Raw genomic sequence first — 43,822 nt, 5'->3', positions numbered from 1 at the left:
TCTCCATACCGAGTTTCAAACCGACCCCGACTCCAAAATTCCTTTCCGAATGCTCGATTATCGCATTCGCGTCTATCGTCGTCATCCCCAAAAACAAGTGCGTCAAGTGGTAATTTATCTGCGACGCAGTGATTCCCCCCTCGTGCGAGAAAATACCTTCCGTCTGGGGGAAACTTTTCATTCCTTCCAAGTTATCCGTCTTTGGGAAGAAAAGACACCACAATTTTTCCATCATCCCGGTTTATTACCCTTTGCTGTCCTCAGCAATACCGATGACCCCGAACAGGTGTTAAGTCAAGTGTCCCGTTCTTTAGAAACTATCTCTGAAAAACAGGTGCAAAGCAATCTCGCTGCCGCTACCAGTATTCTCGCTGGGTTAGTATTAAATCGAGAGACGATTAAAAATATTCTTCGGAGTGACATTATGAGAGAATCCGTCATCTATCAAGATATTTTAGAGGAAGGCGAGGAAAAAGGACGGCGAGAAGGCGAGGAAAAAGGACTACAAAAAGGTAAAGACGAAAAAGCTCGACAAATTGCCATGAAAATGCTATCTGCTGGCTTTCCTGTCCCAGAAATCGCCCAATTTACCGATTTATCCCCCGCAACTATCGAGCAATTACAAAGACAGCAGCACAATTAAAGCTTTTAACTGCAAAGGGTGGGGAATTAGCAAAATTTTGCCTCATCTCCGCACCCCACACCGATTAACGACGTTTAGCTATGGGACGCACCACTAAACCACTACCTAGTATGCCTAGTCCGATAATACTAGAAAGTTTGGGAGTGGACACATTACCAATATCACCCGGAATATCAGCAGCAACAAGGCGAAAGTTATCGATTGCAGCATAACCACTGCTGAGAATATCGGTTTTATCTCAAAAAAGCCCCAATTTTCTCCACGGCAGCCTCTAGAATATCGGGATCGTGAACTAAGGCAAAACGCACATAACCCTCGCCACCCTTGCCAAAACCGGAACCGGGGGAAACAGCGACACCGGTTTGGGCCACCAATTGCCGACAAAAATCGACGGAATTACCCGGCCAACTGGGGGGAATTTTCGCCCAAACGTACATAGTGGCGGCCGGGGTGGCAACTGGCCAACCGATGCGATTTAGGGCATTAATAAACACATCCCGACGTTTTTGGAAGATAGCGACGGTTTCTTTGACTGAATCTTGATTACCGGTTAAAGCAGCGATCGCACCGTTGAGAATGCCCAAATACTGATTAAAATCAACCATGGCTTTAATCTGTCGCAAAGCCATAATTAACTGCGGGTTGCCAATGGCGAAACCGATGCGAAAACCGCCCATATTATAGGACTTGGAAAAGGTAAAAAACTCGATCGAATTAGTTTTATCTCGATCGGCCTGTAAAATTGACGGGGGGGGCGATGTTCCCTCAAAAAAGATGTCTAGATAGGGAAAATCGTGGATTAAGACTAAATTATGCTGACGGCAAAAATCAACCGCTTTTTGGAAAAATGCCAAAGGTGCGATCGCTGTGGTGGGATTATGGGGATAACTCAAGACCATCAGCTTCGATTGTGCCAGCACTAGGTCAGGAATGTCTTCTAAAACCGGCAGAAAGTCATTTTTTGCCAAAATTGGCATTCCGTACATTTGACCGCCGGCAAGGGCAACACCGCCCAAATGGGAGGGATAACCCGGATCGAGGAGCAGGGCAAAATCTCCGGGGTTGAGAATGGCCAAAGGTAGATGGGCCGTGCCTTCCTGAGAACCAATTAGGGGTAAAACCTCCGTTTCCGGATCGACGGGGACACCAAAGCGATCGCTATACCAGTTAGCGGCAGTTACTCGGAAGTCTCTGGTCCCATTATGGAGTAAATAGCCGTGGGTGTGAGGATCGTGGAGAGATCGCTCAATAGCATCGATAACATGGGGAGCAGCCCCAAGATCGGAGGAACCGAGCGAAAGATCGATAATGACATTACCCGCTTCTCTACTGGCAGCTTTTGCCCGATCCATATCAGCAAAAACGTTGGATTGTAGTGCCTGTAAGCGGTGTGCTAGGGTTAAGTTATTCATAACCACAGATACCTAATTAGCTGACATAGGTATCGATAAAAGATTGTAATTGTTGTTTGCCGATCGCCCCTTCATGAGTGGCAATAATTTCGTTATCTTTAAAGATGCGTAAAGCAGGAACACCTTTAACATCACATTTAGCCACCGAGTTGGGGTTAGGGTCTATTTCTAGTTTAACTACTTTTAGCCGTTCGCCGTAGGTTTTGGCCACCCAATCGATCGAGGGGGATACCAGACGGCACGGACCGCACCAACTCGCCCAAAAATAGACTAAAACGGGTTTTTCGACCTCAAAAACCTCTTTGTCAAACTTCTGATCGCTAATGACAGTTACGCTACTCACAGTATTTATTTCCTCACCATCGTTACTGATCATCATAGAGGTTCTGGGTAATTTTCGGCAATTATCCACTTCTACGCTTCCTTAAACATTAGGATTAAAGACATCGCGTAAACCATCACCGATAAAATTAATACTTAACACTGTGATCACGATAGCCAGAGCGGGAAAAATGACCAAGTGGGGGGCAGTTGTCAAGTAATCTTTAGCTTTAAATAACATTTGTCCCCAAGTCGGCACATCTGGCGGAAAACCCAAACCCAAAAAACTCAGGGTTGACTCGGTAATAATCGCATTACCCACCGCTAAAGTAGCCGCCACGATGATCATTCCCAAAACATTAGGCAATAAATGCACCCAGATTAAACGGAAAGGAGTGGCCCCCAAAGCAATCGCAGCCGAGATAAACTCCATCTCGCGTAATTTTAAGAAATTTCCCCGCACCAATCGCGCCACCGACATCCAATTTAAACCCCCGATCACCAAAACCACGAGGATAAAAATACCCGTTTCCGGTCCGGCGATTTTTTTGATGCTATCGCGAAATAGATAGACAATCAGTAAAAGTAGGGGTAATTGGGGCAAAGATAGGAATAAATCCGTTAATCGCATCAATAAGCCATCGATTGCGCCCCCGTAAAACCCGGAAATAGCCCCGATCGCTGTCCCTAGAATAATCGCGACTATCATAGCAGCAATCCCCACCGCCAAGGAAATTCGACCCCCCACCAAAATCCTCGCCAATTGATCCTGGCCCAGATCGTTAGTGCCGAAAAGATGTTTTAAACTAGGGGGAGCAGTGGTTTGACTAAAATCAATGGTATCGATGGGGACCCGATAAAAAATCGGACCGAATAGGACGGCAAGAATAATTATAATTAATGCGATCGCTCCTATTGTTGCCAGGGGATCTCGGTAAAAACGTCGCCAAGTATCGATAATTGCAGAAGACAGGGGAGACATAAGCTGTTAAGTGTTTAAATTACTTTTTGAGACGAGGCACTCTTGCATTAGGGGAGATTCCGCTAATCTAAGAATAAACGGTTTAAATGAGTCTTTTTAGTCTGCTGTATTTTAGGTAAAATCTCAAGATGAGTCCCTTTATTGAAGGAACCGTTGTGTTATAGTATAACTCAAGTTCAGAAAATAGAGAGTAAAACTATGACTGTTAAAGAACTTATTCAAACAGCAATTGATAATTTACCTGAAGAACAACTAGATGAACTTTATCAATTAATTAAAAATTTCACCGCCAGCAAAAACAACTTATTAGAAGAAAAACCATCCTTATTCAAACGTCATTTTCCAGTTGAGAATATGGTGGGTAAAGCTAAAATACTAGGTGATATGGTCAGTCCTATTGTAGATGAAGAAGATTGGGAATGTCTGAAGTAATTGTGCTTGATACTCATATTTGGTTGTGGTTAATAAATGGCAATTTTGACAGATTTCCCGAGCATTGGCTAGAAAAATTTGAGTTAGCAGAATCTCTCGGAGTTTCCCCCATTTCTTGCTATGAAATAGCCCTTGCTAACCAACGGGGGAGATTAGAATTAAGTTATCCCCTTCAAGAGTGGATTCAACAAGCTTTAACAGTAGCTAAAATAGATATATTTTCAATTACCCCCGAAATTGCCATTAGAGCCGTTAATTTATCTCCCATTCACAAAGATCCTTTTGACCGTATTATTATGGCTACAGCCCTAGCATACGGGGCAAAACTGGCTAGTATTGATAACTTATTTTCTAAATATGTTGAAATCAAAGATCATCTCATGGAGAGAGGGAAATAGTGATAAGTAAGAGGACAAAATCAACAGATGATTAAAATTTACACGGAAATCGAACGGGGGCAAAATTGGTTAGAGCGCCATCAAAAATCTTCTCCGATATTTGCCCTAGTTTTAGGTTTTACCGAGACAGGATTAATCCCCGGAATCTCCACCGCCGGTGCTACCCCAGAAGATAGAAAATATACAGCGATCGCCGATGCCGAATTTATCGTTAAAGGAGTTTCTCCCCATCCCCGTTATCCCCTACCACCCCTAACGGTGGGAGCCTCCCCTGCCTATATTACCCGCGCCGTGGTGGAAAAATTAGCCATTCCCGTCCGGGTTTTTAACGCCGGTTTACCCTTGCCCCCGGCCGTCGATTATATCGAACTGGGGGGACAACCGGCCCGTTGTCTCTCCACCGGCCGCGCCCTGGACTTGACCATAGTAAAACACCTGTTCGCCCAAGGATTAGCTTGGGGAGAAAAACTAGCCCGCCAGTCTAGTTATCTAATTATCGGCGAGTGTGTGGTCGGTGGCACCACCACCGCCCTCGCCATCCTCACCGGATTGGGTTATCGAGCCAACGGCAAAGTTAATAGCAGCCATCCCCATTGCAATCATGCTCAGAAACAGGCAATAGTTGAGCAGGGATTAGCCCGAAAAGAAATTTTTGATCCTTTTGAGGTAATCGCCGCCCTAGGCGATCCTCAGCAGATTTTCGTCGCTGGCATGGCGATCGCCGCCAGTCGGCAGGGTGGGGTACTCCTCGCCGGAGGAACCCAAATGTTAGCCGTTTCTGCCCTAATTAAAGCTCTAGTGGCTAAATATGCCTATCCAGTTAACTGGGAAAATATCATCGTCGGCACAACTCGCTGGGTAGCGGAAGATAAAACGGGGGATACGGTGGGATTAGCCCGAATGATCGGAAAAGTGCCTTTATTATCCACAAAATTAGACTTTTCTGCCTCTAAATACCCGGTTTTGCAAGCTTATGAACAGGGTTTCGTCAAAGAGGGAGTCGGTGCGGGGGGATGTGCGATCGCCGCTTATCTGTACCGGAATTGGACTAATCAAGATTTGCTCAAGGCGATCGAAAATTTAATCGGGTTTCAATGATAGCATTTATCTTAATGATTTCGTTTGGGGGAGTCGGTCGTCGGATGTGAGTTTTTTAAATTTTATCTAGCTCTAAAGTTTTATTTACCTTCTCCTACTAGAGATTGATAAAATCTTTCTAGACTTTCTACAGAGGTTTGATCGTTAAATACTGTATCGATATTCATTTTAGTATAATCTTTGATTTTTTGTCGCCATTGATTATCTAAACCTAAACGGATAGCAATTTCAAGATAGTGATTTTTATCCGTAGCAATTGTCTCGGTTATGCCTAATCTTTTCAAGATAGCATAGGAATGTCTTCCGCGCATAAATTCCCCCGGACAGGTAACAACTGGCAGCTGACAGGCAATTGCTTCTAAGGTGGTATTTCCCCCCGACCAACTTAAGTTATCCAAATAGATGTCTGCTAATAGGTTAAGCTGAAAATAATCATTTTGTTCTAATTGTGGCATCATTACCCCGTAATCTTGCCAATTGAGTCCATACTTATCAAAAGCTTGACTTAATCTCGACTGAAAGCAATGGGTCACAAATTCGCTACGATGACAGATAAAAATAAAGTGGCTGTGGGGAACTTGTCGGGCAATTCTAGGAAAAATATCGTCATTTTCTGGCAGATATTTAAATAAACTCTGACAGTTTAAATAGATGATTTTATCCTCGGCTAATCCCATCTCTAAACGAGTTTTTCTCTGGGGAGGAAGGGAAGGTTTAGGATAGGCAATACCTAAATTGGATAAGCGAATTAATTTTTCACTGTAGTGATTATCTCCCTCCGTGGGTTCCATTAATTCACTGGAGATAAAATAATCAATGGTTGGTAATCCTGAGGTGATTGGATGTCCCCAAGTTACACATTGTACTGGAGCTAAACGCAATCCTGCTAGTTGGGTAGTACGAGCATCCATACCAATATCTAAATAAACCAGAATATGTAACTGATTATCTAAAATATGTTGAGCAATTCTTTCTATATTGACCAGATTATCAAACTGATAAAAATAATCACTTTGCTCTTGATATTCTCTCGTAAAATTATCGAAGATGTTATTAATATCTATTCCATAACAATAAATTTCAAATTGTTCTCGATTTCGCCACTGCAACCATCCTTGAAAAAGTTTCGCTACTGTGTGATGACGCAAGTGAGCAGAAATATAGCCAAGACGGATTTTTCTCGTAGGCATGGTTAGGGTTTTCACCCAATTAGGAAAGTTAACCGAGGCAATTTTATAAACTAATTCTCCATATTTTTTTTGTAGTTCTAAATCATTTTTGGCTTGATATTGAAGATAAAAATTAGTTCTTAATCCAATATTTTTCCAAGCCTTTTGTTGTTGATTGTTAGTGTTTAAATCAAGGTTTTCCAAGATATTATCTAACCGTTTCTCGTAGTTTGATCGATATTGCATAATATCGGCTTGAGTTGTGTAAACTATTGGCATTAAACGCATTAATTCTAACTTCAGAGATAGGTGATCGGGAAGATACTCTAAGGCCGATTTAGTTGCTTGAATTGCCACCTCGATCGGATAATTATTTTGTAGTAACCAAATTAGGCGCAAATGTAAATCAATATTTTCTAGATGATAGCTAATGCCTTTTTTATACACTTCCAAAGCTTGTTTTTCTTCTTTAAGAATGAGATAGCAATGGGCGCAATTTAAATAAAAGTTGCTGTCCTCTATTTTAATTGCTAATAATTTTTGATAATAGTTTAATGCTAATTGATAGAGGTTTCTTTGATAAAAATAATCACCTGAGTAAAGATCCGCTCTTTTTTGGTCAGCTTGCAGAATTTCCCAAAGGGAGAGATTTTGACTAATTTCTCGTCTATCTCCTGCCAGTTGTTGGGCCTTTTTATAAGCATTTTTTGCCTCTGTCCAAGCTTGTTTAACTAAATAGACATTGCCTAAATTGATGTAGAAAGGATAAAAATCAGCTTGGTTATTAATTCCCTGCTGATAGATTTTTTCGGCTGACTCTAGCTGCCCTAGTTTATAAAATAAATTGCCCAGTTTATTATAAGCATCGACAAAATTAGCCTTGAGATCAATCGCTTTTTGATAAGCTGATAAAGCTAGATTTAAACGTGATTGTTTTTCTAGCACCATGGCCATAGTATAATGATATAAGGCTTGATTTTCCTCTAATTCGATGGCTCGTGCTAAACAGTTAAAAGATTCTGTTAGTCGGTTAATTATATAGTATAAATATCCTAAATCGTGCCAGATGTAAGCTAATTGTTCACGCCAAGATAAAATTCTTAAGTAAAAGTCCTCAGCTAAAGTATATTCTCGCCGATTAATTGCCTCTTGCACCTCTTGAAGACAGGAGTTTATCGCAGTCAGGGCATAATTTTCTATCTCTTCATCGCCTTCTATTTCTTCTAATTCTAGCCACGGAAGATAGATTAATTTAGCTTGGCCAAACTGCCAGCAATCAAGATTTCTAATTATCTCTTTTTTGAGCAGCATAATTAAATCCTGACTGGACTCTGATTCTAACAGCCAAAATAACCAAATTTCTTGCGCTGTTGCTTGCTGCCCTAGCAGCAGATAAGCTAATCCCAGATAGGGATAATAATCAGTCACTTCCGGATGAACCGCCAGTGCTTGCTGACAAAATAACAATAATTGATCATGGTCTCCCGATGCTAACATTAGCTCGATCGCTTGTTGGTGATTACTGTTGATCATTATCTTGACTCTCGCTGCTTTTATTCCACAATACCCTCGATCGAGCTTAGGGTAACATTTTGGGCTTATTGAACTTAACTAGCGATAGATTCGAGGATTTATTAGCCTCATTAAAACAAAAAACCCTGATTTTACCTTGATTTTACCCCATCTACCGCCCTAGCCCAACAAATAATTTTTCGCACAGATAAGAATTATTCTCAATAGCTGTACAATAGGAAAAGACAACTTTACCAAGAATCGAGCAATGAACGATAAAATAACTCGTAGAGTCTTTCTAGGCGCGGGAACAGCCACCTTAGCGTTAGCAGTGGGTCAATTAGGGAAAATAAACGAAGTTTCCGCCCAAACTAAACAATTAAACCTCTATTCCTCCCGTCACTACAACACCGACCGACGATTGTATGACAACTTCACCCGACAAACGGGAATAAAAATTAACCTCGTGGAAGGGGAAGCAGACCCATTAATCGAACGGATCAAAAGCGAAGGCCGCAATAGTCCTGCCGATATACTCCTGACGGTAGATGCGGGGAGATTATGGCGGGCCGACCAACAGGGAATTTTTGCCCCGGTCAATTCCCGCATTCTCACCCAAAGAATTCCCGCTAATTTGCGTCACCCCAAAGGTCACTGGTTCGGGTTTAGTAAACGCTTGCGGGTAATCATGTATAACAAAGACAGAGTTAACCCCAGAGAAATCGATTCCTATGGGGATTTAACCAATCCCAAATGGAAAGGAAAAGTCGTCACCCGGTCATCCAGTAACATCTATAGTCAATCTTTTACCGCTTGGTTAATCGACATCCAAGGGGAAGCGGCCGCAGAAAAATGGTGTCGAGGATTAGTGGCTAATTTTGCCCGTCCACCCCAGGGAAATGATAAGGCACAAATCGAAGCTGTCGCCGCAGGAATTGCTGATTTAGCCCTAGCTAACACCTATTACTTAGCGGGGTATGCCGAAGAAAAAGACCCCGCTAAACGGGCAATTTATGACCAAGTAGGCGTAATTTTCCCCGACCAAACAGGGCGCGGCGCTCACGTTAATATTAGCGGTGGTGGTTTAATTAAAACTGCCCCCAATCGAGAATCGGCAATTAAATTTTTAGAGTATCTTTCTAGCAATGAAGCACAGAACTTTTTTGCTAAGGGTAATCAAGAATATCCCGTCGTTCGAGGCGTTGCTTTAGACCCTGTTCTAGCAAAACTCGGACGCGGAAAAGAAGATACCGTTAGTGTGGCTAATTATGGTCCTAATTTAGCCAAAGCAGTACAGGTAATGAATCGCGCCGGTTGGAAGTAAGTTATCAGTTATCAGTTATCAGTGGGAATTATGAATTATGAATTATGAATTATGAAGTTAGGAAAATTGAAGATAGATTTTGGGTTCGATCCCCCCTGCCCCCTTGATAAGGGGGTGCCGATCCCCCCTTAGTCCCTCCTTAATACCCCCTTAATAAGGGGGCATCTGACAGTTTTTAACACCTAACTACTTATGTTAAGGCAATTGAAATAAAACCGAGAGATTATTAGCGGGCATAGGAATTACTTCTAACAATTGTAAACCTCGATCGCTCGCTGCTTGCACCACATCTTCTAAATTCCTAACTCCCCAAGCAGAGTTTTGAGAACGGAGAGAAAAATCAAAGCTTTCATTACTAGGAGAAGTATGTTTTCCCTGTCGTTTATAGGGACCATAAAGATAGAGAATTCCCCCCGGACTGAGAAGGCGACTCGCTCCCGCCATTAAAGCTAAACAAGCGGACCAAGGGGCGATATGAATCATATTAATATTAACAATGGCATTAATGACGATATTTTCCGTCTCTATCGCCCAAACTGACTGATGAACATCGATAAATAGGGGGCGAGCGAGATTGGAACTAGGACAATAATCGCACCAACTGCGAATACTATCTAGAGCCAGAGGGTGACAATCCGAGGGAATCCAACGACAAGGAGCAAGACGAGGAGCAAAAAAAACAGCGTGTTCACCCGTGCCGCTAGATATTTCTAGGATATTCCCAGTCTTTGGTAAAAATTGGCTGAGAACTTCTAAAATCGGCTGACGATTGCGTTCTGTTGCTGGAGCGTATTGACGTAAATCAGACATAATTAGGCTTTGCGGCAAAAAGTTTGTTGGTGGGGTTAGGAGTCGGTCGTCAGTAGCCAGTCGTCGGGAGGGGAAGTCAGAATAACAGAATGACCTCGCACGTCTGGAAGCGGAACCCTTCGAGACTGCCAATAGTGGTCGCGTCCAGTGCTAGGGCGATTCTTTCTATAGTTATAGGCAGTAAACTGATGACCCACACTAACAAAGGTGCAAAACAACTGCTTATCTCAAGAGTGCTGCGCTTTTCTCCTTTTTTCGCTTTCCAGGACTCATACCATTCTTTCAGTCTCTACCTGACTGTGTTGGGTTTTTCCTCGTTGACTGCCGCAATCAACCTCGACACCTGAGTCAAACTGCTCGATTTGGTCATGACCATGCCAAAACTCCAAGTTGCCAATCCGATAGCTTGCGGTATTGACAAATGGGGCAGATGTTCTGATTCTATGCACGACCACTGCTTGAGATATTTGTTGTTTAGCATTGTCTTTCACGATGCTCCTCTAAATCTCTAGCTTGGTTTTCTCACCATGAGTATGTGACTGCTCACCTTTTTGTAATAAACCTACACCTGTAAGCGATAGGCGGGGGGAGCTGAGAGTTTTTAACACTTACCTACTTATTAATTATCCCACTAAAAGGTTTTCTTCGGGGTAATTAATAACTGTTGGTTTCGGATCGCCGATAATAGCCGCTATTAAAAGTATAACTCCTACCCGTCCCAAATACATCATAAAAACAATAATTAACTTAGAAATCGGTGATAAAGCGGCAGTTATACCCATAGATAGGCCGACAGTTCCAAAGGCAGAAACTACCTCAAAAAACAGTTGAATCATTTGAAAATCTGTCTCCACAAATGAGATAGCTAGGGTGGAGATAATAATCGCTATAACCGAACCAAAAACCACCGCCATTGACTTTAAAATTAACGGCGTGGGAATGCGCCTTTGATAGAGAGTAACTTCTTCACGGCCTCTTAAAACCGAGCGGGTACAGTTGTATAAAATCCTAAAGGTTGTGGTTTTAATACCGCCCCCTGTACCGCTAGGACTGGCACCAATAAACATCAAAGCCATGGTAATTGATAAACCTTCTACGGAAATTTTACCAATATCAATGGTATTAAATCCTGCTGTTCTCGATGTTACCGATTGAAACCAAGCGGCCAGCAATTTATCTTTAATTGATAAATTAGCAAAAGTGTCACCATTTCCCTGTTCAGTAAGTAAAAAAGCCAAGGTTCCTATCACTAATAAAAATATAGTTGTACTGATAGCAACTTTATAGTTAAGGGAAAAAACAAAGCCTTTTCGTTTATATTGAAAGCGGTAAATAAACCAAGTGTAAAACTCGATAATTACCTGATAGCCGATACCTCCAAAAATGATCAATCCTGTGATAGATAAGTTAATAATAATTGAAGACTGATAGGACATTAAGTTATCTTTAAACAAGCCAAAACCCGCATTATTCCAGGCACTAATACTATGGAATAAAGATAACCACACCGCATATCTAAAATCATACTTTTGGGCGAAGACAGTTAACATAATAAAAGTTGCTGTTAACTCAAAAACTAGAGTAGTAGCAATCACTGATTTCATTAAACTTTGACTACCTTGCAGGAAAGGTCGATCAAAGGATTCTTGAATCGCTAACTTCTGTCTCAGGTCAAATTTTCGCCCAATTAATAACATTAAAAAAGTGGTAGTGGTCATATAACCCAAACCTCCCACTTGCACTAATAAAGCAATAAATAATTGACCCCAAAAAGAAAAATAAGTACCCGTATCTACTACTGCTAAACCCGTGACACAGACGGCAGAAGTGGAGGTAAAGAGGGCAACAATTGGGTCATTCCAAGTGCCGCTAGTGGTAGAAACAGGCAACATCAACAGGGAAGTTCCCGCTAAAATTACCGCAATAAATCCCAAGCAAATTGTCCGGGCAATCGTCATATAAATTCCTTAGTGAAAGTAGCTAAGAGAAGATTGTTTTTTGGATAACACTTCTTGATAAACTAACTGTAAGCGGTCAATATTTTTGCTAAGAGTATAAGAGTCTAAAACTCTTTGACGGGCTTTTTGTCCTAAAATTGTGGTTAATTCGGGATGATCTCGTAAGACAGGCAAGAGAGTTTTTAATTGGGTAATTAGTCCTTTAGTATCTAGAACTATTCCCGCACCTTTTAACACTTCCCCATCGGCCCCCACATCCGTAGCCAGACAAGCAACACCGCAGGCCATCGCTTCTAAGAGGGAAATCGATAAACCTTCCACTAATGAGGGTAAAATAAAGCCGTCAACCCCGCGCAAAATTTCAATTCGTTTATTTTCATCGCCGATAAAACCTAACCAGATAATACCATCTTCTTCTCCATAAAAAGGTTTGAGGGAAGGAGTCAACGGGCCATCACCAACAATGAGCAGTTTGCATCTATCCCCTAAATTGGTTTTTTTCCAGGCTTTCAATAAAGATTCTACATTTTTCTCTGGCATGATCCGACCGAGATAAACAAATAAACAATCGGCATTATATTGAGATTTAATATTCGATGGTCCTGGACAATACTTATTAATATCAACCCCATTGGGAATAATTGCTAATTTTTCTTCGGGAACTCCCAATTTAACTAAAAAATCCCGTTGAGAGGTGGAAAAAATAATTACTTTATCGTAATTAGCTAAAAAAGGGGCGTGTAGTTGGTAGGTTAATAATTGGGTACTGGAGATGAGATTGCGAATTTTACTATCAAAAGCCGGGTGAAAAGTCGCCACCAGAGGCAAATCTAAGGACTCACAAATTTCCGGTAGCAGAAAATCGAGGGGAGACAGGGGTAAGGACGCATGAACTAGATCGGGTTTCAGTTCCCTGAGTTTATCCTGTAGAACCCGACTCGATTTCAGGGTGGGAATAGTATAGACTTGGGAACTATAGAGACGTGGCAGGGTGATTTCGTCGTAAAAGTCCGGCCAATCGCTGACGGTGGGTTTTTCGGAAGAAAAATGTAGAAAACTGACTTGATAATCTCGATCGAGCAGGGAATTAGTCACTTCTCGCCCATAGGTAACGTTACCGCAAAAAGGAGATTTTTTTCCTAACCAGGCAATGTGCATTGAGATTCTCTTAAGAAAAAGTTAATTTAGCCAAGTATCAGCTTACTAAATTAGCCGTAAAATTAAAAGCTAATAGAGTACCCAAGCAAAATTAATTACCCATCTAAGTCCTCAGCTAAAAATTGCCCTTTGCAGGAGTGCCTATTTGATATTTAAAATTCTCGGCTTTTTACTGATTGGCCGAGGACTTGCGACGACGACAACGTTCTGAACAGTATTTGACCTCATGCCAACATTTTTGCCACTTTTTGCGCCAAGTAAAGGATAAACCGCAAACGGGACAAATTTTACTGGGAAGATCGGACTTCGATATCTGACGTGCCATGATTAAAATTAAAAAGTCAAAAACTGCGCCTTATCTATGAGTGTAGATGAAAATAATCAGAGTTCCCCACTCGATCGCCTGAGAATTATTTTGGTCGAACCAGCAGGAGCCTTAAATGTGGGTTCCACCGCCAGAATTATGCGGAATATGGGCTTAAGTCGCTTAATTATCGTCAATCCTGCCTGTGATATCCTGGGAGAAGAAGCGCGACGCATGGCAGTACACGGGATTGAAGTCCTAGAAAACTGTTCACGGGTAGCCACCCTTGGGGAAGCTTTGCAGGGTTGTCATCGCATCATTGCCACCACCTCGAAACCCCGTCACCTGAATACTCCCCTCGAAACACCCCGGGCCGCCTTACCCTGGTTACTCACCCCTAACCTGGAATCGGCCTTAATTTTCGGGCCAGAAGACCGGGGTTTAAGTAACAGCGAACTGAACCACGCCCAGCGTTTTGTCGGTATTCCCGCTAATCCTCAATATTCCTCCCTCAATCTCGCCCAAGCGGTGGCGGTTTGCTCCTACGAACTGTACCAAATGGCGACGGAAAATAGGCTCGAACCCCGGTTAGAAACGCCCCCTAATGCCACTTTTGAGGCTCTAGAAGCCTATTATCAGCACTTAGAGAGCTTTTTGCTCAAAATTGGCTATCTTTACCCCCACACCGCCGCCGCTAGGATGGAGAAATTCCGGCAATTTTATCATCGGGCCCGGCCCACGGTGGAGGAATTAGCCCTGCTGCGGGGTATTATCGGTCATATTGAAAGTATCGGGCAACTTTTTCTCGGTCTTGATAGTCTCAAGGGCAAGAAAAAAAAATCTCCTAGCGATCGATAATAAATCTGGATACCCTTGAGGAAAACCGTGACTCGTCAAGTAACTCGTCGTCCTACTAAAGTCCAATCCGGCCCTGGGTCCCCTAAGTCCATGGACTCAAACAATAAAAAAAGGTCTTTACCAGTTAAAAAGTCGCAAAAACAGCGTAAAAATAACCTAATCGCCTCTTTTATCCTTCAGGTTCTTCGCTTCTCTATCCTTGGTGTCGGTTTAGGTGCGATCGCTGGTACGGTTTTAACGGTGGTGGATCCGAGCAAATTACCCCTACATCCAAAACCCACCGCTACTAATTCCCCGACTCCCCAACCCGTCACCCCGAAACCGACCACGTTAGTTTTAAACGAAAATCTCAGCAGCCTCAACCAGAAATTACAGGCTTTAGCGGTCAAATATCCGAAATTACAGGCGGGAGCTTTATTTATTGACCTCGATAACGGTGCTTACGCTAATTTTCGCGGAGATACTATTTTTGCCGCCGCTAGTACGATTAAAATCCCGATTCTGGTGGCCTTTTTTGAGGATGTGGATGCGGGAAAAATTCGTCTCGATGAACCCCTTGTGGCCACTAAGGATGTCATGGCCAGTGGGTCCGGGGATATGCAGTATCTAGGAGCGAATAAAACCTATACTGCCCTAGAAACCGCCACTAAAATGAACGTAATTAGCGATAATACCGCTACTAATATGTTAATTAAGCGCATGGGAGGCAAAAAGGCTCTTAATCAGCGTTTTCAAGCTTGGGGTTTGACCAGTACGGTAATTAATAACCCTTTACCTGATTTGGAAGGAACCAATACCACAAGTCCGAGAGATTTGGTGACAATCTTAGGAAAAGTTAATCAAGGGGAATTACTCAGTTTACGTTCCCGAGATCGTCTATTGAATATTATGCAGGAAACGCGCACTCGCACCCTGCTGCCCCAAGGTATCGAGAAATCCGCCGATATTGCCCATAAAACCGGTGATATTGGCTCGATGTTAGCGGATGCGGGGATTATTGATATGCCCAACGGGAAACGCTATCTAGGAGCAGTGATGGTCAAACGTCCCCACAATGATAGTAACGCTAGGACTCTGATTCAACAAATATCGCGCACGGCCTACCAACACTTTAAATGGTATCAAACTCAACCCCCAGCCAAACCGCAACCGGTCGCCCAATCTTCTCCCTCTCCTAGTCCGGTCGTTATTCCTAGTCCGGGTAATTAGCCCCTAGGTTAAATTATTGGCTAAAAGACGGGCCAATTGTTCGGCATTTGCCCGGGGGGAAAGACGAGGAAGGATTTTTTCCCCCGTGGCTAGTTTTTGACAGAGGACGGGGATTTCGTACTGATAAGCGTTAAACCAATCCTCTCGACTGGTAATGTCCCTAATTTCTAACTGCCACTCCGGTTGACGGATTTTTTCTAGTTTCTCTAGCAACCCTTCGCAAAGATGACAGTCCGGTTTACTGTATAAAATTAGTTCTATGGTAGTCATAAATATTTATGTTCATTACCTCCACGATTAGTCTCTCATCAACCATTCTACAAACTCCCACACCCACACCGACTTTAAATAATAATTTAGTTAATTCAGGTAGTCAAGATCTAGTCTATATCGGTGTGTTTCTTCTGGCAATTACCCTAGTTGTGGTTATTGGTATTATCAATCAAAAAATTGAATACGCTCTCATTTTTGCCGCCACTCTCACTATTATTTTAATTGCTTTCCTCTGGTTTTTATAAGTCCTTCAACTAAGGAAATTGAGGGCAAATCCCCCTTAATAAAGATTAACGGCTCTCGTTGATTCACCTTCACCAAATTGTTAACTAATTCGAGTTCAGACTTGACAAAAATCTCCCTAGGACCGAGCGGAAGATTAAGGGCTGCATCCCACATTTGCAGAAATACCGACAATCAGCAATTATCAGTGACTATTAAATTGGTACAAAAATATGAACAATCGCGTGTAAGCATCTCACCGAAAAACTAATGCGCTCCGGGGTTTGGGGGGTAGAACCCCCCAAAAGCTTGGATTGAGTGATAAAACCGAAAGTAACGGCCGATTTTAGGAGAAAGTTTCCCCTTAAAAATCGCAACTTAGTCGATTTACAAAAATGAGATGTACCCCAAGCAAAACGATCGGACTTATAATATAAGTGTATTGATTGTGGCTTGTTGCTAGAATCACCCCAAATTGACTCAATGGGTTTATAAACGATGACAACCCTAGATATTGCTACCGATATTGTCTGTCCTCCCACCGATTTATGGAGTGATGAACCACCCTTGGAAAGTGATCTGCATTTACAACAAATTATTTTATTATTATCTTGTCTTGATTGGCTCTGGCAAGATAGAAACGATTACTATGCCTCGGGCAATTTGACTATTTATTATAACGAAAGACAACTGAAACAGCGAGATTTTTGTGGACCAGATTTTTTCGTGGTTTTAGATACGGAGAAACGTCCCAGGAAAAGTTGGGTCGTCTGGGGAGAAGGGGGTAAATATCCCAATGTAATCATCGAAATTCTCTCCGATTCCACCGCTAATGTGGACAGAAAAGCCAAAAAGGAACTATATCAGCATACTTTCCGGACTCCTGAGTATTTTTTGTTTGATCCCAATACTTTAGAATGGCAAGGATTCACTTTAATCGAGGGACAATACCAACCGATTACCCCCAATAAAAACGGTTATTTATGGAGTAAGCAACTAGGATTATATTTAGGGATTTTTGCCAATAAATTGCGCTATTTCACCGAATCGGGTGAATTGGTTCCCACCCCTCAAGAGTCAGCCCGACAGGAAAGATTAGCCAAAGAACAGGAAAGATTAGCCAAAGAAAGAGAACAACAACGGGCGGAAAAATTAGCCCAAAAGCTGCGAGAATTGGGCATTAATCCCGATGAAATTGCTTAAATATCTGGTTGGGGGTGTTAGGGTGGAAACCATGGCGCAATTTTTCCTTAATTGCTAGGCATTAAAACGAGTAATCCGAAACTCTGATTCTAGCCTAGAAATCATGGCAAAATCTCCACACTGATGTTACAATAATGACCAAGGGCAACAATCTTCAAATATAATTAATGCCATGGTGCAAAAAATAGCTTTTTTTAATCATAAAGGTGGAGTGAGCAAAACTACAACCACTTTTAACCTTGGTTGGATGCTTGCTGAGAAGGGCAAAAGAGTAATTATTGTCGATACCGATCCCCAATGTAACTTAACTGGTATGGCTTTGACTAATGAAAGTGAAGATAGGGAGGAAAGACTACAAGCCATCTACAATACTTACTCTAATATTAAAACAGCTTTAGCACCTGCTTTTGAGTCTCAACCGAGATTAATCGAAGCTGTGGACTGTATTCCTATTGATGGTCGTGATGACTTATTTTTACTGCCTGGTCATGTGGGATTAGCTGAATATGAAGTTACCCTAGGTATTGCTCAAGAACTTAGTGGGTCAATTCAGGCTTTAAAAAATCTCCCCGGTGCGATTACATATTTATTAGACAAAACTGCCGAAAGATTTCAAGCTGACTATATTTTAATCGATATGAGTCCCAGTTTGGGGTCAATCAATCAAAATATACTGATGACCAGCAACTTTTTTATTGTGCCAACCACAGCCGATTTTTTCTCGGTTATGGCTATCGATTCTTTAACTAAAATCTTGCCTAAGTGGCACCAATGGGCTAAGGCAGCTAGTGCTTTACCAATTCTCAAAACCGCCAACTATCCCTTCCCCGAAGTTAACCTACATTTTTTGGGAACTATTGTTCAGAACTATCGAATTATTCGTGGAAAAGAAACAAAAGCCTTTGAAAACTGGATTAACACAATCGAGGAAAATATCGGCAATAAAATGATTCCAGCCCTAGGAAAAAATGGCATGATGCTACCGAAATTTATCTACGATCAGAATGGTGTACCAGACTGCTGTACTCTAGTAAAAATTCCTAATTTTAATAGTCTTATTGCCTTATCTCAAGAGCATCAAATGCCTGTTTTTGCGCTAACTGCTGAACAATTGAAATCAGCTAAGTGGCAGGGTAAAGTGTTAGGTAAAGCCCAAGAAAAACAAGAGGACTTTAAAAAGATTTTTTCTGACTTAGCAGACAAAGTTATCGGTCTTACCTCCGAGATTTATGCAGTTAGCAATTGAACAATTTCGCCTTAGCATTGCCCGCGTTCGTGACTTGATCGCTATCCACAATTCCCTCAAATCTCAGACTACTCCCGCCCTAGATGTATCGGATATCCTCAGAGCGGCTTTAGTCCTGACTGTGAGCGCTTTAGATTATTATATTCACGAAGTGGTTACTCTAGGAATGCTAGAAATTTATCGAGGCCAACGTTCAGAACCTTCTCCCACTCCTAACAGTTCTCAATCTGCCTTTTCTCGTTTTAAAGTCTCCTTGAATGGCGCAGGACAAGAACGATTGATAGCTATTAGTATTGGCTCTTGGTTAGAGAACGAAATTCAACAAAACTACGGTTCTTTTTTTGGTCAAGAATCTCGCTCAATTTCCGAGGTACTACCAATGATTGAAAATCTCCTCACCAACAAACTTAATAGTAATCATTGGCTAGAGGCTGAAATTAGAGAAAAACTCAGCTATGAAAGCTATCAACAACCGAACAAGATAGCGGATGCCATTAGACTAATTTCAGCCAAGGAATTGTGGAAAGAAGTGGCCAGCAAACTAAATAAACCAGCTAAAGATATTAAAAACCAACTTAGCGCAATTGTTGAGCGAAGGAACAAAATCGCCCATGAAGCTGATATAGACCCGAGTTATGGCATTGGCAGTCGCTGGAATATCGATGAAAATATGGTTAATGATGCCGTTAACTTTATAGAACAGCTTGTTGAAAATATCCATCAGGTACTTGAGGACATCCACTAGCCGAGAATTTCCCCGGCAGTCTAGTTATAAATACTTATGATTTCTCAGGGAATTATAACAATCATTAAATAATGTGTAGTTTTGTATACTGATGTCAGGAACTTAGATACAATATCAAGTGGCGTAAGATATATAGAGATTAGCTAGTGAGTCGGCATCAAGACAGTCAAACTGACGGGAAACGAGAAGAAACACAGTTCACTCCTTACAGTGCAGCAGCGATCGCTCAAGAATACCGTTACAAACCTTGGCAATTGTTCGGTCGCGCTTTCGTGATTATTTGGTCTTTAGGATTATTTCTCCTCAGTCTCCTCTGGGACAAATGGACAAAGCAAGAAGAAGCCAATAAATACCAGCGTGCCAGCGAACTTAGGCAAATTCTCACCCGTTTGGGTCCCACCTTCATCAAAGTCGGTCAAGCTCTCTCTACCCGTCCCGACCTCGTTCGCAAAGACTTTTTAGACGAATTAGTTAAACTGCAAGACCAACTTCCCCCCTTCGATAACCACATCGCTTTTGCCCTTATCGAGACAGAATTGGGGATGCCTGTAGAAAAAGCCTATCGAGAAATATCCCCCACCCCCGTGGCTGCCGCTAGTTTAGGACAGGTTTACAAAGCTATTCTACCCACCGGCGAAGAAGTAGCCGTTAAAGTGCAAAGACCGGGGCTGCGGGCGCTTTTAAGCCTCGATTTATACCTAATGCGCTGGGCAGCCCAAAAATTCGGTCGTTTATTACCCCTCAATCTCGGCCACGACCTCACCCTGATTGTCGATGAATTCGGCATCAAACTCTTTGAGGAAATCGACTATCAAAACGAAGGTCGCAACGCTGAAAAATTCGCCACCAACTTCCAAAATAACCCCGAAGTTAAAGTTCCCAGTATCTACTGGCGTTATAGTGGTCGCCGCGTCCTCACCCTAGAATGGATTGATGGCTATAAACTCACCGATACCGAGAACATCAAAGCTTTAGGATTAGACCCCAATAATATCGTTAAAATCGGCGTAACCTCTGGATTACAGCAACTCCTCGAACACGGCTTTTTCCATGCTGATCCCCATCCAGGTAATCTTTTCGCCACCTTTGATGGTCGCATGGCCTATATCGATTTTGGCATGATGGATCAGTTAGAGGAGGAAACTAAAGAAACCCTCGCCAGTTGCGTCGTCGATTTAATTAACAAAGACTACGAAAACCTAGCCAGCAACTTTGTCAAACTGGGATTTTTAACCCCAGAAACCGATATAAAACCAATTATTCCCGCCCTAGAACGAGTTTTAGGCAATGCCATCGGTCAAAGGGTCGGTGACTTCAATTTCCGCACCATTACCGATGATTTCTCCGAATTGATGTACGAGTATCCCTTCCGGATTCCCGCCAAATTCGCCCTGATTATTCGTTCCCTCGTCACCCAAGAAGGGGCAGCCCTCACCCTCGATCCTAACTTCAAAATCGTCCAAGTGGCCTATCCCTACGTCGCTAAACGTCTCCTGACCGGGGAATCACCCCAACTGCGCCGGCGTTTACTGGATGTACTGTTCAAAGACGGTAAATTTCAGTGGCAACGCCTAGAAAACATGATTACAATGGCTCGATCGGAAAGTAACTTCGATTTACTGCCCACCGCGCAATTAGGCATCACTTTTCTTCTCTCGGAAGAAGGTCGTTATCTGCGTCGTCAATTGCTATTAGCTTTAACGGAAGATGACCGTCTCCACACGGCCGAAGTGCAACGTCTCTGGGGTTTAATTCAAGGAGAATTGCAACCGCGGCGACTCTTGGATGTGGCCATGAGCGCTTTTCGGGAATTATCGTCCCAAGGTGTGGCCGCTGTCCTTCCGCGAGAAACCAGTTCGCGTTAAAGTGTTTAAGGTCATCATCGGTTAATCACTTTTTCTATGGATTATTATTTTCTGCCCCAACCGCCCTATTTTCTAGTTTTTGCCGGTTTATTTATCGGTATTACCTGCGGGGCCGCTTTTGAAGCTAGTCTCAAGCAAGTGGTTAACAATTGGTATAAAAATAAGGGTTCAGACGATCAAAATCTTTTAAAATCTAGTTCCTTACAAATTCCTTTTATCGGTATTTGTGTAGGAATCTGTCTTTTCCTTGCCTCGGGATTAGATATATTTATTCTCAATGGTTGGGTTGCCTACGCTATCTCTCTCCCCATGACTATCTTTATCGGTGGTTTGGTTTGGAGTCAGTTAGGGGAATTATTAGGCCAATTACAGCGCGGCGGTTCTAAAGAAATTGACCTCGATTATCGGGGATAATTAGGAGGCAGCAAACATTTAGGACTAAGAGAATAGGTGTTAGCAGATAGGAAAGATCAACTACCCCACAACTAACACCAAACCCCTAGTTATACCCAATTTACCAGCTATTTTGGCCCGCAATTAGATGCAAAAACCTTTAGCATGGCATTGGCGATCGCTTCCTCTGCATCAGCGCACCGGTTCCGAGGTTTTTGCCTGCTTATTCTCCCAAGATGCGATCGCTACTTTACTAGAAAGTCCCTATCCGGGTAATTCCCTCTCCCGTTACTCTCTTTGCGCTGGTTCCCCGCGTCAGCTTTGGACCCCCGCACTGGGCGAAATTTTGCCCTTTTTAAGCAGTTTACTCCCCCAAACTCGCTCGGATGTGCTTCCCGATCATCTTCCCTTCCATGGCGGTTGGTTGGGGTGGTTAGGCTACGATTTAGCTTGGGAAATAGAAAAATTACCCGACAGGAAAGCTGATACTCTCCCTTTTCCCGTCGCTTATTGGTATGAACCGGATAGTTTTGCCATTCTCGATCACCAAGCACAAATTCTCTGGTTAGCTGCCACTAAACCCGAAGATTTAGATAAATACGAACAATCTTTAACCACTAACCCCGATTTTGAGTTCATCGATCCTCATCCCTCTCCCTTAATCTTTTATACTTCTCAACTCGACTACGAAAAAGCTGTTAAAAAAGCGTTAGACTATATCAGAAAAGGCGATATTTTTCAAGCAAATTTATCCCTAAGATTTCAAAGCACAACTCAGGCAAAAGGATGGCAAATTTATCGCAGTTTACAACAGATAAACCCTTCTCCTTTTGCCAGTTATTGGCGCACTCCTTGGGGAGAAATGATTAGTTGTTCTCCCGAAAGATTGGTAAAATTAGAAAGAGGAATAGCCAGCACTAGACCAATCGCTGGAACTCGTCCCCGGGGTAAAACCGAGGCACTCGATCAACAATTAGCCGAGGAACTATTAACTAATAAAAAAGAACAGGCCGAGCATATTATGCTAGTGGATCTAGAACGTAATGATCTAGGTAGAGTTTGTGAATGGGGATCGGTTTATGTGGATGAATTACTGACGATCGAGCGTTATAGTCACGTTATGCACTTGGTCAGTAATGTTCAAGGAAAATTAGATAAAAAGTATCATGCTATTGATTTAATTAAAGCTCTTTTCCCCGGGGGAACAATTACCGGTTGTCCGAAAGTTCGCTGTCTAGAAATTATCGAAGAATTGGAACCAGTGCGACGCAATTTATTCTATGGTTCCTGTGGCTATATTGACCTACGGGGTCATTTAGATTTGAATATTCTCATCCGTACCCTATTAATGACTAATCAAGGGAATTTAAACACCGTTTGGGGACAAGTGGGAGCGGGAATAGTTGCCGATAGCGATCCCGAAAAAGAATGGTTAGAATCCCTTCATAAAGCTGAGGCACAATTAATCGCTTTACGTTCTTTTTAATTTTTGATTTCAACAAACTAACCTATTGTTGCATCTTGCATGAGTGCCTTTTGCCTTTTGCCTATCCTAACCAAGAAATTAATTTGGCACGACTACTTACTTTTTACCTTATCTGCTATTTTGTAGGATAGCTTCCGATCTTGAACCCTATTCATGAATCAAATTTCTATCGCTGTTACTTTTTTTCTTAGTTTATTCTTGACCTCGCTTCCCTTTTTACTTTTGGGGGCAGCCGTTTCCAGTTTTTTGCTGGTTTTCGTCAATAAACAGCGATTAGCGGCGATATTTCCCCGTAATCGAGTCTTAGGAGCGATCGTCGGCAGTGCCATCGGATTAATCCTACCCGTCGGACAATACGGCACGATTCCCGTCGCTAGAAGATTCTTATTAGAGGGAGTACCCCCAGGGGTGGTGTTTAGCTTTCTCACCGCTGCACCTACCCTAAATATCGTCACTCTTTGGCTAACTTGGCAGACTTTCAGCTATTCTAGTATTTTCTTCTATCGATCGCTTTCGGTGTGGTTAATGGCAATTTTTATCGGTACTCTCTTTAGTTTCTATCGGGAAAAACCCCGCACCGATAGCGAAATTCCCCTAGAATCGAGTTTAGTTCTTTCCGGTAGTTTTTTACCGGAGGAAGCAGCCAGTCAACCCCTACAAAGAGTCGGCAGTCTTGTTTATGAGTATAAAACTAGAGATAGGCAAGCTTGGCCAATTTCTGTGCAGTTATTTCTCGATAACTTTATCGATGAAGCACTGGAATTAGGGGGATTATTAATTATAGGCTGTGCAATCGCTAGTGTCTTTCAGCTATTATTACCTCAGAGTCAATTAATTGCCTGGGGGAATACTCCCGTTACTCAAATTCTCGTGCAGTTGTTCTTTGGTTTCACCCTCCCTGTTAATGCCAGTCTTAGCACTTTTGTCCCCGGTTCTTTAATTACTAATCTGTCCGTGGGTTCCACTCTAGCTTTTTTACTGGTCGCTTCCCTCATTGATATTAAAGCTTTTATCCTCCTCCTATCAGCTTTCCGTCCTAAAATCGTCCTTTATTTCGGAATTTTATGCCTGTTAATGAGTTTTTTAGTGGCTCTGATCCTCAGTTTTTATCTAGGTTGAATTCCTTCCGGGTCAGAAAAATTTTCTCTTGACAAAAGCCCCTTGACATGATATTATATTCATAGTGGAAAATCCGTGCGCCTACAAGCCCTATTTTCCCAAGCATTTAAACTCTAACTCATCCTGATTCTGCTTGCCGGAGTTGTTTAGTTGTTTTTGAACTGGTTTCGGAATAATAACTCTGTAGTTCACGCTTGAGTTGCCTCATATTCTTCGAGGGTTAGATAGTCTCCTGCTTGATAAGCTGATTCAGAAGCGATTATGTTAGCTTGCTCTTCTTCTGTAATTTCTATTTCAGTATGTCGTTCTTTGATAAAGAGCAAAAAGTCAAGTAATTCAGTCAAAAGGGTGTCAGGTGTCTGCTCGATTTCTTTAATTAGTTGTTCTTTGAGTGTCATAGCTTTATCAGTCATAAGTCATCAGTCATCAGTGATTAATTCAATCATAGTCGATGATTGGTGGTGGGTTACTGGACTAGGTAATAGGTGTAGGGGTAATTCATGAATTACCCCTACAATCGGCTAGGTTTTTCTGGATGTTGTTAAATTTTCTCTTGACAAAAGCCCCTTGACATGATATTATATTCATAATGGAAAATCCGTGCGCCTACGAACCCTATTTTCCTAAGCATTTAAACTCTAACTCATCTTGATTCTGCTTGTCGGAGTTGCGACAACATAGTTTTATAGTTCTCCATAATTGTTTGGGTATGGGGATGATTGTCTCCTAATACTTGGGTAGCAATCTTAATCGCTTCTAGATAGAGAGGTTCTGCTTCTGTGTACCTGCCTTGGGATTCGTACAATGCTGCTAAATTGTTGAGGGAAGTTGCCACATGGGGATGATTGTCTCCTAAGAGTCGTTTATACAAATCTAAAGCTTCTAGATAGAGAGGTTCCGCTTCTGTGTACCTGCCTTGGGAACGGTACAATGCTGCTAAATTGTTGAGGGAAGTTGCCACATGGGGATGATTGTCTCCTAAGAGTTGTTTATACAAATCTAATGCTTCTAGAAGGAGAGGTTCCGCTTCTGTGTACCTGCCTTGGGATTTGTACAATGATGCTAAATTGTTGAGGGAAGTTGCCACATGGGGATGATTGTCTCCTAAGAGTCGTTTATACAAATCTAATGCTTCTAGATAGAGAGGTTCCGCTTCTGTGTACCTGCCTTGGGAATCGTACAAGTATGCTAAATTGTTGAGGGAACTTGCCACATGGGGATGATTGTCTCCTAAGAGTCGTTTTCTCAAATCTAAAGCTTCTAGATAGAGAGGTTCCGCTTCTGTGTACCTGCCTTGGGATTGGTACAATAGTGCTAAATTGTTGAGGGAAGTTGCCACATGGGGATGATTGTCTCCTAAGAGTTGTTTTCTCAAATCTAAAGCTTCTAGATAGAGAGGTTCCGCTTTTGTGTACCTGCCTTGGGATTTGTACAATCCTGCTAAATTGTTGAGGGAAGTTGCCACATCGGGATGATTGTCTCCTAAGAGTCGTTTATACAAATCTAAAGCTTCTAGATAGAGAGGTTCCGCTTCTGTGTACCTGCCTTGGCAATCGTACAATCCTGCTAAGTTGTTGAGGGAAGTTGCCACATCGGGATGATTGTCTCCTAAGCGGGTTCGAGTTGCGGTTAAACAAGCTTGATAGTAGGGTTCAGCAATAGCATACAATCCTTGTCCTTGATAATAACGAGCTAAACCCGTATAGGACGAAACTAAATCCTCATCAGCGATATATTGGGGATATTCCCTGACAGCTTGTTCAATATGGGGAATTAAGGGAGTCAGATTTTGAATAATATCTAGAGTAGGAGTTTCGGGGACTGTTCTCGATGTATCTGTCATCACCGTACAATAACGACTTTTTGCGGTATTGGCTGTCTCGGAACCTTCTAATTTTTCCCGTAGATAAAGACGGATGAGGGGATGCAGTTGATACCATTCATTGCCTAAAGATTTCAGCAAATTAAGCTTAACCAAGCTATCGGTTAACCATTTTTCTATCTCGTCTTTAGCTTCATCAGAAAATAAACTGATGATTAAGTGCTTGGGAAAAGGTGCCGAAGCAAATAAACTGAGATAAAGAGCTAATTTTTGTTCTTCTGTTTCTAACAGTTGCCAACTGATATCCAGAATTGTTTTAATACTGCGGACTTCCTCCTTATCAGAGTTGAGATATTTTAAGCCTTTTTTTGGGAATTTTTCCTTGATATTTGCTAAAGTTTCAGTGGTTGCTTGTCTCAGAAAACTGCCTAGTAATTGTAATCCTAGAGGCAAATATCCTAAACACTGACAAAGTTGCTTGGCTGCCTCTAACTCTGCGGTTAGACGTTCTTTTCCTAAGTAGGTTTGCAGTAAATCTAAAGCTTGCGCTGCTGTGAGAACATCTAAGTTTATCGTTGATAGCGATACCCCTAAGTAACTAAAGCGAGTGGTAATTAAAACCCGAAAACGAGATTCTTTTCCCGGTGGTAGATAAGATTTAATTTGGTCGTAGTCACGCACATCATCAAAAATAATTAAAGCATTTCCCTCGGGCCAATTTTGCCAACAGTAACGCACTCGTTCACTTAAGGTTCCCTGATTGGGGATGTTTAAACCCAGGTATTCTCTGGCAAAAAATAAAATAGCCAAACCGGGGTCACTGTTAAGGACATTTATCCAACAAATACCCGCAGGATAATCCCCTTTATGTTGCCAAGCATACTGTAAAGCTAATTCAGTTTTTCCCGAACCTCCCATCCCACTTAAAACAATTAGGGAAGATTGCTGAAAAGCTTGATGAATCCGGGATAATTCCTGTTCTCTACCAACAAAGTTAACTGCTGTTCCTGGTAAATTATAGGGATCATGAACGGTATTTTTATCGGTAAATAGCTGATTATAGTTGGTAGCTTGGGTTGAATTTTCTGTTAAAAATAACCGCAGGAAAAACCAAGAATTTAAATCTGGCATATACCGAATAACTTTGTTAGTAAAATCATGATTCATCCACCAAATTTGTCGGAGATTAAAGCGAGCTAAATTTTCTCGATTGAAATTAATTAATTGCAAGGCATCTACTAGGGAAACATCAGAAAAAGCGGTTTCAAAACCAGTAATTGATACTACTCCCGACTCCAATTCTGCCAATTGTGTTAACAAGAAGTTCAAGACAAAAGAGGGTTTTTCCCATCTTGGTAAGACAATTTTATGAAAAATAATGCCTTGTTCTTGCAGTTTATTCTCTAATTCTCTAACTACTTGCTGACGGGAAAACTCATCATAAAATTCCACCCTAGCTAAACCTCTAGATGGTCTTCGTCCCCACAATAGCAAACGAGCTGCCGTATGGGAAATAGTACCCGGTTCTAACTCCGATTGATTAGTTTGATTAACTTGATGTACCACCGGGGACACCTCCATCGGGAGCAGTAGGAATACGACCTTGAGCATTTAAAATATCAACCACAAGGGGATGCACCATAAAGCATCTTTCTCCCTCGTATTCATCTACTTCTTGAATCGCTCGATCATTTAATAAAGCGTATAATATCTCATTGGGAATTTGTGCTTCTGGATTAGCATCATAAATTCGTTTTAACAATAATACCTTATCCCCATAACTAACAGAATCGATATCATAAGGATTTTGGCCTAAACGTCTTTCATATTCTGTTCTTAAACTGCGAATTGCCCTGCTAATATGACTAGACATGATCAGATTTTGTTGATTGACAATTGCCTCATCAGAAGCTTCTCTAACTAGATAAAATAAATCTCTGATATTGCCACCAGAGGCAATAATAACCCGCTCTATTTGTCCATCTTCAAATAAATTAGATTTAACTCTTGCTTCTAAAACTTTTCTCACTGCTTCCCGTCCTTTTTGGTTAGGAGTATGATCTTTTTGGCAAAAAACTGGAGTATCGGGAATCAGGAGATTATGGTCAAAAGTGAGGTTAATCCCGGGAGATGAATTATACAATCCAATCGGAATATTAAAAATAATGTGAATGTCTAAATCTTTGAAAATGTTAGAATAGTTTAAAAATAAATCCCTGACCGCTTCTTGTGAAACACCAGCTTTATCGAAGTCTTCTCCAATAATTAGCCAGCTTCTCTGCATAGTTTCCTGTAAGTTCTGATTACACTCTTTCAGGAGTTGATTAGCAATATTAATTAAATCTCTGGAACGGGAAAGACGGTATTCAACAACTTTTTTCTCTCGCGAGGAAGCAAACCGGAATTCTCCCTTGAGAGAGGCAAAAAGTCCGAGAATTTTATTCCAGAAAGAATCTTCCTTTACTCCCGCTCCTGCTTCCGTTTTGATTTGACTTTCTCTGGTTTCCTTACGGGTAAATTCTTCAGAACTAAACCAATCCCAAAGCTTTTGTAAATTTTCATCACTGGGTTGTCGAGAAATTTTAGCGGTTTTCTCAACAATTTCCACCACCATAAAGAGAAACACATCAAGGGGACTGAAATTAATCGCATCGAGTTCACTTAAAACACTAAATCGCAGGGGTTTAAAATGCTGTTTAATCTCATGATCATTAATTAAACGAGTTAATTCTGTCGATTTGCCTACCCCCGTGTGTCCCATTAAACAGGCTTTGTAATATTGTTGCGTATCTATGACCCGTTTTAACCCTAATTTTAGACGCTGAATTTTATCTTCCCCTCTCACCTTATTCATTTCTTCTCGATAAAAAGCATCTATTTCCTTCTGAGTTAATAGGGGTTCAGGAGATATAGTTAAATGGATTTCATCAAGAGTAGTCGCAGGTTCAAAGCGAGTCAGAGAGGGGTGTTGCATAGAGACAGGAAAAATCATTCTCTGGAGATACTTTTTATTATATAAGTAGCTGGTTATAATTAAATTAAAAATGGATTTTAGGTTCGATCCCCCCTAGCCCCCCTTGATAAGGGGGGAAGCCGAAGGCGGGGGGATCCCCCTTGATAAGGAGGGTGCCGATCCCCCCTTAGTCCCCCCTTTAATCCCCCCTTAATAAGGGGGGCATCTGAAAGTTTTTAATACCCACCTAATTATTCAGCAAACCATATTTAAGCGAAAATCCCTTTTATGTAGTCTATGATACTGTTTTTGGGATTGAGATCGTCTAAGGTCAAGGAGATTGCTTCTAGGGTTCCGATTTAAACTTCTTTAAATGTCAGGTCCGAGAGGAGCAAGCTAGTCTTAAATGAGCGGATCAAACATTTTTTCCGTCTAAGCTGGCTACACGGCGGGATAAAAGCCCGGGAGACTTTAAGGATAACTGTTTTGAGGCAGTGTCTTTGAAGACTCCCGGGTTATTGTATTTTGAGGTAAAATGATGTCCGAGGAATCTACTTTTCAACCCCCGCATTTAACCGAAGCTGAACAGGCCCTAGAAAAAGAACGCCATTTGCCCCTAACCGGTTGGCAACAGGAAGTTTCTCAGGGGTTAACCTACGGTTTAGAGGCGGCCGATAGTATTCGCGATCGCAGTATTCCCACCTTTTCCAGGGGTGAGTTACCCCACTATGCGGGAATTAACACCTTTATGAAGGCCCCCTATTTGGAAGATGTGCGGAATGTGGGCAATTATGACGTGGCAATCGTCGGTGTTCCCCATGATTCGGGGACAACTTACCGACCAGGAACTCGTTTTGGTCCCCAGGGAATTCGGCGGATTTCGGCCCTTTATACGCCCTACAATTTTGAATTAGGGGTAGATCTGCGCGAACAAATTACTCTCTGTGATCTGGGGGATATTTTCACCATTCCTGCTAATAATGAAAAGTCCTTCGATCAAATCTCGAAGGGGGTTGCCCATGTCTTTAGTTCCGGCGCCTTGCCGATTATTTTAGGGGGTGATCATTCCATTGGTTTTCCGACGGTTCGCGGTATTTGTCGGCATTTAGGGGATAAAAAAGTCGGTATTATTCACTTTGATCGCCATGTGGATACCCAGGAAACGGATTTAGATGAACGGATGCACACTTGCCCCTGGTTTCATGCCACCAATATGAAAAATGCTCCCGCTAAAAATCTCGTCCAATTAGGGATTGGTGGTTGGCAAGTTCCCCGTCAAGGTGTTAAAGTTTGCCGCGAGCGGGCCACTAATATTTTGACCGTCACCGACATTGTAGAACGAGGCATTGATGCTGCCGCCGAATTTGCCTTAGAACGAGCTTTAGATGGCACGGATTGCGTTTGGATTAGTTTTGATATTGATTGCATTGATGCCGGTTTTGTCCCCGGTACGGGTTGGCCAGAACCTGGCGGTTTATTACCCCGTGAAGCCTTAGCTTTATTAGGTAAAATTATTCAAAAAGCTCCCATTTGTGGTATGGAAGTGGTGGAAGTTTCCCCTCCCTACGATATTAGTGATATGACCTCTTTGATGGCTACCCGTGTTATTTGTGATGCGATGGCCCATCTGGTTATTTCAGGTCAATTACCGCGTAAAGAAAAGCCCTATTATATTCATCCTGAGGCTAATCTGGCCGTTGACGAACCCTGGCAGTAATTTCCTATGCACGAAACTGATATGACCAAGGCGTTAATTATGACAGTTCGAGATTGGTATGATAGCCAACCTGAAAAGCTCAAAATTGAAAAAATTCATCTCATGGTTGGTGAATTTACCTGTGTTGAACCGGTCAGTTTACAATTTGCCTTTGAAGTTCAAACTGCTAATACTTTTCTGGCTGGCGTGGAATTAGCGATTAAAAATATTCCCCTAATTGCTTATTGTCATTGCTGTCAAAAGGATTATCACCCCCAAATTGGCCAGCAATATTCCTGCCCAACTTGTCGATCACCGATGGAGGATATTCGTTCAGGTCGAGAGTTAAAAATTGACCACATTGAATATTCTTTAGATTCTTAAACAAAGTTGGGCGATCGCTTCTACAAGTTCGATGATCAATTATTCATTCTCAACTAAAATGCACCAAACTTTTGACGCGGCCCTAGAAATTAATCTACTTCATGCCAATCAAGCAGGAGCCGATCACAACCGGGAACATTTTGACGAGTGGGGCATTACCTGTTTAAACCTGATGAGTAGTCCTGGTGCGGGTAAAACTGTATTATTGGAAAAAACCCTCGCAGCCTTAAAAGATCAATTAAAAATGGCTGTTATTGAAGGCGATATGACTACAGAACTAGATGCAGAGCGCCTGAGACAATATGGAGTTCCGGTAATTGCCATTAATACAGGTCGCTCCTGTCACTTAGATTCCAAAATGGTAGCTGGGGGAATTCATCGTTTCAAAGAAGATTATAACCCCAAAGAGTTTGATTTATTGTTGGTGGAAAATGTGGGAAATTTAGTTTGTCCCGCCGAATTTGAGGTAGGGGAACACGCCAAAGTTGCTCTATTAAGTATTACTGAAGGAGAAGATAAACCCCTCAAATATCCAATTATGTTTCAAGAAGCGGATTGTCTGATTATTACCAAATTAGATCTGGCTCCTTATTTAGAGATTGATTTAAAGCGTTTAGAAGAAAATGTTCGCTCCATGAATCCCGATGTAACCATTATCGCTCTTTCTGCTCAAACAGGAGAAGGTTTAGAAGAGTGGTTAAATTGGCTAAAAAGCCAAGTCAATAGGCCGAGGTTTTTGAATTGTTAATCAGTAACAGTTTTTGAGATTTATTTCTGTTTTACTAGCTGTCATCTCTAAAGGCTATTACCTATGAAACGGCGCCATTTTTTCTCCTTACTTCTCGTTTTTTTTAGTAGCTTACTCCTGACCGTTAGTTGTAATCAAGCTCCTCAGCAAACCCCCAATGCAAGTAGTTCTCTAAGTAATACTGCCCCCATTGTCATTGGTTATAGTAATTGGGCCGGTTGGTGGCCCTGGGCGATCGCTGAAGAAGAGGGATTATTTGCTAAAAATGGGGCTAATGTTCAAATGAAATGGTTTGATGGTTATCTTGAATCCTTACAAGCTTTGGCCGCCGGACAATTAGATGGAAATAGTCAAACTCTCAACGATACCATCGCTTTTGCGGGAGATGCAGTGAATGGTCAAGTTGCTGTTTTAGTTAATGATAACTCGTCAGGAAATGATAAAATTATTGTCACAGAGGAGATTAAAACGATTCAAGATTTAAAAGGCAAAAAAGTTGCTGTTGAAGAAGGCGTTGTTGGTGACTTTCTCCTCAGTTTAGCCCTAGAAAAAGAGGGAATGAGCCGTAAAGATGTGCAAATTGTCCCCATGGAAACAGGGGCTGCTGCTGCCGCTTTTGCATCGGGAAAAGTCGATGCAGTGGCTGCTTTTCCACCTTTTTGGTCAACAGCCCTTAAACGAAAAGGTTCTAAAGAATTAATTAGTTCTAAAGCTTTTCCAGGTGCTATTCCTGATTTATTAGTTGTCAGTGCCAAATTAATCAAAGAAAAACCAGAACAGGTTCAGGCTCTTGTCAAAACCTGGTTTGATGTTCGAGAGTTTATGGCTAAAAATCCCCAAAAAGCCGATGAGATTATGGCCAAGCGTGCGGGCATTAGCCCAGAAGAATTGGCCCTATATAAAGAGGGAACGAAGTTTTTCAACTTAGAAGAAAACTTAGAAGCCTTTAGTCCAGGGAAAACCATGAAAAATATGCCCTTTGCCGCTCAAAAAATGGCTGATTTTATGATGGAAGTTGGCTTTATTAAAAAAGTCCCCGATCTAACAACCATTTTAGAGCCCAAATTTGTCAAGTCGTTGGCAAATCAAGACAAAAAAGCCTAATTAGTCCCTCGATCATTATCTACAAGATTGATTAGGGAGATAAGTTGACTTCAAGAAGTTTTTGATAACTGGGTGATATTGGCTATCAAAATTATTCTTTTCTTTGGCAAATCCCATGACCACAACACCTAAAACGCTTCCTCAAAGCACTTTTTGGCGGATTACCGAGGACATTCCCGAATCCCTAAAATGGACTTTAATGGTTTCCTCTATTATTGTCCCGCTTATTTTCTGGTTACTAATCTCTAGTTTTGCGGGCATTGAATCCGTATTTTTGCCCTCTCCTTTAGCCGTTATTCAGGCCTTAGGAAAATTAGCAGAACAGGGCTTTTTAATTCAAGATACTATTACCAGTTTTTTACGAGTAGTTGGAGGCTTTTTTTTAGGAGGATTGTTTGCTATTCCCATCGGCATTTTAATGGGAACTTTTCCGAGTATTCGCAGTTTAATGGAACCGATCATTGGCGTTGTACGTTATATGCCCGCTCCTGCTTTTATTCCCCTATTGGTTATTTATTTGGGTATTGGAGAAACATCAAAGATTATGCTCATTTTTATCGGGACAATTTTCTTTAATACTCTGATGATTATGGATGCAGTTAAGTTCATTCCCCGTGAATTAATCGAAGTAACTTATACCCTTGGAGGAACGCGAAAACAGGTTTTATTTAAAGTGATTACTCCCTATATTATTCCTAATATTATTGATACTTTTCGTGTTAATATGGCGGCCGCCTGGAATTTGGTAGTGGTGGCGGAATTGGTGGCGGCCGATAATGGCTTAGGCAAACGCATTTTATTGGCTCAAAAATTTTTGAGAACCGATGAAATTTTTGCCTGTTTAATTGTCCTGGGAATTATTGGCTTTGCCCTAGATTTAAGTTTTCGTTTGTTTTTGCAGTGGACTTGTAAATGGTCAATTACTCGTTAACTTAAAAACTCAAGAACAGAGTTTATTCTGTCACCAGTAAAGTTATTTTAATGATAAGAGAAGAACCTTAATGCACTTAGAAATTACTCAACTCAATAAAATTTTCACCACTAAACGAGGTGCTGTGGTCGCTCTGAAAGATATTAATTTACACGTTGAAAGTGCTGAATTTGTCTGTGCGGTCGGGGCCTCTGGTTCGGGAAAATCAACTTTGTTGCGAATGATTGCGGGTTTAGAGCTGCCCACTTCCGGCAAAATTACCGTTGATGGTGTTGAAGTGACAGGGCCAGGAGCCGATCGCGGCATGGTTTTTCAAAATTATACACTCTATCCCTGGATGACGATCCAAAAAAATGTTGAATTTGGCTTAAAACTACAGGGATTATCGACAAAAGAATGCTGGGAAGTAGCCTGTTATTATCTGGATATTGTCGGTTTAACTCAATTCGCTAATGCTTATCCTAGAGAACTATCGGGTGGGATGAAACAACGGGTTGCGATCGCCCGCTCTCTTGCCTGTCATCCCAAAGTCTTATTAATGGACGAACCCTTTGCCGCTTTAGATGTACAAACCAAAGAAAGAATGCACGAATATTTAATTGAAATTTGGCAAAAAATTAGGTGTAGTATTTTAATGATTACCCATGATGTGGATGAAGCGGTTTTTTTGGCTCAACGTATTTATGTTTTGAGTGCTAGGCCGGGGACTATACAACGGGAATTAACAATTAATTTACCCGTAGATCGTAATTATAAAATTAAACGACAAGCTCAGTTTTATGACTATACGGATGAAATTTACGGCCTGCTACGGGGTGAGAAATCCTAGAAAAAACTAGGGATCATCAAGAGTAGTCCCTGGTTGAAAACGAGTTAGAGCAGCAAAAATCATCCTTTAGAGATACTTTCCGTTATCTAGCATCGCCAAACAGCGATCGCTCGCTGCTGCCGCCAACCCTAAATAAGTGATGGAACAGTTGTTCAACCATTAAGATTTAGTGATAATCCCGGGCAAGTGTGATCTAAAGTACAGCTTTTTTTGGGAAAGTTTCTCCATCGGTGCTGCCTTGGGGCGCAAATATGATAGAATGGGGGTAAATTGATACAAAACTTTACTTCAAGGTGAATCTATGCCGTTTACGATCGAATCAGCGCGGAGCATTTTCCCCAACACGCTATCAGCGGATGTGGTTCCTGCCACGATTGCGCGTTTCAATCAGCTGAATACCGAAGATCAACTAGCCTTGATTTGGTTTGCCTATCTAGAAATGGGCAAAACCATCACCGTTGCCGCCCCCGGCGCTGCTAGTATGGTCTTTGCCGAAAAAACCATGAATGAAATTCGGCAGATGTCACCCCTGCAACAGTCGCAGGTGATGTGCGACTTAGCCAACCATGCTGACACCCCGATTTGTCGTACCTACGGCACTTGGTCTGCTAATATCAAACTGGGATTCTGGTATCAATTAGGACAATGGATGGAAGATGGCAGTGTTGCCCCAATTCCCAAGGGTTATGAACTATCTGCTAATGCTAGTGCCGTTTTAGACGGGATTAAAAAATTAGAGTCGGGACAACAAATCACGGTTCTGCGGAATTGCGTGGTCGATATGGGCTACGATCCCAAGAAACTGGGCGATTATAACCGTATTTCCGAACCCGTGGTTCCTCCCCAAAATATTGCCGAACGGACCAAAGTTAGCATTGAAGGCGTTACCAATGCCACCGTCCTCAACTATATGGACAACCTCAACGCCAATGACTTTGATGTATTAATTGAATTATTCACCCCTGACGGCGCTCTGCAACCACCTTTCCAACGTCCCGTCGTCGGTAAAGAGGCAGTATATCGCTTTTTCCGGGAAGAATGCCAAAATTTGAAATTAATCCCCGAACGCGGTGTAGTAGAACCCGCCGATGACGGTTTTACTCAGATTAAAGTGACGGGAAAAGTACAAACTCCTTGGTTTGGTGCAGGTGTGGGTATGAATATGGCATGGCGCTTCCTCCTAACTCCTGATAATAAAATTTTCTTCGTAGCGATCGATTTATTAGCTTCTCCGAAAGAATTATTAAACTTTGCCCGTGGCTAAATAGCTACTGAGAGAAATCATTAAAAATTCTGATGAAACTTATTAGAGTTCCTTGTCAAGTGAACTCTTTTTTTTATACAATTAAAAGGCTGACTTAAAAAATTGGGAAATACACCGGTTTCTTCTCTGATCTAGGTAAGAATAACTAAACAATCATTCTTAACAGATGTCGGCGAAAAGAGTCATGGTAGTTCAAAAACCCAAAATTATCATCCCTAAAACTAAAATCATGCCTATGAGTGAAATAATTTGGTCAGATACCGAACAAGAAATTGCTCAAACTGCTTTCCAAAAAGCCTATCAGCGAGAAACTAGCACTTTAATAGAACATATTAAAGAACAGTCTGGTCAGATCACGGTTTTAGATGATATCTGGCAAATGCACGATTATCTAAGCGCCCGACGACATCAGATTGATGGTAAATATGACTATCGCTATACTTCCCTAATTTTTGTCTTTGCTCAACTGTTAAAGGAAGGATGGTTAAAGCTAGAGGATCTCAACGGTTTGGAAAAAGATAAACTAGCGAAAATCGCCGCCCTGTCGCGAATGTAAATTAATGATTAGCATTAAGCCATCAGCTTTTTGCTTCTAGTTGGGTGACTAGAAAATTCATCTCTAGATAATCCACACCGTCTTAAGTTTTTCCTAAGCGGCAACCAATTCCGCTAGAATGAGTCAATCATCCCGATCGCTTTTCGCTTGTTTTGCACCTTTGGTTTATGTTCAAAAATCTTTTACTTCCCCTAGGAATATCTATCTTTCTCGGTGTTTGTCAATCTTTGTCAGCCGCCGAATCAGCTATCATCAAATACTACATCTTCCAAGGGTCCGTATCGGTATCAGAATTAAAACAATTGAGCGAAACAGGCGAATTAGCTCCCGCTTTAGCGGCACAATTAAAGATGGCTAACCAAAAACCCGAAGAATTCCGTAAAATCCTTAATCGTCGGGTAGCGGTGGATGCCGTCTTTCTTTCCAAATTTCTTAATAGTTTTTTTGGCGAAAGTTTGCTAGATTATGCCGCCGAAATTGTCCACACCCCCAATCGAGCCGCTAGTCGGCAAGCTTTACGCGGTGCTTTAGTCACTTCTGCCCTCAACGACAATGAGATTCAAATCATCGAAGTCCTTGCCAATTATCCCACCAGCGAGGTTCATGTGGAGGGCAATCGTCTGCTGGATTTAATCAACCAAATTGAATCAGTATTGAAAAAAATGCCCCGTTTACCTTTCTGATACCAAATCCGCCTTTCAGGTTTTCATGAATTGCGCTGTAAATTGAATAAATTAGGATAATCTGGTAGGAATAATGACCACTTCTTTGTCTCAAAGGAAAACAGTTAGCGGCAAACCTTTTTTAAAGTGGGCGGGAGGCAAAACTCAACTGGTTCCCAATATTCTATCTTCGATTAATTCCCAGATTTCTCAAGATTGTCAGTTTAACTACATTGAACCTTTTGTCGGAGGTGGGGCAGTTTTATTCTCAGTCTTAAATAATTTTTCTTCTGTCCAAAAAGTCATTATTAATGACATCAATCCTGATTTAATCAGGGCTTATAATGTTATTAAAAATAATGTCAAAGAATTAATAGTCAAGCTTAAAAAAATTCAGCAGGATTTTTATGAACTTAAAAATCTAGAGGAACAACAAAAGTTTTTTGGGGATAAAAGAATAGAATTTAATTCTCGCAGCTGCGATGACGATCTAGAAAAAACAGTTTTGTTATTATTTCTCAATAAAACTTGTTTTAATGGACTTTATAGAGTCAATAGCAAAGGAATCTTTAATGTCCCTTTTGGAAAATATGTCAAACCATTGATCTGCAATGAAGAAAACTTATTAGCTGTCAACCATCATTTACAAAAAGTAACGATCCTACAAGGAGATTTTGTCCAAACCCTAAATTATGCCAATAACAAGACTTTATTTTATTTTGATCCTCCCTATAAACCGATTAAAAAAACATCAGCTTTTACCTCTTATACTAAAGAAGATTTTAACGATGAGGAGCAAATAAGATTAAAACAATTTATCGATCGAGTCGATCGGGCAGGTTATAAATTTATTTTAAGTAATTCCGACCTTAAAAACTTTGACTCTGACAATCATTTTTTTGATGATTTATATAAAGATTATAATATTCAAAGGGTAAAAGCCAGACGAAATATTAATTCCCAGGGCAATAATAGGGGAGAAATCTGGGAATTACTGATCAATAATTAACAAAAATCAAGTCTAACAGAAAAGACGAAATGAATAAAAATATTTCTTCAAGAGATCGAGGGTGGCAAGACTATTAATATACTTGATCATGAGTTCCAATATCGATTAAATTGATTTCTTCTTGCAAGGTTTCTTGATTTTGCTCAAAGCAAAAGACAATACGACAATCATATTCAACCGAACAAGCCCAAGCTCCTGATAATTTTCCTTTAAGTTTATGAGTGCGTAATATAGGATTATAGGGATCCTCAGCAAGTAATCTTAATTTAGCCTCAATTTTGCTTTTTAAATCGGGTCGGCTTTTAATGATTACCTTAAAAGCTCGTTTAAAGGATGAGCTTAGAATTAATTTAGTCATTGTTTAATTCTGCGATAATATCATCAATGTTTCCGCGAAAGACTTTCCCTTGTTGGTAGTCTTGACGCGCTTGATGGATATTCTTGGCGATTTCTTCTCGTCTTTTTTCAATTTGTCTATGTCGAATAATACTGATTAAATCATCTTGTTCATCACAGGAAAGATTGTCAATCATTTCTAAAATTTGATGAAATTGAATAGTTTGTGACATTGTGGCTTTTCCTTTTTCAAATTAAAGAATAAATTTATTATCAGTACCTAAGCAAAATTAATTACACAGAGCTAACTACCTCTTGCATGAGTGCCTATTTTTTAAGCTTTCCTTGGCTTCTTCAATGGTTTCTCCTTGACCATTTGCACCTGGGATTTCAGGACAAATCGCCCAGTATCCCCCTTCTGTTGCCGCTTCAATGATAGCAGTAAACTCCCCTTTCATGATAGTCTCCTTCGATAATATATTAGATATAGCACCCATGCAAAAGTGAAGTGCAACCCCCTGGATTGACAGAGGTAAGCCCCTAGAGATAGTCTGAAGTTTCTGACAAGAGAAAGACTATCCGAGCGCCTATATCCATCTTAAGCCAAAAATTTGCTTTGACCACAGTGCCTATCTCACCAATGGCAATTAATTTGGCACGACTACGTTTACCCTTCTGAGTATGAATTTTATCTGCAATCATCCCTCGCTCGAGCATTGCTTAAAACAACAATTAATTAATATTTTTCCAGAAAACAACCATAAATTAACTTTCTATCGTTGCTCAAAAACTGATATTATCCTCTATCGTTCACCTCTGTTTTATTATTTTACGTCCGCTCAATTTCAAACCATATTTAACCATTTAATCGTCCTTTTTCCGCAAATTCAGCTTAAAGAAGGATGGCTAGAATTATTATTAGATCAGCAATTTTTGTCCTTTTGGTTACTAAAACTAAACGATTTAATCGATAAGTTTTTCTGGGATCAGCTTCCTCTCCATCCCAGAGGAGAATTTTTCTTTTTATTTCAATACACTCACGCTCGCTATTCTAGTTTGTTACAACTGCTCAATCGGGAAAAAATTAGATTAATCGAGTCTGAACTATTATCCTGGCATCATCCCGCCGAAATAGCCTTAATCCTGCAAATTTTAACCGTTTGTGATTGTTGGGAAGGCCAGAAACTCTATCCCCTAACCGCGAATTTTTGCGAAGCGATGCTCAATTTTGATCGTAACTGTCGCATTATCGGAGAATCCGCCCCAATTCAGCGATCGAGATTAATCCTGATTAGCGTCAGTCAAAAACTACTTAACCGTCTTCTCCGTCAAAAATGGCAACTGCTGCCAATGACGGAACTATAAAAATATCAACTTTTATGAATTTAGTGGACAAAACCATCAGCTTATGATAGATTTTAATTAGTGTGAGGAGCGAACCAGAATAGAGAGCCGAGACGAAACATGGACAGTCGCCGGCTCTCTTTCTGTTGTTTAGGAATTATTTTCTTCTTGGCGATATTTAATAAAAGTGGGCAAATCAACCCGAAAAGAGGAATATTTCGGGGAAGGGGAGATGATAGGTGCCGGCCAATCCCTGTCTTTCTTATTTAAGGATTCTACTGGCTCAATTGTCTCTAATTCCGCTAAAAACTCATCGATGGGAGCCACTTCATCGCTTTCTTGGTTTTCTGTCTGAGACCAAGGCTCGATCGCGGCTGCCTTGGCGACAATGGCTAAATCCGGGGGAGAATTGCGATCGCTACCGCGCTGGAAATACTGGGCCAAGGCCGCTTTATACTGGAGGGTGTAGCGTTGCTGACGTTGGAGACGGGTGCGTAATTCCTGCAATTGCTGGTCATAGTTGCAGAGTTTTTGGCTTTTTTCCTGATAACTTTCCTGAATTAAGGCACATTCTCGCTCTAAACGGGCTAATTGTTGGCGTGTGCGGGTCAATTCTGCGGTCAAATTGGCAATAATCATCGGTTGCCGTTGTTCTGCTTGACGATACTGTTCGATTTCTCCTAAAGCTCGCTGTAATTGTTGCTTTTCGTATTGCAGTTCCTCGTTTTGCTGCTGGATTAGGGTATCGCAACTTTGCCAGCGACGATGTTGCTCGGCTAACTGCGATCGCAGTTCTCCGAGAGCTTGCTCCCGTCGCCAGATCTCCGCTTGTAATTCTTGATTTTGTTGACGTAAATGAGAGGATAGAGCTGCCCAATCTGTCTCATCTGTTGATTGACTCTCATGCTCGACAATTTCAGCAGTAATGACAGTATCCGCATGGGTGAGATGATCGAGGTACAGGTCGGAATTATCGTTCATAAAAGCCAAAGGATGAGGAAACCTAGAAGTTTAGAGACGTTAAAAGCCTTCTATCGTTCCCCAAAAAAAATGGGAACCGCATTGTTAGAGACTGCCGCGCGGTTCCACTGCCGATCCTTAAGAGGAGAACACTATAAATAACCATAAGCTTATTAGGAATTTTTGTCAATACTTAATGATAACTTTTTTCAATAAGTTGGGAGGGGAGGGGAGAGGGGAATCGACTAATTCGTAGATAGCTGTAGTGCGGGTGTCTGGCCCTGGGGCCAAGGAAGAATTAGCCACAGCAAAATTGATACAAGCATCGGTCGAGCGGGTTAGCGGCTCGATGTGCTTCAATAATTCTATAGTTTTTATTTTCCTTGTCGTATCATGCCACGTCCCCCGAAGAAAACCCCTAGCACCCCTGAACCCCCCGAAGAGCCAATTAAAGCCACTCCTCCCCTACAACCTCTACAAATTATTAAAAAGGGTTCTAGAGCCGCAGTACCCCCCAAACCCCCGGAAACCCCTTCAGAAATCATCGAGGAAAAACCAGCCGCAGAAACGGTAAAATCAGTCAGTAGCGAGATAAAATCTCCTTTCCGTCCCCGTTCCGATTCGGCTCCTCTATTCCGAAAACCAATTCCCAAAGCAGAAATTCCCGTCATCGAAAAAGCGACGGGAGCCAATGGCGAAGTATTTAATCTGACCGATTCTGTCCTGATTACCGAACCTTTCGGTACTCGTATTGCCGCTATTATCGATAGTTTTTATGCCGATGCTCAAGGCGAAATCTGGGCCCGACTCAAACCGGTGGAAGTTAATCCCGATTGTCGCTGGGAACTGGCCTGTATTCGCTCTCAGGGTTTGGTAAAGGCCGAGTAAGACAGTTATCAGTTATCAGTTATCAGTTATCAGTTATCAGTTATCAGTTATCAGTTATCAGATTTGAGTTTTAAGTGTGCAGTATTAACAAGTAATTTACATAATATCTCTTGCATAGTTGATTTTTGAGGGTTCAAAAACGTCAAAAATAAGGATTAAATTGCATAAAATATGTAAATAGACCACTTAATTGATTTTTATTCATTCTTAATTCTCCTGACGACCGACTACTGGCTACTGACTTCTAACCCTAACAACAATTTTTGATTTTTACAAGAAGTCTGATGATTTGGTATTCTCAAAAGGTTTACTGGCTATGGTATGATTAAGGGGGGTTTGTTAAACTATGATATTTTTCATGATCATCTGTTTTTATATGATATCATGTTGAGCAAAATTAACTCTCTAGATTTGGGTTTAAATTATGATAACTACACTTATCGAACGAGAAGCAGAACCAATTTTAATTAGTGACTTAACCTGGAGAGAATTTAAAGCTGTTGAACAGCTAATCGATCGCCCAGGGTTAAGGTTATCTTTTTTAGATGGAGTTTTGGAGATTAGAAAAATGCCAGGGAAAAAACACGAAACTATCAAAAAACGTATTGCTTCCTTAGTAGAAATTTATTTAGAATTTTTGGGATTAGATTTTACTCCTACTGGTTCTGTCACCCTAGAAAATGAATTTGAAAAGGTTAAAAGAGAAGGTGATGAATCTTATGAATTGGGAGCAAATAGAAAACATCCTGATTTAGTGATTGAGGTGGTTGTTAGTAGTGGAGGAATTAATAAACTAGAAGCATACAAACGGTTACAAATTCCTGAAGTTTGGTTTTGGATGAATGATGAGTTATTGTTTTATAGTTTAGGAAATGAGGGATATGAGGCTGTTAGTAAATCGCAACTTTTACCGAGTTTAGATGTAGGTTTATTGATGCGTTGTATTGGTATAGAAAATCATGCTCAAGCACTGCGAGAATTTAGAGCAGGGATAAAAATTATTGAATCAACATAACAATAGAAAATGGTGATTTTTTAAGATTTTTTTATCACCATAACTCCAATTTACGAAAGCGATCGCCTATTGGTAGTAAGCGATCGCTGTCTCCTTCCGTATCTGGGGGAAGGACAATTACTTAACTTCTCTTCTCCATTTCACGTTTTGTTAAACCAGCGTCTACCTCCCTTTTTTTAATGATATAGTCATTTCAGATAAGTCTGATACACTCTAGACCGACAAAACCCTTATGAACTCTGGGATTGATATTCTCAATCTTAATTGAAATGACTATAGGTTTGGTCAGGGGTATGGTATCGGTGACACTTGGACGTTTTGGAAAACCGTAAAATTCTTCAATAAATTTTTGAGATGATGATGATTGAGTAGTCATTGTTCCTCCTTGATTGAATAATTAAGAATGCCGTTTGGACGCTTGTGAAGTCGAGAGAGTGGTACTATCCACTCTCTCTTTAAGTTTCAAATTGGTTAGTCTTTCTTTTTATTATCTTTTGCACTGTTGACCGCTTTAGAGACAGCAGCAACACCAGAACTTGCTGTCACAGCAGTTTCAAGCACTTTAGCTTCTGTCTTATAACCATTAGCGGATAGATTGCCTGTTGCTCCAGTAGTTGCGCCAGCAGCAGCACCAAATTTAGCAGCAGCAATAGCACCAGCCATTGCTGCACCTGCTTTCGCACCCATGAGTCCTCCAATAGGACCAGCAATTGCTGTACCAACAACAGCACCTTTTATTGCGCCAGTAACAGCAGCTTCGACAGCAGAGGGTTTTTGACCACCGTTAGAGCTTGTTGAAGTATTACCACCGTTAGAGCTTGTTGAAGTATTTGAGCTGCTGTTGTTCGAGGGATTCTGAGAGCGTTCAAACGCATCAATCATTCCAGTACCAGGCATAATTACTTTCCTCTTAGTAGTTAGTAGGAATTGTTTCTTTTCCTGTAATTACGGTAGCTGTCTTTAATCCTGTATGTCTAGGGAAAAAATGGACACAAATCAAATCTTGTCCTGTCCTGTCCTTCCACCCAGATGATAGAGAATAGACCTCTTGCAAAAGTCTTTCGTGATACAATAAAGGGTTATTTATTTTTGCCAATACTCTCACGAGACAGCGATCGCCACAATGAGATAGTGTTGCCAGCGTAATAAAAGAGTTTTTTTGTGATACTGTTTAAAATCTG

At 41.3% G+C, this 43,822-nt stretch carries 46 protein-coding genes and 1 riboswitch; of the genes, 28 read left to right on the top strand and 18 right to left on the bottom strand.

Annotation, left to right across the window (positions count from 1 at the left end):
- Window positions 1-643, top strand: a 643-nt coding sequence (locus IM475_RS01075) for an Rpn family recombination-promoting nuclease/putative transposase (RefSeq protein WP_287726390.1), incomplete at its 5' end; no start/stop codon positions are given.
- Between the two features lie 233 nt (window positions 644-876).
- Here IM475_RS01075 and IM475_RS01070 read toward each other — a convergent pair.
- From IM475_RS01070 to IM475_RS01060, 3 genes are read right to left on the bottom strand one after another with little or no spacing between them, the layout of a single operon-like run.
- Window positions 877-2,055, bottom strand: a complete 1,179-nt coding sequence (locus IM475_RS01070; RefSeq protein ID WP_287726389.1) for an LL-diaminopimelate aminotransferase — start codon at window positions 2,053-2,055, stop codon at window positions 877-879.
- Between the two features lie 16 nt (window positions 2,056-2,071).
- A complete protein-coding gene (locus tag IM475_RS01065) occupies window positions 2,072-2,434 on the bottom strand; it encodes a thioredoxin family protein (RefSeq protein WP_287659626.1) in 363 nt (120 codons plus the stop codon).
- A 45-nt stretch (window positions 2,435-2,479) separates the two neighbouring features.
- Window positions 2,480-3,358 carry an ABC transporter permease gene (locus IM475_RS01060; RefSeq protein ID WP_287726387.1) on the bottom strand — a complete coding sequence of 293 codons (879 nt, stop codon included), beginning with the start codon at window positions 3,356-3,358 and terminating at the stop codon, window positions 2,480-2,482.
- Window positions 3,359-3,556: 198 nt separating this feature from the next.
- On the opposite strand from IM475_RS01060, the gene IM475_RS01055 reads away from it, so the two are divergent.
- The 3 genes from IM475_RS01055 to cobT are packed head-to-tail and all read left to right on the top strand — an operon-like array spanning window position 3,557 to window position 5,286.
- The gene (locus IM475_RS01055; protein ID WP_002739069.1) at window positions 3,557-3,790 is read left to right on the top strand and encodes a hypothetical protein; all 234 of its coding nucleotides are present in this window, start codon (window positions 3,557-3,559) and stop codon (window positions 3,788-3,790) included.
- Window positions 3,778-4,188, top strand: coding sequence for a type II toxin-antitoxin system VapC family toxin (locus IM475_RS01050; protein ID WP_002738349.1), 411 nt, complete (start codon window positions 3,778-3,780; stop codon window positions 4,186-4,188). The genes IM475_RS01055 and IM475_RS01050 overlap by 13 nt, the downstream gene beginning before the upstream one ends.
- A 27-nt stretch (window positions 4,189-4,215) precedes the next feature.
- Complete coding sequence (gene cobT / locus IM475_RS01045; protein WP_287726385.1) at window positions 4,216-5,286, top strand: nicotinate mononucleotide-dependent phosphoribosyltransferase CobT; 1,071 nt, start codon at window positions 4,216-4,218, stop codon at window positions 5,284-5,286.
- 80 nt (window positions 5,287-5,366) lie between these two features.
- Here cobT and IM475_RS01040 read toward each other — a convergent pair whose 3' ends face one another.
- Complete coding sequence (locus IM475_RS01040) at window positions 5,367-7,988, bottom strand: O-linked N-acetylglucosamine transferase, SPINDLY family protein (RefSeq protein ID WP_287726383.1); 2,622 nt, start codon at window positions 7,986-7,988, stop codon at window positions 5,367-5,369.
- Between the two features lie 247 nt (window positions 7,989-8,235).
- Between IM475_RS01040 and IM475_RS01035 the strand changes: the two genes are divergently transcribed.
- Complete coding sequence (locus IM475_RS01035; protein ID WP_287726382.1) at window positions 8,236-9,291, top strand: Fe(3+) ABC transporter substrate-binding protein; 1,056 nt, start codon at window positions 8,236-8,238, stop codon at window positions 9,289-9,291.
- Window positions 9,292-9,486: 195 nt separating this feature from the next.
- On the opposite strand, the gene IM475_RS01030 is transcribed toward IM475_RS01035, so the two are convergent.
- The 5 genes from IM475_RS01030 to IM475_RS01010 form a co-directional block, all read right to left on the bottom strand.
- Entirely contained in the window at window positions 9,487-10,101 is a 615-nt protein-coding gene (locus IM475_RS01030) for a DUF938 domain-containing protein (RefSeq protein WP_287726381.1), read from the bottom strand.
- A 289-nt stretch (window positions 10,102-10,390) separates the two neighbouring features.
- The gene (locus IM475_RS01025; RefSeq protein WP_287659633.1) at window positions 10,391-10,582 is read right to left on the bottom strand and encodes a hypothetical protein; all 192 of its coding nucleotides are present in this window, start codon (window positions 10,580-10,582) and stop codon (window positions 10,391-10,393) included.
- A gap of 142 nt (window positions 10,583-10,724) precedes the next feature.
- The gene (locus IM475_RS01020; protein WP_287726380.1) at window positions 10,725-12,059 is read right to left on the bottom strand and encodes a TrkH family potassium uptake protein; all 1,335 of its coding nucleotides are present in this window, start codon (window positions 12,057-12,059) and stop codon (window positions 10,725-10,727) included.
- Window positions 12,060-12,068: 9 nt separating this feature from the next.
- On the bottom strand, window positions 12,069-13,217 hold the full coding sequence (locus IM475_RS01015; RefSeq protein ID WP_287726378.1) for a glycosyltransferase family 4 protein: 1,149 nt from the start codon (window positions 13,215-13,217) through the stop codon (window positions 12,069-12,071).
- Window positions 13,218-13,386: 169 nt separating this feature from the next.
- Complete coding sequence (locus IM475_RS01010; protein ID WP_287726377.1) at window positions 13,387-13,542, bottom strand: DUF2256 domain-containing protein; 156 nt, start codon at window positions 13,540-13,542, stop codon at window positions 13,387-13,389.
- 36 nt (window positions 13,543-13,578) lie between these two features.
- Here IM475_RS01010 and IM475_RS01005 point away from each other — a divergent pair, with 36 nt between their 5' ends.
- Together IM475_RS01005 and IM475_RS01000 are read left to right on the top strand one after the other, a co-directional pair.
- A complete protein-coding gene (locus IM475_RS01005) occupies window positions 13,579-14,379 on the top strand; it encodes an RNA methyltransferase (protein ID WP_287726376.1) in 801 nt (266 codons plus the stop codon).
- 27 nt (window positions 14,380-14,406) lie between these two features.
- Entirely contained in the window at window positions 14,407-15,588 is a 1,182-nt protein-coding gene (locus tag IM475_RS01000; RefSeq protein ID WP_287726375.1) for a serine hydrolase, read from the top strand.
- Between the two features lie 3 nt (window positions 15,589-15,591).
- Here the strand turns inward: IM475_RS01000 and IM475_RS00995 are convergent, their stop codons facing one another.
- Window positions 15,592-15,858 carry a glutaredoxin family protein gene (locus IM475_RS00995; protein WP_002750529.1) on the bottom strand — a complete coding sequence of 89 codons (267 nt, stop codon included), beginning with the start codon at window positions 15,856-15,858 and terminating at the stop codon, window positions 15,592-15,594.
- Window positions 15,859-15,866: 8 nt separating this feature from the next.
- On the opposite strand from IM475_RS00995, the gene IM475_RS00990 reads away from it, so the two are divergent.
- The 8 genes from IM475_RS00990 to IM475_RS00955 all read left to right on the top strand — a co-directional run bounded on the left by IM475_RS00990 (window position 15,867) and on the right by IM475_RS00955 (window position 24,140).
- The gene (locus IM475_RS00990) at window positions 15,867-16,106 is read left to right on the top strand and encodes a hypothetical protein (protein ID WP_287726373.1); all 240 of its coding nucleotides are present in this window, start codon (window positions 15,867-15,869) and stop codon (window positions 16,104-16,106) included.
- Window positions 16,107-16,581: 475 nt separating this feature from the next.
- A complete protein-coding gene (locus IM475_RS00985; protein ID WP_287659639.1) occupies window positions 16,582-17,286 on the top strand; it encodes a Uma2 family endonuclease in 705 nt (234 codons plus the stop codon).
- Window positions 17,287-17,458: 172 nt separating this feature from the next.
- A complete protein-coding gene (locus IM475_RS00980) occupies window positions 17,459-18,532 on the top strand; it encodes a ParA family protein (protein WP_287726372.1) in 1,074 nt (357 codons plus the stop codon).
- On the top strand, window positions 18,516-19,277 hold the full coding sequence (locus tag IM475_RS00975; protein ID WP_287726370.1) for a HEPN domain-containing protein: 762 nt from the start codon (window positions 18,516-18,518) through the stop codon (window positions 19,275-19,277). The genes IM475_RS00980 and IM475_RS00975 overlap by 17 nt, the downstream gene beginning before the upstream one ends.
- 146 nt (window positions 19,278-19,423) lie before the next feature.
- Entirely contained in the window at window positions 19,424-21,142 is a 1,719-nt protein-coding gene (locus IM475_RS00970; RefSeq protein WP_287726368.1) for an ABC1 kinase family protein, read from the top strand.
- Between the two features lie 36 nt (window positions 21,143-21,178).
- Window positions 21,179-21,556 carry a hypothetical protein gene (locus IM475_RS00965; protein WP_002734118.1) on the top strand — a complete coding sequence of 126 codons (378 nt, stop codon included), beginning with the start codon at window positions 21,179-21,181 and terminating at the stop codon, window positions 21,554-21,556.
- 127 nt (window positions 21,557-21,683) lie between these two features.
- Window positions 21,684-23,021, top strand: coding sequence for an anthranilate synthase component I (locus tag IM475_RS00960; protein ID WP_287726367.1), 1,338 nt, complete (start codon window positions 21,684-21,686; stop codon window positions 23,019-23,021).
- A gap of 153 nt (window positions 23,022-23,174) precedes the next feature.
- Entirely contained in the window at window positions 23,175-24,140 is a 966-nt protein-coding gene (locus tag IM475_RS00955; protein ID WP_287726366.1) for a permease, read from the top strand.
- Between the two features lie 188 nt (window positions 24,141-24,328).
- Here IM475_RS00955 and IM475_RS00950 read toward each other — a convergent pair whose 3' ends face one another.
- From IM475_RS00950 to IM475_RS00940, 3 genes are all read right to left on the bottom strand, one after another.
- Entirely contained in the window at window positions 24,329-24,538 is a 210-nt protein-coding gene (locus IM475_RS00950; protein WP_046662445.1) for a hypothetical protein, read from the bottom strand.
- Between the two features lie 245 nt (window positions 24,539-24,783).
- A complete protein-coding gene (gene fxsT, locus IM475_RS00945) occupies window positions 24,784-27,543 on the bottom strand; it encodes an FxSxx-COOH system tetratricopeptide repeat protein (protein WP_287726392.1) in 2,760 nt (919 codons plus the stop codon).
- A complete protein-coding gene (locus IM475_RS00940; protein ID WP_287726365.1) occupies window positions 27,512-28,936 on the bottom strand; it encodes a hypothetical protein in 1,425 nt (474 codons plus the stop codon). The genes fxsT and IM475_RS00940 overlap by 32 nt, the downstream gene beginning before the upstream one ends.
- 314 nt (window positions 28,937-29,250) lie before the next feature.
- A riboswitch (guanidine-I (ykkC/yxkD leader) is annotated at window positions 29,251-29,385 on the top strand.
- A 68-nt stretch (window positions 29,386-29,453) separates the two neighbouring features.
- Here IM475_RS00940 and IM475_RS00935 point away from each other — a divergent pair.
- From IM475_RS00935 to IM475_RS00890, 10 genes are all read left to right on the top strand, one after another.
- Window positions 29,454-30,632: an agmatinase family protein gene (locus IM475_RS00935; protein WP_043995923.1), complete on the top strand. Its 1,179-nt coding sequence runs from the start codon at window positions 29,454-29,456 to the stop codon at window positions 30,630-30,632.
- Window positions 30,633-30,638: 6 nt separating this feature from the next.
- Window positions 30,639-30,995, top strand: coding sequence for a hydrogenase maturation nickel metallochaperone HypA (gene hypA / locus IM475_RS00930; protein ID WP_287726364.1), 357 nt, complete (start codon window positions 30,639-30,641; stop codon window positions 30,993-30,995).
- Between the two features lie 58 nt (window positions 30,996-31,053).
- Complete coding sequence (gene hypB, locus IM475_RS00925; RefSeq protein WP_287726363.1) at window positions 31,054-31,743, top strand: hydrogenase nickel incorporation protein HypB; 690 nt, start codon at window positions 31,054-31,056, stop codon at window positions 31,741-31,743.
- Between the two features lie 63 nt (window positions 31,744-31,806).
- Complete coding sequence (locus IM475_RS00920; protein ID WP_287726361.1) at window positions 31,807-32,847, top strand: ABC transporter substrate-binding protein; 1,041 nt, start codon at window positions 31,807-31,809, stop codon at window positions 32,845-32,847.
- Window positions 32,848-32,962: 115 nt separating this feature from the next.
- Complete coding sequence (locus tag IM475_RS00915) at window positions 32,963-33,778, top strand: ABC transporter permease (protein ID WP_287726360.1); 816 nt, start codon at window positions 32,963-32,965, stop codon at window positions 33,776-33,778.
- Window positions 33,779-33,848: 70 nt separating this feature from the next.
- Window positions 33,849-34,607 (top strand): ABC transporter ATP-binding protein, encoded by a 759-nt coding sequence (locus IM475_RS00910; RefSeq protein WP_024969092.1) that lies wholly within the window; start codon window positions 33,849-33,851, stop codon window positions 34,605-34,607.
- Window positions 34,608-34,908: 301 nt separating this feature from the next.
- Entirely contained in the window at window positions 34,909-35,871 is a 963-nt protein-coding gene (locus IM475_RS00905) for an orange carotenoid-binding protein (RefSeq protein ID WP_002777584.1), read from the top strand.
- A gap of 229 nt (window positions 35,872-36,100) precedes the next feature.
- A complete protein-coding gene (gene frp, locus IM475_RS00900; protein WP_002746320.1) occupies window positions 36,101-36,427 on the top strand; it encodes a fluorescence recovery protein in 327 nt (108 codons plus the stop codon).
- 167 nt (window positions 36,428-36,594) lie between these two features.
- Complete coding sequence (locus IM475_RS00895; RefSeq protein WP_287726359.1) at window positions 36,595-37,110, top strand: alpha/beta hydrolase; 516 nt, start codon at window positions 36,595-36,597, stop codon at window positions 37,108-37,110.
- Window positions 37,111-37,183: 73 nt separating this feature from the next.
- On the top strand, window positions 37,184-38,098 hold the full coding sequence (locus IM475_RS00890) for a DNA adenine methylase (RefSeq protein WP_287659265.1): 915 nt from the start codon (window positions 37,184-37,186) through the stop codon (window positions 38,096-38,098).
- A gap of 73 nt (window positions 38,099-38,171) precedes the next feature.
- Here IM475_RS00890 and IM475_RS00885 read toward each other — a convergent pair whose 3' ends face one another.
- The 3 genes from IM475_RS00885 to IM475_RS00875 form a co-directional block, all read right to left on the bottom strand.
- Window positions 38,172-38,456, bottom strand: a complete 285-nt coding sequence (locus IM475_RS00885; protein WP_046662515.1) for a type II toxin-antitoxin system RelE/ParE family toxin — start codon at window positions 38,454-38,456, stop codon at window positions 38,172-38,174.
- A complete protein-coding gene (locus IM475_RS00880) occupies window positions 38,449-38,667 on the bottom strand; it encodes a hypothetical protein (RefSeq protein ID WP_002798317.1) in 219 nt (72 codons plus the stop codon). Before IM475_RS00880 ends, IM475_RS00885 begins: the two co-directional genes overlap by 8 nt.
- 75 nt (window positions 38,668-38,742) lie before the next feature.
- Window positions 38,743-38,892 carry a type II toxin-antitoxin system HicB family antitoxin gene (locus IM475_RS00875; protein ID WP_080949758.1) on the bottom strand — a complete coding sequence of 50 codons (150 nt, stop codon included), beginning with the start codon at window positions 38,890-38,892 and terminating at the stop codon, window positions 38,743-38,745.
- 223 nt (window positions 38,893-39,115) lie between these two features.
- Between IM475_RS00875 and IM475_RS00870 the strand changes: the two genes are divergently transcribed.
- The gene (locus tag IM475_RS00870) at window positions 39,116-39,799 is read left to right on the top strand and encodes a DALR anticodon-binding domain-containing protein (RefSeq protein WP_287726357.1); all 684 of its coding nucleotides are present in this window, start codon (window positions 39,116-39,118) and stop codon (window positions 39,797-39,799) included.
- Between the two features lie 129 nt (window positions 39,800-39,928).
- Here the strand turns inward: IM475_RS00870 and IM475_RS00865 are convergent, their stop codons facing one another.
- Window positions 39,929-40,759, bottom strand: coding sequence for a hypothetical protein (locus tag IM475_RS00865; protein ID WP_002801391.1), 831 nt, complete (start codon window positions 40,757-40,759; stop codon window positions 39,929-39,931).
- 372 nt (window positions 40,760-41,131) lie between these two features.
- On the opposite strand from IM475_RS00865, the gene IM475_RS00860 reads away from it, so the two are divergent.
- Together IM475_RS00860 and IM475_RS00855 are read left to right on the top strand one after the other, a co-directional pair.
- Entirely contained in the window at window positions 41,132-41,626 is a 495-nt protein-coding gene (locus IM475_RS00860; protein ID WP_079210144.1) for a hypothetical protein, read from the top strand.
- A gap of 424 nt (window positions 41,627-42,050) precedes the next feature.
- On the top strand, window positions 42,051-42,641 hold the full coding sequence (locus IM475_RS00855; protein WP_106908775.1) for a Uma2 family endonuclease: 591 nt from the start codon (window positions 42,051-42,053) through the stop codon (window positions 42,639-42,641).
- Window positions 42,642-43,112: 471 nt separating this feature from the next.
- Here IM475_RS00855 and IM475_RS00850 read toward each other — a convergent pair whose 3' ends face one another.
- Window positions 43,113-43,538, bottom strand: a complete 426-nt coding sequence (locus IM475_RS00850) for a hypothetical protein (protein WP_287726354.1) — start codon at window positions 43,536-43,538, stop codon at window positions 43,113-43,115.
- Window positions 43,539-43,822: the final 284 nt, after the last annotated feature.

This window comes from Microcystis sp. M061S2 (assembly GCF_020245605.1).
Classification (GTDB): domain Bacteria; phylum Cyanobacteriota; class Cyanobacteriia; order Cyanobacteriales; family Microcystaceae; genus Microcystis.
This window is presented reverse-complemented; position numbering and strand designations above follow the sequence as displayed.

Coding starts and splice junctions, on each gene's coding strand:
- IM475_RS01070 (WP_287726389.1), bottom strand. CDS start 2,055: ATGAATAACTTAACCCTAGCACACCGCTTACAGGCACTACAATCCAAC.
- IM475_RS01065 (WP_287659626.1), bottom strand. CDS start 2,434: ATGATGATCAGTAACGATGGTGAGGAAATAAATACTGTGAGTAGCGTA.
- IM475_RS01060 (WP_287726387.1), bottom strand. CDS start 3,358: ATGTCTCCCCTGTCTTCTGCAATTATCGATACTTGGCGACGTTTTTAC.
- IM475_RS01055 (WP_002739069.1), top strand. CDS start 3,557: ATGACTGTTAAAGAACTTATTCAAACAGCAATTGATAATTTACCTGAA.
- IM475_RS01050 (WP_002738349.1), top strand. CDS start 3,778: ATGTCTGAAGTAATTGTGCTTGATACTCATATTTGGTTGTGGTTAATA.
- cobT (WP_287726385.1), top strand. CDS start 4,216: ATGATTAAAATTTACACGGAAATCGAACGGGGGCAAAATTGGTTAGAG.
- IM475_RS01040 (WP_287726383.1), bottom strand. CDS start 7,988: ATGATCAACAGTAATCACCAACAAGCGATCGAGCTAATGTTAGCATCG.
- IM475_RS01035 (WP_287726382.1), top strand. CDS start 8,236: ATGAACGATAAAATAACTCGTAGAGTCTTTCTAGGCGCGGGAACAGCC.
- IM475_RS01030 (WP_287726381.1), bottom strand. CDS start 10,101: ATGTCTGATTTACGTCAATACGCTCCAGCAACAGAACGCAATCGTCAG.
- IM475_RS01025 (WP_287659633.1), bottom strand. CDS start 10,582: ATGCTAAACAACAAATATCTCAAGCAGTGGTCGTGCATAGAATCAGAA.
- IM475_RS01020 (WP_287726380.1), bottom strand. CDS start 12,059: ATGACGATTGCCCGGACAATTTGCTTGGGATTTATTGCGGTAATTTTA.
- IM475_RS01015 (WP_287726378.1), bottom strand. CDS start 13,217: ATGCACATTGCCTGGTTAGGAAAAAAATCTCCTTTTTGCGGTAACGTT.
- IM475_RS01010 (WP_287726377.1), bottom strand. CDS start 13,542: ATGGCACGTCAGATATCGAAGTCCGATCTTCCCAGTAAAATTTGTCCC.
- IM475_RS01005 (WP_287726376.1), top strand. CDS start 13,579: ATGAGTGTAGATGAAAATAATCAGAGTTCCCCACTCGATCGCCTGAGA.
- IM475_RS00995 (WP_002750529.1), bottom strand. CDS start 15,858: ATGACTACCATAGAACTAATTTTATACAGTAAACCGGACTGTCATCTT.
- IM475_RS00990 (WP_287726373.1), top strand. CDS start 15,867: ATGTTCATTACCTCCACGATTAGTCTCTCATCAACCATTCTACAAACT.
- IM475_RS00985 (WP_287659639.1), top strand. CDS start 16,582: ATGACAACCCTAGATATTGCTACCGATATTGTCTGTCCTCCCACCGAT.
- IM475_RS00980 (WP_287726372.1), top strand. CDS start 17,459: ATGGTGCAAAAAATAGCTTTTTTTAATCATAAAGGTGGAGTGAGCAAA.
- IM475_RS00975 (WP_287726370.1), top strand. CDS start 18,516: ATGCAGTTAGCAATTGAACAATTTCGCCTTAGCATTGCCCGCGTTCGT.
- IM475_RS00965 (WP_002734118.1), top strand. CDS start 21,179: ATGGATTATTATTTTCTGCCCCAACCGCCCTATTTTCTAGTTTTTGCC.
- IM475_RS00960 (WP_287726367.1), top strand. CDS start 21,684: ATGCAAAAACCTTTAGCATGGCATTGGCGATCGCTTCCTCTGCATCAG.
- IM475_RS00955 (WP_287726366.1), top strand. CDS start 23,175: ATGAATCAAATTTCTATCGCTGTTACTTTTTTTCTTAGTTTATTCTTG.
- IM475_RS00950 (WP_046662445.1), bottom strand. CDS start 24,538: ATGACACTCAAAGAACAACTAATTAAAGAAATCGAGCAGACACCTGAC.
- fxsT (WP_287726392.1), bottom strand. CDS start 27,543: ATGGAGGTGTCCCCGGTGGTACATCAAGTTAATCAAACTAATCAATCG.
- IM475_RS00940 (WP_287726365.1), bottom strand. CDS start 28,936: ATGCAACACCCCTCTCTGACTCGCTTTGAACCTGCGACTACTCTTGAT.
- IM475_RS00935 (WP_043995923.1), top strand. CDS start 29,454: ATGTCCGAGGAATCTACTTTTCAACCCCCGCATTTAACCGAAGCTGAA.
- hypA (WP_287726364.1), top strand. CDS start 30,639: ATGCACGAAACTGATATGACCAAGGCGTTAATTATGACAGTTCGAGAT.
- hypB (WP_287726363.1), top strand. CDS start 31,054: ATGCACCAAACTTTTGACGCGGCCCTAGAAATTAATCTACTTCATGCC.
- IM475_RS00920 (WP_287726361.1), top strand. CDS start 31,807: ATGAAACGGCGCCATTTTTTCTCCTTACTTCTCGTTTTTTTTAGTAGC.
- IM475_RS00915 (WP_287726360.1), top strand. CDS start 32,963: ATGACCACAACACCTAAAACGCTTCCTCAAAGCACTTTTTGGCGGATT.
- IM475_RS00910 (WP_024969092.1), top strand. CDS start 33,849: ATGCACTTAGAAATTACTCAACTCAATAAAATTTTCACCACTAAACGA.
- IM475_RS00905 (WP_002777584.1), top strand. CDS start 34,909: ATGCCGTTTACGATCGAATCAGCGCGGAGCATTTTCCCCAACACGCTA.
- frp (WP_002746320.1), top strand. CDS start 36,101: ATGCCTATGAGTGAAATAATTTGGTCAGATACCGAACAAGAAATTGCT.
- IM475_RS00895 (WP_287726359.1), top strand. CDS start 36,595: ATGTTCAAAAATCTTTTACTTCCCCTAGGAATATCTATCTTTCTCGGT.
- IM475_RS00890 (WP_287659265.1), top strand. CDS start 37,184: ATGACCACTTCTTTGTCTCAAAGGAAAACAGTTAGCGGCAAACCTTTT.
- IM475_RS00885 (WP_046662515.1), bottom strand. CDS start 38,456: ATGACTAAATTAATTCTAAGCTCATCCTTTAAACGAGCTTTTAAGGTA.
- IM475_RS00880 (WP_002798317.1), bottom strand. CDS start 38,667: ATGTCACAAACTATTCAATTTCATCAAATTTTAGAAATGATTGACAAT.
- IM475_RS00875 (WP_080949758.1), bottom strand. CDS start 38,892: ATGAAAGGGGAGTTTACTGCTATCATTGAAGCGGCAACAGAAGGGGGA.
- IM475_RS00870 (WP_287726357.1), top strand. CDS start 39,116: ATGAATTTTATCTGCAATCATCCCTCGCTCGAGCATTGCTTAAAACAA.
- IM475_RS00865 (WP_002801391.1), bottom strand. CDS start 40,759: ATGAACGATAATTCCGACCTGTACCTCGATCATCTCACCCATGCGGAT.
- IM475_RS00860 (WP_079210144.1), top strand. CDS start 41,132: ATGCCACGTCCCCCGAAGAAAACCCCTAGCACCCCTGAACCCCCCGAA.
- IM475_RS00855 (WP_106908775.1), top strand. CDS start 42,051: ATGATAACTACACTTATCGAACGAGAAGCAGAACCAATTTTAATTAGT.
- IM475_RS00850 (WP_287726354.1), bottom strand. CDS start 43,538: ATGCCTGGTACTGGAATGATTGATGCGTTTGAACGCTCTCAGAATCCC.